Origin of the sequence: Spirosoma pollinicola, from assembly GCF_002831565.1 — a bacterium.
Classification (GTDB): Bacteria; Bacteroidota; Bacteroidia; order Cytophagales; family Spirosomataceae; genus Spirosoma; species Spirosoma pollinicola.
Map to the genome: position 1 here is coordinate 6,890,349 of NZ_CP025096.1, position 57,671 is coordinate 6,948,019.

Annotated in this window: 57 protein-coding genes and 1 tRNA gene (2 of these 58 cut by a window edge); 27 read left to right on the plus strand and 31 right to left on the minus strand. The window is 44.7% G+C overall.

The features are described from left to right. Positions 1–823, plus strand: the 3' end of a protein-coding gene (locus CWM47_RS29000) for an efflux RND transporter permease subunit (RefSeq protein ID WP_100992084.1). 2,282 nt of this gene lie to the left of the window's left edge; 823 of the gene's 3,105 nt are visible here — the last part of the coding sequence; the start codon falls outside the window, past its left edge; the stop codon is at positions 821–823. A 326-nt stretch (positions 824–1,149) separates the two neighbouring features. Continuing rightward, the gene (locus tag CWM47_RS29005; RefSeq protein WP_100992085.1) at positions 1,150–1,545 is read left to right on the plus strand and encodes a LytR/AlgR family response regulator transcription factor; all 396 of its coding nucleotides are present in this window, start codon (positions 1,150–1,152) and stop codon (positions 1,543–1,545) included. Positions 1,546–1,595: 50 nt separating this feature from the next. Here the strand turns inward: CWM47_RS29005 and CWM47_RS29010 are convergent, their stop codons facing one another. Further along, positions 1,596–2,600 (minus strand): YpdA family putative bacillithiol disulfide reductase, encoded by a 1,005-nt coding sequence (locus tag CWM47_RS29010; protein WP_100992086.1) that lies wholly within the window; start codon positions 2,598–2,600, stop codon positions 1,596–1,598. A 118-nt stretch (positions 2,601–2,718) separates the two neighbouring features. Next, positions 2,719–6,750, minus strand: coding sequence for an SdrD B-like domain-containing protein (locus CWM47_RS29015; RefSeq protein ID WP_100992087.1), 4,032 nt, complete (start codon positions 6,748–6,750; stop codon positions 2,719–2,721). A 132-nt stretch (positions 6,751–6,882) separates the two neighbouring features. Between CWM47_RS29015 and priA the strand changes: the two genes are divergently transcribed. From priA to pyk, 4 genes are all read left to right on the plus strand, one after another. Continuing rightward, positions 6,883–9,495 carry a replication restart helicase PriA gene (gene priA / locus CWM47_RS29020; RefSeq protein ID WP_394341954.1) on the plus strand — a complete coding sequence of 871 codons (2,613 nt, stop codon included), beginning with the start codon at positions 6,883–6,885 and terminating at the stop codon, positions 9,493–9,495. 34 nt (positions 9,496–9,529) lie between these two features. Continuing rightward, a complete protein-coding gene (locus CWM47_RS29025; RefSeq protein WP_100992088.1) occupies positions 9,530–9,760 on the plus strand; it encodes a hypothetical protein in 231 nt (76 codons plus the stop codon). Then, positions 9,760–10,155 (plus strand): type II toxin-antitoxin system VapC family toxin, encoded by a 396-nt coding sequence (locus CWM47_RS29030; RefSeq protein ID WP_100992089.1) that lies wholly within the window; start codon positions 9,760–9,762, stop codon positions 10,153–10,155. The genes CWM47_RS29025 and CWM47_RS29030 overlap by 1 nt, the downstream gene beginning before the upstream one ends. Positions 10,156–10,268: 113 nt before the next feature. After that, positions 10,269–11,705 carry a pyruvate kinase gene (pyk, locus tag CWM47_RS29035; RefSeq protein WP_100994104.1) on the plus strand — a complete coding sequence of 479 codons (1,437 nt, stop codon included), beginning with the start codon at positions 10,269–10,271 and terminating at the stop codon, positions 11,703–11,705. 144 nt (positions 11,706–11,849) lie between these two features. Here the strand turns inward: pyk and CWM47_RS29040 are convergent, their stop codons facing one another. Together CWM47_RS29040 and yihA are read right to left on the minus strand one after the other, a co-directional pair. Next, complete coding sequence (locus CWM47_RS29040) at positions 11,850–12,359, minus strand: DUF5606 family protein (protein ID WP_100992090.1); 510 nt, start codon at positions 12,357–12,359, stop codon at positions 11,850–11,852. A 134-nt stretch (positions 12,360–12,493) separates the two neighbouring features. Next, on the minus strand, positions 12,494–13,096 hold the full coding sequence (yihA, locus tag CWM47_RS29045; protein ID WP_100992091.1) for a ribosome biogenesis GTP-binding protein YihA/YsxC: 603 nt from the start codon (positions 13,094–13,096) through the stop codon (positions 12,494–12,496). Between the two features lie 183 nt (positions 13,097–13,279). Here yihA and CWM47_RS29050 point away from each other — a divergent pair, with 183 nt between their 5' ends. Further along, positions 13,280–13,750 carry a thioredoxin family protein gene (locus CWM47_RS29050; protein WP_100994105.1) on the plus strand — a complete coding sequence of 157 codons (471 nt, stop codon included), beginning with the start codon at positions 13,280–13,282 and terminating at the stop codon, positions 13,748–13,750. Between the two features lie 299 nt (positions 13,751–14,049). Here the strand turns inward: CWM47_RS29050 and CWM47_RS38365 are convergent, their stop codons facing one another. From CWM47_RS38365 to tgt, 17 genes are all read right to left on the minus strand, one after another. Continuing rightward, positions 14,050–14,322: a hypothetical protein gene (locus tag CWM47_RS38365; protein ID WP_240626011.1), complete on the minus strand. Its 273-nt coding sequence runs from the start codon at positions 14,320–14,322 to the stop codon at positions 14,050–14,052. Next, positions 14,216–14,536, minus strand: a complete 321-nt coding sequence (locus CWM47_RS29055) for a BrnT family toxin (protein WP_100992092.1) — start codon at positions 14,534–14,536, stop codon at positions 14,216–14,218. The genes CWM47_RS38365 and CWM47_RS29055 overlap by 107 nt, the downstream gene beginning before the upstream one ends. Positions 14,537–15,384: 848 nt before the next feature. After that, positions 15,385–16,377, minus strand: a complete 993-nt coding sequence (locus CWM47_RS29060) for an MraY family glycosyltransferase (protein ID WP_100992093.1) — start codon at positions 16,375–16,377, stop codon at positions 15,385–15,387. Next, positions 16,374–17,291 (minus strand): NAD-dependent epimerase/dehydratase family protein, encoded by a 918-nt coding sequence (locus tag CWM47_RS29065; protein WP_100992094.1) that lies wholly within the window; start codon positions 17,289–17,291, stop codon positions 16,374–16,376. The genes CWM47_RS29060 and CWM47_RS29065 overlap by 4 nt, the downstream gene beginning before the upstream one ends. Continuing rightward, a complete protein-coding gene (locus CWM47_RS29070; protein ID WP_100994106.1) occupies positions 17,288–18,535 on the minus strand; it encodes a glycosyltransferase family 4 protein in 1,248 nt (415 codons plus the stop codon). Before CWM47_RS29070 ends, CWM47_RS29065 begins: the two co-directional genes overlap by 4 nt. Before the next feature lie 110 nt (positions 18,536–18,645). Next, positions 18,646–20,265: an alginate lyase family protein gene (locus tag CWM47_RS29075; protein ID WP_100992095.1), complete on the minus strand. Its 1,620-nt coding sequence runs from the start codon at positions 20,263–20,265 to the stop codon at positions 18,646–18,648. Continuing rightward, positions 20,258–21,388 (minus strand): Gfo/Idh/MocA family protein, encoded by a 1,131-nt coding sequence (locus CWM47_RS40075; RefSeq protein ID WP_317046661.1) that lies wholly within the window; start codon positions 21,386–21,388, stop codon positions 20,258–20,260. The genes CWM47_RS29075 and CWM47_RS40075 overlap by 8 nt, the downstream gene beginning before the upstream one ends. Before the next feature lie 14 nt (positions 21,389–21,402). After that, positions 21,403–22,464, minus strand: coding sequence for a zinc-dependent alcohol dehydrogenase (locus CWM47_RS40080; RefSeq protein ID WP_317046662.1), 1,062 nt, complete (start codon positions 22,462–22,464; stop codon positions 21,403–21,405). Next, complete coding sequence (wecB, locus tag CWM47_RS29085; protein WP_100992096.1) at positions 22,461–23,567, minus strand: non-hydrolyzing UDP-N-acetylglucosamine 2-epimerase; 1,107 nt, start codon at positions 23,565–23,567, stop codon at positions 22,461–22,463. The genes CWM47_RS40080 and wecB overlap by 4 nt, the downstream gene beginning before the upstream one ends. Positions 23,568–23,703: 136 nt before the next feature. Then, positions 23,704–24,843 carry a Gfo/Idh/MocA family protein gene (locus CWM47_RS29090; RefSeq protein WP_100992097.1) on the minus strand — a complete coding sequence of 380 codons (1,140 nt, stop codon included), beginning with the start codon at positions 24,841–24,843 and terminating at the stop codon, positions 23,704–23,706. Beyond that, on the minus strand, positions 24,843–25,970 hold the full coding sequence (locus CWM47_RS29095) for a glycosyltransferase family 4 protein (protein WP_100992098.1): 1,128 nt from the start codon (positions 25,968–25,970) through the stop codon (positions 24,843–24,845). Before CWM47_RS29095 ends, CWM47_RS29090 begins: the two co-directional genes overlap by 1 nt. After that, a complete protein-coding gene (locus CWM47_RS29100) occupies positions 25,967–26,983 on the minus strand; it encodes a glycosyltransferase family 4 protein (RefSeq protein WP_100992099.1) in 1,017 nt (338 codons plus the stop codon). Before CWM47_RS29100 ends, CWM47_RS29095 begins: the two co-directional genes overlap by 4 nt. Positions 26,984–26,986: 3 nt before the next feature. Further along, positions 26,987–28,282 carry a hypothetical protein gene (locus tag CWM47_RS29105; RefSeq protein WP_157816083.1) on the minus strand — a complete coding sequence of 432 codons (1,296 nt, stop codon included), beginning with the start codon at positions 28,280–28,282 and terminating at the stop codon, positions 26,987–26,989. Between the two features lie 217 nt (positions 28,283–28,499). After that, the gene (locus tag CWM47_RS29110; RefSeq protein WP_100992101.1) at positions 28,500–29,522 is read right to left on the minus strand and encodes a CgeB family protein; all 1,023 of its coding nucleotides are present in this window, start codon (positions 29,520–29,522) and stop codon (positions 28,500–28,502) included. Between the two features lie 14 nt (positions 29,523–29,536). Further along, positions 29,537–30,829 carry a nucleotide sugar dehydrogenase gene (locus CWM47_RS29115; RefSeq protein WP_240625514.1) on the minus strand — a complete coding sequence of 431 codons (1,293 nt, stop codon included), beginning with the start codon at positions 30,827–30,829 and terminating at the stop codon, positions 29,537–29,539. Positions 30,830–30,872: 43 nt separating this feature from the next. Further along, the gene (locus CWM47_RS29120) at positions 30,873–31,973 is read right to left on the minus strand and encodes a GumC domain-containing protein (protein WP_100992103.1); all 1,101 of its coding nucleotides are present in this window, start codon (positions 31,971–31,973) and stop codon (positions 30,873–30,875) included. Positions 31,974–32,154: 181 nt separating this feature from the next. Further along, positions 32,155–33,285, minus strand: coding sequence for a tRNA guanosine(34) transglycosylase Tgt (tgt, locus tag CWM47_RS29125; protein WP_100992104.1), 1,131 nt, complete (start codon positions 33,283–33,285; stop codon positions 32,155–32,157). 224 nt (positions 33,286–33,509) lie between these two features. Between tgt and CWM47_RS29130 the strand changes: the two genes are divergently transcribed. The 4 genes from CWM47_RS29130 to CWM47_RS29145 all read left to right on the plus strand — a co-directional run bounded on the left by CWM47_RS29130 (position 33,510) and on the right by CWM47_RS29145 (position 36,101). After that, positions 33,510–34,718, plus strand: a complete 1,209-nt coding sequence (locus CWM47_RS29130; protein ID WP_100992105.1) for a glycosyltransferase — start codon at positions 33,510–33,512, stop codon at positions 34,716–34,718. 87 nt (positions 34,719–34,805) lie between these two features. After that, positions 34,806–35,435, plus strand: a complete 630-nt coding sequence (rsmG, locus tag CWM47_RS29135; RefSeq protein WP_206170552.1) for a 16S rRNA (guanine(527)-N(7))-methyltransferase RsmG — start codon at positions 34,806–34,808, stop codon at positions 35,433–35,435. 192 nt (positions 35,436–35,627) lie between these two features. Further along, positions 35,628–35,930 carry a hypothetical protein gene (locus tag CWM47_RS29140; protein ID WP_100992106.1) on the plus strand — a complete coding sequence of 101 codons (303 nt, stop codon included), beginning with the start codon at positions 35,628–35,630 and terminating at the stop codon, positions 35,928–35,930. 97 nt (positions 35,931–36,027) lie between these two features. After that, a tRNA-Asn gene (locus CWM47_RS29145) sits at positions 36,028–36,101 on the plus strand. Positions 36,102–36,416: 315 nt separating this feature from the next. Here CWM47_RS29145 and CWM47_RS29150 read toward each other — a convergent pair. Then, positions 36,417–37,862 carry a hypothetical protein gene (locus CWM47_RS29150; protein ID WP_100992107.1) on the minus strand — a complete coding sequence of 482 codons (1,446 nt, stop codon included), beginning with the start codon at positions 37,860–37,862 and terminating at the stop codon, positions 36,417–36,419. 375 nt (positions 37,863–38,237) lie between these two features. Between CWM47_RS29150 and CWM47_RS29155 the strand changes: the two genes are divergently transcribed. Next, positions 38,238–39,245: a hypothetical protein gene (locus CWM47_RS29155; protein WP_157816084.1), complete on the plus strand. Its 1,008-nt coding sequence runs from the start codon at positions 38,238–38,240 to the stop codon at positions 39,243–39,245. Between the two features lie 443 nt (positions 39,246–39,688). Here the strand turns inward: CWM47_RS29155 and CWM47_RS29165 are convergent, their stop codons facing one another. From CWM47_RS29165 to CWM47_RS29180, 4 genes are all read right to left on the minus strand, one after another. Then, positions 39,689–40,567: a toprim domain-containing protein gene (locus tag CWM47_RS29165; protein WP_100992110.1), complete on the minus strand. Its 879-nt coding sequence runs from the start codon at positions 40,565–40,567 to the stop codon at positions 39,689–39,691. A gap of 236 nt (positions 40,568–40,803) precedes the next feature. Continuing rightward, positions 40,804–41,997 (minus strand): VapE domain-containing protein, encoded by a 1,194-nt coding sequence (locus CWM47_RS29170; RefSeq protein WP_100992111.1) that lies wholly within the window; start codon positions 41,995–41,997, stop codon positions 40,804–40,806. Positions 41,998–42,061: 64 nt separating this feature from the next. Beyond that, complete coding sequence (locus tag CWM47_RS29175) at positions 42,062–43,318, minus strand: site-specific integrase (protein WP_100992112.1); 1,257 nt, start codon at positions 43,316–43,318, stop codon at positions 42,062–42,064. Between the two features lie 66 nt (positions 43,319–43,384). Beyond that, a complete protein-coding gene (locus CWM47_RS29180; RefSeq protein ID WP_100992113.1) occupies positions 43,385–43,591 on the minus strand; it encodes a hypothetical protein in 207 nt (68 codons plus the stop codon). A 138-nt stretch (positions 43,592–43,729) separates the two neighbouring features. Here CWM47_RS29180 and CWM47_RS29185 point away from each other — a divergent pair, with 138 nt between their 5' ends. Then, positions 43,730–44,395 (plus strand): helix-turn-helix domain-containing protein, encoded by a 666-nt coding sequence (locus tag CWM47_RS29185; RefSeq protein ID WP_100992114.1) that lies wholly within the window; start codon positions 43,730–43,732, stop codon positions 44,393–44,395. A gap of 304 nt (positions 44,396–44,699) precedes the next feature. Here CWM47_RS29185 and CWM47_RS29190 read toward each other — a convergent pair whose 3' ends face one another. The 3 genes from CWM47_RS29190 to CWM47_RS29200 are packed head-to-tail and all read right to left on the minus strand — an operon-like array spanning position 44,700 to position 46,696. Continuing rightward, complete coding sequence (locus CWM47_RS29190) at positions 44,700–45,938, minus strand: M48 family metalloprotease (protein ID WP_100992115.1); 1,239 nt, start codon at positions 45,936–45,938, stop codon at positions 44,700–44,702. A gap of 1 nt (position 45,939) precedes the next feature. Further along, complete coding sequence (locus CWM47_RS29195; protein ID WP_100992116.1) at positions 45,940–46,284, minus strand: hypothetical protein; 345 nt, start codon at positions 46,282–46,284, stop codon at positions 45,940–45,942. Beyond that, positions 46,271–46,696: a hypothetical protein gene (locus CWM47_RS29200; RefSeq protein ID WP_100992117.1), complete on the minus strand. Its 426-nt coding sequence runs from the start codon at positions 46,694–46,696 to the stop codon at positions 46,271–46,273. The genes CWM47_RS29195 and CWM47_RS29200 overlap by 14 nt, the downstream gene beginning before the upstream one ends. A 911-nt stretch (positions 46,697–47,607) precedes the next feature. On the opposite strand from CWM47_RS29200, the gene CWM47_RS29205 reads away from it, so the two are divergent. From CWM47_RS29205 to CWM47_RS29235, 7 genes are all read left to right on the plus strand, one after another. Then, positions 47,608–47,883 carry a hypothetical protein gene (locus CWM47_RS29205; RefSeq protein ID WP_206170553.1) on the plus strand — a complete coding sequence of 92 codons (276 nt, stop codon included), beginning with the start codon at positions 47,608–47,610 and terminating at the stop codon, positions 47,881–47,883. A 120-nt stretch (positions 47,884–48,003) separates the two neighbouring features. After that, the gene (locus CWM47_RS29210; protein WP_100992118.1) at positions 48,004–48,321 is read left to right on the plus strand and encodes a hypothetical protein; all 318 of its coding nucleotides are present in this window, start codon (positions 48,004–48,006) and stop codon (positions 48,319–48,321) included. A 140-nt stretch (positions 48,322–48,461) separates the two neighbouring features. After that, positions 48,462–48,833, plus strand: a complete 372-nt coding sequence (locus tag CWM47_RS29215) for a hypothetical protein (protein ID WP_206170554.1) — start codon at positions 48,462–48,464, stop codon at positions 48,831–48,833. A gap of 215 nt (positions 48,834–49,048) precedes the next feature. Continuing rightward, positions 49,049–49,435: a hypothetical protein gene (locus CWM47_RS29220; RefSeq protein WP_100992119.1), complete on the plus strand. Its 387-nt coding sequence runs from the start codon at positions 49,049–49,051 to the stop codon at positions 49,433–49,435. Positions 49,436–49,736: 301 nt separating this feature from the next. Further along, positions 49,737–50,261, plus strand: a complete 525-nt coding sequence (locus tag CWM47_RS29225) for a DsbA family protein (RefSeq protein WP_100992120.1) — start codon at positions 49,737–49,739, stop codon at positions 50,259–50,261. A gap of 175 nt (positions 50,262–50,436) precedes the next feature. After that, positions 50,437–52,029, plus strand: a complete 1,593-nt coding sequence (locus CWM47_RS29230; RefSeq protein ID WP_100992121.1) for a Na+/H+ antiporter — start codon at positions 50,437–50,439, stop codon at positions 52,027–52,029. A gap of 217 nt (positions 52,030–52,246) precedes the next feature. Continuing rightward, positions 52,247–52,819 carry a DUF417 family protein gene (locus CWM47_RS29235; protein ID WP_100992122.1) on the plus strand — a complete coding sequence of 191 codons (573 nt, stop codon included), beginning with the start codon at positions 52,247–52,249 and terminating at the stop codon, positions 52,817–52,819. Between the two features lie 257 nt (positions 52,820–53,076). Here CWM47_RS29235 and CWM47_RS29240 read toward each other — a convergent pair whose 3' ends face one another. Then, on the minus strand, positions 53,077–53,325 hold the full coding sequence (locus CWM47_RS29240; protein WP_206170555.1) for a winged helix-turn-helix transcriptional regulator: 249 nt from the start codon (positions 53,323–53,325) through the stop codon (positions 53,077–53,079). Positions 53,326–53,586: 261 nt separating this feature from the next. Here CWM47_RS29240 and CWM47_RS29245 point away from each other — a divergent pair, with 261 nt between their 5' ends. From CWM47_RS29245 to CWM47_RS40395, 7 genes are all read left to right on the plus strand, one after another. Then, entirely contained in the window at positions 53,587–54,021 is a 435-nt protein-coding gene (locus CWM47_RS29245; protein WP_100992123.1) for a DUF1304 family protein, read from the plus strand. Between the two features lie 28 nt (positions 54,022–54,049). Then, positions 54,050–54,637: a Crp/Fnr family transcriptional regulator gene (locus CWM47_RS29250; RefSeq protein WP_100992124.1), complete on the plus strand. Its 588-nt coding sequence runs from the start codon at positions 54,050–54,052 to the stop codon at positions 54,635–54,637. A gap of 75 nt (positions 54,638–54,712) precedes the next feature. Next, positions 54,713–55,411: a hypothetical protein gene (locus CWM47_RS29255; RefSeq protein ID WP_240625515.1), complete on the plus strand. Its 699-nt coding sequence runs from the start codon at positions 54,713–54,715 to the stop codon at positions 55,409–55,411. Positions 55,412–55,457: 46 nt separating this feature from the next. Further along, the gene (locus CWM47_RS29260) at positions 55,458–55,796 is read left to right on the plus strand and encodes a hypothetical protein (RefSeq protein ID WP_170069460.1); all 339 of its coding nucleotides are present in this window, start codon (positions 55,458–55,460) and stop codon (positions 55,794–55,796) included. 25 nt (positions 55,797–55,821) lie between these two features. Then, the gene (locus tag CWM47_RS29265) at positions 55,822–56,223 is read left to right on the plus strand and encodes a nuclear transport factor 2 family protein (protein WP_100992127.1); all 402 of its coding nucleotides are present in this window, start codon (positions 55,822–55,824) and stop codon (positions 56,221–56,223) included. Positions 56,224–56,285: 62 nt separating this feature from the next. Continuing rightward, complete coding sequence (locus tag CWM47_RS29270; protein ID WP_100992128.1) at positions 56,286–57,125, plus strand: alpha/beta hydrolase; 840 nt, start codon at positions 56,286–56,288, stop codon at positions 57,123–57,125. Positions 57,126–57,375: 250 nt separating this feature from the next. Then, the gene (locus CWM47_RS40395; protein WP_100992129.1) at positions 57,376–57,654 is read left to right on the plus strand and encodes a transposase; all 279 of its coding nucleotides are present in this window, start codon (positions 57,376–57,378) and stop codon (positions 57,652–57,654) included. Here the strand turns inward: CWM47_RS40395 and CWM47_RS38850 are convergent. Continuing rightward, a protein-coding gene (locus CWM47_RS38850; RefSeq protein ID WP_170069389.1) for a hypothetical protein crosses the window boundary here: on the minus strand, positions 57,579–57,671 show its final stretch. The gene runs 171 nt beyond the window's last position; 93 of the gene's 264 nt are visible here — the last part of the coding sequence; its start codon lies off the right edge, out of view — the gene reads right to left on this strand; its stop codon occupies positions 57,579–57,581. The genes CWM47_RS40395 and CWM47_RS38850 overlap by 76 nt on opposite strands.

Below are 57,671 nucleotides of genomic sequence, written 5' to 3' on the forward strand. Positions count from 1 at the left end.
CAAATTCGACATTCGTGTCCGCTACGGCGAAGATTACCGGCGCACCGAAGAGGACATTATGCGGCTGATGGTGCCTACCCTGCGCGGCAACAAAATCCCGTTGCGCGAAATTGCCACCCTGCGCGAAATAACCGGCCCGGCCTTTGTATACCGCGATAACAACAAGCGATTTATTGGCGTAAAGTTCTCGGTACGGGAGCGGGATTTAGGTAGTACGATCGGCGAAGCGCAGCAACGCGTTAACGAAGCCATCAAAAACCTGCCCAAGGGCTACGGCATCACCTGGACCGGCGAATTTGAGAATCAGGTGCGGGCAACGGCGCGATTGGGACAAGTGGTGCCCATTAGTCTGGCCGCTATTTTCGTCATTCTGTTCATTCTATTCGGCAGTGCCAAAGATGCAGGTCTCGTGCTGATCAACGTACCCTTTGCGCTTATCGGGGGTATTCTGGCCCTGCACGCCACAGGCATGAACTTCGGCATTTCGGCGGGGGTAGGGTTTATTGCGCTGTTCGGTATTTGCGTACAGAATGGTGTTATCCTGATTTCTGTTTTCAACAACAACCGCAAAGCCCACATGCCACTCGATCAGGCCATTCGGGAGGGTGTCCGGTCGCGTATCCGACCCGTGGTAATGACCGCGCTAATGGCCGCTATCGGCCTGTTACCAGCCGCCGTTTCGACAGGCATTGGGTCGGAAACCCAGAAACCCCTGGCTATTGTCGTTATTGGTGGACTCATCACCGCTACGGTTCTTACGCTCCTTATCTTCCCTATTATTTACCGCATATTTAACAAAAAACATCATACAGCATTAGTTTAGTTAACGGTTAGATGAAATCAGGAAAATAACAGCCTGAAAGCTGTGTCAACCTCCAGAGGTTTGTTAACAAATATAGCAAATCAGTAAAATAAGGTTCATTATCAAGGCATTATAAGTGAATGGCGGCAGTCGTATCGGTTTATAAACCAGTACGACTGCCGCCATTCACTTACAATATACTGCTGTTCAGCTACCATTTATAGTTACTGACAACAAAAATCCTATTTGCTATATATAGCTGATTAGTTTTGAGCAGAACCACAGAGGTTAACTCCTTTTAGTCTACATCAAACTCAATTTTCACCTCTTTTTCACACTAAACAGTTATGAGACCAAACCTTTACACAACTCCACCCAAAACTGCACTACCCACAGATGCCATACAAATGTATGTGCGTGACAGTGGTCAACTTGCTCTTCCGGTATCAGACCTAATGTTTTTACAAGCAACGGGCAACTATAGCTGGCTTTTCTGGAAAGACGGACAACGCATGCTGATGCCACGTACACTGAAATACTATGTGCCTCAATTACCTTCGGCATGGTTTATCAGACTCCATCGAAACTGCATTGTCAACCTGCACTATATAGAACGCATCGAACGGATTGAGCCAGACAAAGGTGGTCTGGTTTATATGCGGTCAGGAGTTGTCTTGCCCATATCCCGTCGTCGTTGGTTTGCAGCCAAGAGATTACTATCCAGACACTTACTCTCCAACTAGTAACGAGTGCAAGGCCGGTTCCAATAGACATCGGCCTTGCGCCAATACAATTAAATCCGCTGAATCAACTCAGCTACTTTGTGTACTTCACGGCCCACTATATGATCAATGATTGCCTGGGCGTGTTCGCGACCGTTTTCGATAAAGACTTTCTCCGTAAAGATTCCGGCCATTACCGTACCACATACGTATAAACCGGGAACAGTAGTCTCAAATGTTTCTTTATTAAACGTAGGAACCTGTGTTACTGGATCGAGTTCAATACCACAGCGACGCAGCAGTTCCGCATCTGGAATATAGCCTGTCAGGATTAGCACAAAATCAGCCGGCAGTTCCGTTTCTTCGCCCGTTTTCAGATTATTAATCGTTACCGATTTCTCATTGATTTGCGTCACACACGAATCGAAGGCAGTTTTGATTTTACCTTCTTTCACGCGGTTTTTCACATCCGGCACGAGCCAGTACTTTACTGTACTGCGAAAATCGTCGCCCCGATGAACCACGGTAATATTCACGTCGTGTCGATACAGTTCTAAGGCCGCTTCAACCGTTGAGTTTGACCCGCCAATAATTACCACATTGGTAAACGAATACTTAAAGGGCTCGTCGTAGTAGTGTGAAACATGCGGCAGATCTTCGCCGGGAATGTTAAGCCAGCGGGGCCGCGTAAAATAACCCGTTGCCATAATCACCTTGCGGGCGTAAAAATGATCACCAGCTTTGGTCGTAACCGTAAATAAGTCGCCCTCTTTATGTACTTCCCATACCTCCTGGAACAGTTTAAAATTCAGGTGGTAATAGGCAGCAGCTTTTCGGTAATACTGAAGCGCTTCGTCGCGACCGGCTTTTACATCCGAAATGGCAAACGGTAGTCCCCCGATTTCAATATTTTCGGCCGTTGAAAAAAAACGCATTCGCCGGGGGTATTGCCGTATTGATTCTGTCAGACTACCCATTTCAAGGATTAAATGACTTAATCCGGCTTTAGCCGCTTCAATGCCAGCTGCCAGTCCGCAGGGACCACTGCCAACAATAATGACGTCGTATGTTTGCATAAAATAATCAGTGATGCGCAATTATCTCCATGAATACTCCACGAGATATAATCCTAACAAGCAAAAAGTCCCCAAAGGTTGCGCTAAGGGGACTTTTTACGAGCTAATTTTTCTACTATTACCTGATTCTGTTAATCAATATAGGTACACACACAGGCGTTGGACAGCTAAACGGAATGACCTGTAGATTAGCCGTTACCCAACAACCGTTGCTGGCCGTGGCCGTCACCGAGTAGGTACCATCCACCACCACATCCGCGCCTGCACCTACTGCCGTGAATCCATTGGGGCCCGTCCAGCTTAAGGTAGCCCCCGGCGAATCGGCCGAGATTTGAGCCGTGCAGGTGGGGCAAGTCCTGTCCACCACCAAGGTGCTCATTATAGGTGATGCAGTGTCTGAGGTGACCTCGGTGATGGTCGTGGTGAAACTACCTGGACAGGTCGAATCGACCACCGTTAAGGTGTAACTCCCCGACTCGGTAACGCTTGGGTTCCGCTCCAGGCTAATGAAGTTGCTCGGGCCTATCCAGGCGTAGTTAGCTTGACTCACCACCGTTCCATCGCCATAACGGGCCGTGCCCTTGAGTTGAACACTTTTGGCCGAACAACTCAGCGTGCCACTCGTGGCTGTGGCCACAATAGCAGGCAGTATCCGAACCACCGTCTCCGCCGACTGGCGGCACTCGATACTGACCGGCGTGGGGTAAATGAGCCCATAAATATATTGACTCGAAATGACTGAGCCATTGTTGATCGTGTTCAGCAGAGGCTTCTTCAGGACAGCCCGATTGGTTAGCTCATCGAAGCCAACGGTGCCCAGCACCACCCCACCAGACCCATACATGGCCGTGCCCGACTGGGGACTGCTGAACAGCACAAACCGAACCGACTCGCTGCCGCTCAGGTGCTGGCCAACCGTTACCAGCGAGTCCACAGAGGCTCCCGAGCAAAGGGAGAGTGACGATTGGGTGTTGGTCAGGGCAGGGCAGAAACTGGGTGTCACCAGCACACTAGCCGTTACCCAACAACCGTTGCTGGCCGTGGCCGTCACCGAGTAGGTGCCATCCACCACCACATCCGCGCCTGCACCTACTGCCGTGAATCCATTGGGGCCCGTCCAGCTTAAGGTAGCCCCCGGCGAATCGGCCGAGATGCGGGCCGCGCAGGTGGGGCAAGTCCTGGCCACCACCGAGGTACTCATAGTAGGCGATATGGTGTCTGAAGTCACCTCCGCAATGGTCGTGGTAAAACTGCCAGGGCAAGCCGGATCACCTACCGTCAGGGTGTAACTCCCCGACTCGGTAACGCTTGGGTTCTGAACCGAACTGCTAAAGCTGTTGGGCCCCGTCCAGGCATAGGTTGCCGACGGAGCCGCCGTACCATTGCTGTATTTAACTGATCCCTTGAGCGTTACACTTTTGATCGAGCAATTCAGCTGACCACCCGTGGCCCTGGCCACCAGAGAAGGAGACAGCTTGACTACCGTCACATCCGACTGCCGACAGGAAGGATTTTCTGGCGTGGGATAGATGATAGCATAAATATATTGACTAGTAATTGCAGAATTGGTGTTGATGGCAGGATTATAGAGTACAGCCCGATTTGTGACTTCATTTAGTTTTGTTGTACTGAGCACTACACCACCAGACTCATACATGGCCGTACCCGATTGCGGGCTTGTAAACAACACAAACCGAACCGAGTCAACCCGACTAAAGTAACTACCAACGACTGCAATGGAATCGACTTTAGCGCCAGGACACAGCGAAATACTGTCTTGTTCACTAGTCAGTTTGGGACAAGAATAGATAGAAAAGTCATAGGTGAAGTCATTTTGCCCGGCATCGAGAGACGTCACGGCGATAACGGCCGATCCACCAACCAGTTGAGCATTGGAATCGCGCATATCTGGATTGCTAAAGCCGGTTCGGTTGGCGGGCGAGAGCGTATAATACCGTTGTGGGCTAGCGAGTGCCTGCCGGGCACCAGCCGCCCGAGCTGCTACTCGACCCCCTGTTGCTGATAAAGGTTTAACGCCGGCAAGGGTTATATCAAAATTTGGCAGTTGGATGGTGTCCATTCGTATTTCATACTTATGGTCATATTCCAGCCCCCCTGGCACAGTACTCTTATTAAAATAAAACTGTCCACCATCATGTGTGGTTTGGGTAGCCATTAAGCTACCCCCCTTTTCCATATCGTGAAGTGTCAGCACAATGCCATCGATACCCGGTTCATAAGCATCCTGAATACCGTCACGATTGTCATCGAACCATACACGGTTACCAATTTCGACACCGGCGGGGTCACATAAGGCTTTTATGTCGCCCAACCCGGCAGCTTTGCCAAATGAGCCCGGCGCGGCATCCAGTGTGTATAAGACATAATTTCGACTCGTGGCACCTGTTTTACTGTTAAATACTTTCAGACCACCTGACTGATAGGTTTGTGCTATAGGATCAAAAGCCGATGTGAGAATTTCTGTATAACCCGGAATAAAGCTAAGCGCACCGTTAGTCACCTCCGCGTGGGCAACATTGCCGAAGAAAGTCCAGTTATCGCTTCCAAAAAACTCACCACCTACATTATTTGCGTCCAGAGGTCCTTCGTTGTTCCCAACCCCGCTCCCGGTTAAATTACCTGACTTACCGTTTTTCTCCAGTTCAAGCGTCCCGTTGTTATTGTAAGCCCGCAGTAGGTCGCCACCGGTGAAGCCGTCAAACCCCCCATTACCCTGTGGATCGTGGTTGGCCACTCCCACCATATTGCCGAACCTGTCCATAAAGCCAATCATCATCGAGCCATCATCATCAAATTCCAAATCCGTTACAATGGGTTGCGGATACATGACAAAATTCGGATTGCTACCCTGCCCGCAGGCCGTTGGCCAGGCGTCTGTCCAGGGTAACCAATGATCATACTGTATACAAGTGCCTGTCAAATCGGCCGCGCCACGCCGGAAATCAAGCGGAAACGCCAGTATCTCGTCAAAAACAGGCGAAGCGGCTTTGGGATCGAAGCGATAAATAGTTGCTTTGAGGTCGCTTTTCTGCTGCGATGTTTCAGCCGAACAAACGACGCCTACATAAATTTTGCCATGATGAACTTTAAGTGCCCAGGGACGGAAATCACCGTTTGAACAGCCTGGATCAGGAATTGACCATGATTTTACCGCTGTTTGTGATGTTGGAACGACCGCTGGTGAATTGACAAAGACACCGTATACTTTCCGATCTTTCAGATTTATGAAATAGATGGTTTTATCATCCTCCGACATATCCATCCCACCGAAACTAATGCGCCCTACAGCGTTCATTGCTCCAGCATCTGTACTAGCCTGAGTCTTATCGCCAAAGAGACCACTGTGGGGATCTGTACCGGTATCGATACCAAGCGTTTTAACATTCAGAAAACTTGTAGTAGTATGCGTAACAGCATCGGTCATGTAGATACCACCGGTGCCAAGCGGCCCAAAGCTCATGTGCCGCTTAACCACAGCTGCGCTGAGTATTTTTTTGTTTCGGCGCTGATAGGCCAATGACCATACGGCGCCTACCTGGCTACCAAACGCCAGGTGATTGGGCGGGAAATTCGATGGCCCTGCCATACCGGAAGCCTCGTAAGCTATATCAACCAGTACATCCGCTTTAGCTGACTGTTTTTCATCGGCAACCAAATTGCCATTGGCATCGGTCGTTGTCTGCGAATTGCCATTTACATAACACGGAACAATTAACCGTACACCCGTTCGCTGGCAGTAGTCGGCGGGGTAGTTGATACCAATATTTACATGCTCAGCCGGGGCTTTTACAAACTGTACACTCGTGCCGCTACCTGTACCATACGGGCCGTTATAGTCTCCTGTGGGCAACTTGCTAAATTCAATGCGCACAGGCATACCTACCGGAATAGCAGAGGCACTAAAGGCGTAATTGCCTTGGGCATCTGTGAGTGTCTGAACCGGCGTTTTATTTAAATCGACAAAAGCCAGAACGGTTACTCCAGCAATGCCTACTTCAATTGGTAATGTATCGGATCGGACTCCATTCAGATCAAAATCCCTAAAAACCACTCCTTTCACCTGGGCCTGGGCTGCTCCAATACACCCAAAAACCAGTAGAAAGACTGTAAATATGTAAAGTTTCTTCATATTAAGAGGTATTTGTTAACGTACTCTATGTTACTTAGTCTACGACTCAAAAATGTATAAATATGTATACTATACATTTCGATCAAAAAAATAACAGATATACTTTCTCATCAAACGTATTGATACGTACAGATGAATCAGTACTATTTAGGCAAAAGCTTTGCCAGTGGCTGGGGGTTTTCTCTGTATCTTTACTCGACGTACGCTTTAATTGTGGAAAACCAAGCCAATACATTGTTTTCGTCATTTGACTCTGAAGAAATAACTTTCTTCGCCGATTTAATTTTGCCTATACCGGTACCTAAATTATTTACTTACCGCGTTCCACGCGGGATGGCCGATGACATCAAAATTGGTGCCAGAGTTATTGTTCCATTCGGAAAAAAAAACGGCAGGGTATTGACAGCCATCGTTGCAAAGCTTCATAATACACCGCCAGCTACCTATCAGGCTCGTTACATAAATGAACTGCTGGATGAAATCCCATTAACAACAAGCTACCAACTAGAACTATTTGGATGGATATCCGAATACTATATGTGCTGCATAGGGGAAGTGATGAATGTAGCGCTCCCTTCGGGCCTGAAAATTTCGAGTCAATCGAAAGTGCAGTTCAATCCTGACTTTGATTACCCTGAACTACTTACTGAATTTGAAGAAGTACTGCTCACTGAACTCAAGAAGCATTCGGCCTTATCGTACGAAGAACTTGAGCGGCTCATGGGCGAAGGCAGCAATGCAGCCGCTATTATCAAATCGCTGATAGGCAAAAAGGCCATCATTGTATTTGAAGAAGTCAGGGAGAAATACGTCCCGAAAATGGTACGTAAGGTTAGGCTTAATCGTAATTATGAAGAGCGGGAACAACTTCTGGTGCTGCTTCAACGGCTCGAAAAACTACCCAAACAGCAAGAGGTTGTTATGCGCTACCTGAGCCATGTCCCCCTGCAGCGCACCCCCTCACTCAATCAAAAAGGTTTAGACAAAACCATTCTCAATCAGGATGATGAACTTTCGCAATCCTCGCTGTCAACGCTAATTAAAAACCAGGTTTTCGAAACGTTTGAAATCATTCAACCCCGCTTTTCGGATAACGACGCCGGGCTACCTCAGGTAGAAATTAAACTGACCGATGCACAGCGATCCGCATCATCACAGATCATGGCTCAGTTCGAGAGCCAGAACATTGTGCTGCTGCACGGCATTACGGGAAGCGGTAAGACGGAGGTGTATATCGACCTTATTCAACAAGCCCTGAACAGCGGCTCACAGGTATTATACCTACTGCCCGAAATTGCCCTGACAACCCAGATTGTGGTGCGTCTGCAACGGGTATTTGGCGATACGATGGGCATTTACCATTCCAAGTTTTCAGACAATGAGCGTGTCGAGGTCTGGAAAGGTGTTGTGTCGGGACAGTACCAGTTTGTGGTCGGTGTGCGGTCGGCGGTATTTTTACCGTTCGACAATTTAGGGCTGATTATTGTGGACGAGGAGCACGAAACGAGCTATAAGCAACACGATCCTGCTCCCCGTTATCATGCCCGCGATGTAGCCATCATGCTGGCGCACTGGCAGCAGGCCAAAGTATTACTAGGATCGGCGACGCCCGCTCTCGAAACCTATTATCAGGCAAAACAGGGGCGCTATGGTCTGGTGGAGTTATTCCAGCGATTTGGCGAAGCAACGTTGCCCAACATTACACTGGTGAATGTGCAGCAGGAGAAAAAGCAGAAGACGATGAAAAATGAATTTTCATCGGCCCTGCTCGGTGCGCTGGAAGCCAATATGGAGCGAAAAGAACAAAGTATTCTGTTTCAAAACCGTCGGGGCTATTCACCCTATATGCAGTGCGAAGACTGCGATTGGACCGCCGAGTGCCCTAACTGCGCCGTTAGCCTGACCTATCACCAACGCGACGCTGAGTTGCGATGCCACTACTGCGGTCATAAAGAAAGCGTGCCGCGCCTGTGCCCCACCTGCGGCTCCACAAAGGTGAAGACGATTGGGTTCGGGACGGAAAAATTGGAAGATCAGCTACAGATTTTCTTTCCGCAATCGCGGGTTTTGCGCATGGACTTAGACACAACGCGTGCCAAAAATGCCTATCAGCAAATTATTCAGGAATTTGAAGGTGGTCAGGTCGATATTCTGGTTGGTACTCAGATGATCACGAAAGGACTCGATTTCGACAATGTTAGTTTGGTAGGTATTTTCGATGCGGATCGACTCATTCACTTCCCCGATTTCCGCGCCACTGAACGCGCCTTCCAGATGATTACTCAGGTGAGCGGCCGGGCCGGGCGACGCGCCGGGCGGCAGGGAACGGTGCTGATTCAGACCAGCAACCCACAACAGCCGGTACTGCAAAAAGTAATTGACAACAATTATAAAGGACTCTATGAGGAAGAACTGAAAGAGCGGCAGGATTTCAATTACCCGCCCTTCTCGCGACTCATTAAACTAACCATTCGCCATACCGACCGGGCCATCAGCCATCAGGCTGCCCAGCGGCTAGCCGCCGAATTGACCGACGCTTTGGGTAGCAGCCGTGTTTTAGGTCCCGAAGAACCTCTCGTTGAACGGATTCGAAATCAGTTTCTGTTCGATATCCTTATTAAGATAGAGCGGGAGAAAGTGAACATAAAAGCGGTGAAAACCTTTATTCAGGACCGTATTAACGACATTCTTACCGATAAGGGCCTACGGCAGGTGAGCATCGTGGCCGATGTGGATTGTTTGTAAGTATTTTACGTTATTGCTAAAAACGCACACAACTATGCTGGCAACGGTAACAGGAACCTACAAAAACGGGCAGATTATTCTGGACGAAGAATTGCCGGTGAAAAGCAAATCTGCCAAAGTGATTGTGACATTGGTAGAAGATACCGTCGAAAATGAGGAAAAACCGACGCGTCAATTTGGACGCCTTAAAGGAACATTTACTGACCCTTATTGGTCATCCAAAGAATTTAATGACCCCCTGGATGATCTAAAAGATTATATGTAATGACTATTTTGCTGGATACCCAGGCCTTAATTTGGTCGCTCACCAATTCAGACAGGCTTACAAAAACGACTCGCACTTGCATTCAGGAAGCCAACACGGTCTATGTAAGTCCAATCAATTTTTATGAAATTGCAATAAAAACAGCACTTGGTAGAGATAGCGGTATTAAATGGCCAATCCATCAAATTATTCAGGAAGCTTTGTTATCGGGTTTTGTATGGTTACCTCTAGGGGCGAATCATATTGAATCCTATCAGAATATCCCTTTCTTCGATCACCACCGCGACCCTTTCGACCGCATGTTACTAGCCATTGCCCTCGCCGATGGCCTGAAAATTATTTCGTCAGATCATAATTTCCCTCTTTATAACGATCTTGTCGAAACCATTTGGTAACGCCGGATTGTACGGCTTCTTGTAAAATTTACACAAAAACCACCGATTATCAGACCATACGCTTATTTTTGCACTGGCTTATGGCTGATTATGCCCAATTTTTCCCGCCCCTCATGTCTAAGAAAACCAAGATCGTAGCCACTGTTGGCCCGGCTTCCGATACGAAAGAACAGTTGTTGGCATTAGCCAAAGCAGGAGTAAATGTATTCCGGCTCAATTTCTCTCATGGCACTCACGAAGACCATTTGATGCGCTTAACCCGCATTCGCGAACTGAATGCAGAATATAACCTCAATCTTTGCGTACTGCAGGATTTGCAGGGGCCTAAAATTCGCATTGGTAATGTTGAGCACAAAGATGGCGTTATGATCGTGGCCGGTCAGGAACTTGTCTTCACAAATGACGATATCATTGGCACCTCCGAACGCGTCAGTACACCCTACAAAAACATGTATCGGGATGTACATGCGGGCGAGCGTATCCTGATGGACGACGGTAAGTTAGAAGTAAAAGTACTGAGAACAGAAGGTACCGATGTTGTAACAGAAGTCGTTTACGGTGGCTCGATGAAATCGAAGAAAGGTGTAAACCTACCAAACACGAAGGTGTCTATGCCCGCTGTTACCGAAAAAGACTGGGAAGACCTCGAATTTGGTCTGGAGCATAATGCCGAGTGGATTGCCCTGTCGTTTGTGCGGGAAGCCTCCGAAATTCTCGAAATCAAAGAATATATCCGGTCGAAAGGGAAGACAAGCCGCGTGATCGCGAAAATTGAAAAACCTGAAGCCATTCAGAATATCGACGAAATTATTGCCGCAACGGACGGACTGATGGTTGCCCGTGGTGACCTCGGTGTTGAACTACCCGCCGAAGAGGTTCCGATGATTCAGAAAATGCTGGTTGAAAAGTGTAATCGGGCGGCCAAGCCAGTTATTGTGGCGACGCAGATGCTCGAAAGCATGATTGACGCCCCCCGCCCGACCCGCGCCGAAGTTAATGATATTGCCAACTCGGTTATGGACGGCGCGGATGCCGTTATGCTAAGTGCCGAAACAGCATCGGGCAAATACCCGATTCTGGCGGTCGAAAGCATGGCCAACACCATCCGGCAGGTTGAAACCTCTACCGACAAAATTTATTATCGCTACCACGCCCAGGTAAACGAGCAGCCAAGCGAAAATGCCATCAACGACAATGTGGTGATGAGTGCATGCCGCTTAGCCCGCGACACAAAAGCAAAAGCCATTATTGGTATCACAAACTCAGGGTATACGGCCGTGCGGCTTTCGCATCACCGCCCCAAAGCCGATCTGTTTGTGTTCTCGAAAGACGCCCAGCTGCGCAACACGCTGGGTCTGTACTGGGGTGTTCAGGTGATGCCTTACGAGCCAGATACGAATATAACTGTCGACCAGACGGTGGAAGGTATCAAACAAATACTCATTAGCCAGGGTCATCTGGAATCTGGCGATATTTTCATCAATACGCTCAGCATGCCTTTAACGCAGGCTCGTCGTACCAACACGGTGAAATTGAGTACGGTAGATTAATAACGTACAACTCAACAACGTTTGCTCACTAAAAAGCCGCGAAACCAATGGTCATCGCGGCTTTTCTGTTCTCACTGAAAATGAAGAATTTTATTCGTCTTACCTGATGCATTAACTCGGTAAGAGGTACCTATGTTTAGGCTTTTATACGTCGGATGCCTTTGGGGCTTCGCTTTCGTTGGCAACTGGCACTTCCTCATTAACTGCTTCTTCGATTGCTACAGGTTCTGCTGTAGGCTCCTCAGCCGCTGCCATGAATACATCAGGAGCAAATTGACGCAGGATTCCGTACCAGATAATAAGTTTTTTAATGTCGGTTGTGCGAACACGGTCACGGTCGTAGTTGGGAACGACCGAAGCCATAAATTCAGCCAGCTCTTCGGCTGAGCCTTTTGGATCAACTGTCAGGGTATCACCATATTTTTCATCGATTGCCGCCAAAACCTGCCCCAGTGATACGGATTGTTCTTCGCTATCATCATTGACATACATCGAAATATCGTTCAGGACCGACACGCGAGCTGTTGGGCCCATCATCGTTTTCGTCTTTTTTTCATCTAACGACTCAACAATGACGCCCGCCCGTCCGGGTTTCACAATTCGGTAAAGGCCGCTGTAGCCAGCCACATTGGCAATCTGTTTTAATGCTTCCATAGAGAGACTTTGTAAAATAGTAACGTGCGTTTTGTTGGGTGTATTGCCTTCATAAAAGCGAAAGAGTGAAAGAGCGTATGAGCGAAAAAGTCACGCTGTCTATTTTTCACTCATGCGCTCTTTCACTCTTTCGCTTATTTTTTGTACCCCTCATTCAGGGGGCGAATGAACGAGAGTATGTCTTCGCGACCGGCGGCTGTAATGGCCGAGGTAACGAAAAACTGTGGTGCCTCCTCCCATTCTTCCAGCAACCGTGCGCGATAGTTGTCCAGCGTCGTTTGCAGTTTATTTACGCTGAGTTTTTCGGTTTTGGTAAATACAATTACGAATGGCAGCCCTCTTTCGCCCAGGTTGGTCATAAAATCGAGATCTAATTTTTGCGGCTCGATCCGCGAATCGACCAGCACGAAGATGCACAACAAGTTTGGTCGGCTGGTCAAATAGCCATCAATGAGACCGGCAAACTTCTCGCGCTCGGTTTTGCTAACCTGCGCGTAGCCATAGCCAGGAAGATCGACCAGATACCACTCATTATCAATAATAAAATGGTTAACCAACTGGGTTTTACCGGGTTTACCCGAAATTTTGGCCAACGTTGAGCGACTCGTCAGCATATTAATCAGCGACGATTTGCCAACGTTCGAGCGACCAATAAAGGCATACTCGGGACGGTCGGGCTTGGGGCACAGGGCCGGGTCGGAGTTGCTGACGAGGAATTCGGCTTGCTTAACAGGCATACTATAATTGACTAAAAGGGGCCCAAAGTTCGGAAAGAATAAGGAGAATGGCACATGATTTGCAATTTGCCCGTATAAGAGTTAATTATGTTCTATAAAACAGCGTATCGGCGGAAACGAAAGTGGCCGATTCGTTCGTTATCATCCCGAAACCAAAAAGACTGCCGGAACACCGGTTCGACTATGAAAAAAGTAATTTGGCTACTGGCTATCCTGCTGGTGGGAATCCATTCTGTACCAACTCATGCCATTCACCCACCCAAGCTGAACCGCGCCAGCGACAGCAAGCGTGTTTCGATCAGTGAGGCAGAAGGTATTCAGTTTACAGAAGCTTCCTGGAGAGATATTTTAAAAAAGGCGAAAGCCGAGAAAAAGGTCATTTTCCTGGATGCCTACGCTAGCTGGTGCGGCCCCTGCAAACTGCTCCAGAAAAACGTGTTCACTAAGAAAGCCGTTGGCGATTTTTACAACGAGAAGTTTATCAACGTAAAAATGGACATGGAAAAAGGCGAAGGCCCTGCCCTAGCACAGGTATATCCGCTGGAAGCCTATCCAACGTTGCTATTCATAGACGGTAATGGAAAAATATTGAAAAAGGTGCTGGGTCTGCAAACACCCGAAAACCTGATTGCCATTGGCAAGAGTGTGAAATAACATTTCGGCAAACAGCCAGAAAACAGCTATATTAATAATGTAGGGTCGGTTTTGAAAAACCGACCCTTTTTGTGCGCCAGAAAATTATAGTGACTGTACTCTGACTCCTACTTTTTGCTATCTAGATGACTATAAGTATTTTATATTCTGCACATGCCGACTATGTTTACATCTCAGACGCAAAAATGACTTCGTAGCTCAGTTGGTAGCAATGTAAAAAACGTAAAAGGGGACAAACGATGTCCCTTTTGCATTTCACAAGACCTGTTTAATAACCGCTATTACGTTGATAAACTAGTCTACGATTTACTTTGCTTCTCATTTTCGAGGATAATTACGTCAGCCAGCGTCATATACGATCCTTTGTGATTGGCCCATTCGTCGCCTGATTCTTTCATTTCTTTCTCGGTCATGCCATTTTTAATCACAGCACGAAATGTTGGCTGTTTAGCTGGAGTTACATTCTTATCGTGAGTCCTGGATGATTTGAGCATATCGTTCGCGTTCTTTTCGGCTGGCTGGCCGACAACTGATGGGCCTAACTTGACCATTTCTGTACGAAAAAGCAACATATAAAATCCGATTTAGGTTGCTACAACCAACAGCTTTATAACGTTGCTCTCCTTTACTATCTACACGATCTGGAAGTGAAGCCAAAGCCGGATCTGTAAATAAACTCTCGACTTCGTTTGTGGTATTGCCCCGTGTTGGGTAATCACTGATGATGTGTTGAACATTGCCAGTATCCCATTGAAATGAAATACCTGGAGCGGTTTCTTGGGCCATGAATATACAATGGTCGCTATAGTTGAGTACCGCTTATACTATGTATAGTCAATATTAGCTGATGCTATTATTTTCTATTAAGCTGTGCTTGCAAGCTATATGTCAAAGGTAGTAAATCGCCTGTATTTTGTCAACCAATTCTAATAAATTGTCACGTATTGCAACGACCAAAAATCTAATACTTATTATCATACAAGGCATAAAAATGACTTCGCAGCTCAGTTGGTAAAGCAATTGACCGCTTAGATTTCCAGGGTTTATGCAAGTGATGGTGTAAAATCTTTGTGATACTTTTGGCCCGGTGAACCACTGAGCACACGCGGTGGATTAACTTATGACGAGATTGACAAGAATGGTATCATCAAGTCTGTTCTCGGCCCGATTCCATTCAATGACGAGACACTCTATGAGCCTGTACTTCAAAGTATCCTGTAAACTAGCAGCGGTTTATCATTTTCTGCTTTTCCTTTCACGCAATAATTTCTTTATAAGGCTAGTTATCGAAGGCAATCTATCTTATAACTAATATCAGTCATATTATTTGAATTATGAGCCAAGCATTAAAATAGAACAAGTTTAGATCGCAGGTAAAATGGTTACTGAATTGCATTATTTCAATAAAAGATGAATGCCAGCACTATGCTAACAATCAATAACCAGGCTACTGTTGCTATTGTCTTATTTTGGCTGACCCGACGCATTCCGATCAGAAAGAATATAAAAAGGGGTACAGCAACTACTAGGAGTACAGTGTTAATAGTCTTCATACAGTATAAACGTACTTATTTATTTTCTAAAATGATCTTATATTCATTTGTACAGTAAACGTAAAACCTAGATGCCATATACTATAATCGCCAAACGTAAAATCCAACCCTTTTCGGAGCGCTGACTAATCGAAACTTCACCCATACATAACCCACAATCAGCGCGCTCAAAATCAATCCCGCTAATGCGAGTTGATTCAACGTCGACCAATCCAGAGCCAAAATCACTAATACATTTATACCCGCCTGAGCAAAGGCATACAAGGCCGCCACACGCAGATGCGGCCACCCATGCTGGTGAACCAACAGCTGGAAAAGGTGCATTTTGTGCGCATGGAAAATTGGTTGCCCAACATAGAGCCGATGAAGGATGGTGCCAATGCTGTCTACGCCATAGATCGCCAGAAATAAAATGGGCAGATAGGTTTGGCTTCGATTGATAGCGGCCAACAGTCCATACAGCACAATGAAGCCCATAGAAATACTACCAATATCGCCCGCAAAACAAATAGCCTGCTTACGGACATTGGTAAAGCTAAAAATCAGGAGTGATATACATACGCCGGGAAATAAAGAGGCCGCTCCCGGTAGGGTCTGAGCCTGACAATACCAGAGCGTGCCAACGGTAACAAGGCTGTACAACGCGATCATACCATTGACGCCATCCATAAAATTGTAGGCATTCACGATGCCAACGCCTACTAGAAAAAGGGCTGTAATAATGTACCACTGACTGCCAAACAAGTTTCCCTGAATCAGCAGTAACCCTACCGCCAGCGTGTGAACCACCAAACGGTAGCGTTTGGGCAACGGCCTAAGGTCGTCCCAGAAACTAACCACTGCAATGGCTGTCAGGCCCAGGGCGAAGTACGGCAAGTTGAGTTTGCCGATCCAGATGGCACCGACCACCGCAAGGTAAAACACGACTCCTCCCGCCCGAACAGTGGTTGAATTAGTATGGGCACTACGCGCATTTGGCAGATCGAACCAGCCATACGAACGTGCCAGGCGAATATAGATCCATTCAGCGCCGATCAATACGAACGTAAGTATGATATAGAGAGTCAGGCTCATCGGAATAAGTCAAGTACGGGGCAGGGGTTCCAGCTGAGTTGTTGCCGAGCTAGTTCATCGGAGAAGGTCAACGTACTTGTCAATTTCCGTACGGCAATCGAATCGAGCGGAAACCGCCGACCAACCACAGCATTGATACTGTCGCCAACACGGGCAAGGGCTTTTATTAACGGTAATGGAATAGCTGGAATCGGCCTGCGCCTACCCAGTTGGCGGGCAAGAGAATCCTCCAGTTCACGGACAGTCGGGTGATAGCCATCGGTCAGGTTGAATGTACCGCCAACGTCGGCAGCGCGGGTAAGTACAGTTGCCACATCGTCGGCGCGAACCATACTTCGTTGCGCAAGTCCGCTGCCAATACGTAAATAATACCCTTTCTTAATCGCGGTTTGCATGGTGGCCAGATTACCCTTTAAAGGCTCGGCAACGACCAGCGGTAAGCGCAAAATCGCCAGTCGGACGCCTGTTCGTGCGGCCCACTCGCGCAGTAGCTTTTCGGCCTCAATTTTACTGATGCCATAGGGATCAACAGCCTGAAGAGCCGTTGTTTCGGGAAGTAATTGCCCCACTGAACAGCCGTACACCAACACAGTGCTCAAGTGAACGATTGATGTTGGCAGGATGGACTGTTTCTCAAGAGCCGCCAACAAATGAGTTGTTCCCTGCACATTGACCCGCTGATAATCGGCACGTTCGGCGGCATTACGGGCTACCGAGTCGGCTTTCCCGGCAGCGTTAATGACGAGGTCAACCTGTTCATTTGGCAACACAGGCACTTGCTCAGCCAAGTCGCAGTAAATATGGCGGGGACTGCACGGCGTTCGTCCAATGGTTGTCAACGTATGTTCAGACACCAGCGTTTGATAAATTCGACTCCCCAAAAAACCCGACGCGCCCGTCATCAGAATGTTCATAGTGTGGCGTGTTTGGGCGTAGTTGATTGACGATGACCTTTGTTATCCAGCGTTTTCAGCACCTGCCGGGCAATTGCCTGACTAATGGCTTGTCGCCGAAACTGCGTTCTAAAATCTGTTCTCATGGCCGTGTAATAAGGTGTTTCGCGCACTTGCCTGACTAAATCAACGACATCGCCGGGAGTGAACAAAATATGATTAGGCAGATGTTGGCGCACAAACGAAGCCGCATAACCCGACACGCCCGCAATAATGGGTTTATTGGTGGCGCCGTACTCAAATAATTTAGAGGGTAACACCCGCGCAAAAGCATCCAGTTTATTGAGGTGAACAAACAGATAGTCGGCCTGTTGGTACTGTGCTATCAATTCGGCCTGACTAACAGGCTCGTATAGCTCAACATTCCTGACGTTCTCTGCCCGAAGTGCTGCGTCAAGTTTACGTGTGGCACCCCCATTACCAAAAATAATGAAGCGATAACCGTTGCCCAACTGCCGGGCCGCTTGTGGAATGATGGTGTGCAAGCCCTGCCCTTCGCCAATATTGCCCGCATAGAGGATCGTTTTACATCGCGAATTGGGGATTTCAGAACTGTTCGGACTGGTCAGAAACAGGTCATCAATTCCATTCGTGAAATAACTATAGGTAGCCTGCGCGAACGGCAGGAAATAATCTCGAAATCCTTCAGAAACCAGATTAATATGGGTAGCACAACCGAATGTATATCGTTCAACGACGCCTAAAAACCAATTTAATCCCACACGAATCAATGGATTTTTATGCATCTCCAGCATGACTTCCCGGAATAGATCGCGAATGTCGAGAAAAAGCGGGATAGACTGTTTTCGAGGGGCAAATCCATCACGACGGGCCACTATCGCGGCCAGAAGAGCGGTGAATAATCGTGACGACGAAGCAACGACCAGATCATATTTATGCTGTCGGGTGAGCCGATGTGCGGCCAGGAAGTACCCCCAAAACGAACGAACCTGATCCAGTTTGCCACTTTTATGGGTTGGCACACTTACGCGCTCAATTGTAACCGGGCACCCCCCCTCCTGCCACTCTTCATAGTCGGATGCGGCTGGCTTATACGATTGATACCGATTCGGTTGGGTTGTGATTACATGAATCGCATCGGTTGGCCCAAGTTGACGCGACAATTCACGTACCAAGGTCGTATTTCGAAATGCACCGGGGCCAATGTCTGGCTCGAAGTAAAAGGTTAGGTAGAGTATTTTCATCTTCGTGTACTTCCCCTTAAAATGAGTGTTTTTGTCATCCCGACCGCAGGAGGGATCTTCGGTAGGAGGATGTTTTAAGATCCCTCCTGCGGTCGGGATGACAAAAACATTCATTTTAAGCTCAGTTCAATAAAGTGTATTCTGGTTTCTAAACTGGTTGTAAACTGAATCTCAAGGCATTGGCCGGTACGAAGTTGATTGAAGCCTTCGGCCATGTTGTAGCGGGTAACACTCAAATTTGGTTTTGACCCTGACGAAAATGACAATTGTACTGGCCCAGTGATGACTATATCGTCCGAAACCTGCACCTGAACATCGGGGTGGAAATGAAATCGAGCCATACCACACAAATTGGCTTTATCCCGGCAACGAATCAGGCGATCTGTAATAATCAGGTGCGTTTGTTCCAGAAGCCACGCACGTTCATGAACGACGCCAATATGACCGTAGCCGTCGTGTCGGGCTTTTAACTCGGTCGGGGTATCGGCCAATACCCGCACCTTTGCCCGCCAACCCACCCGAAAAGCAGCCCAAACTTCGGACGAGTTTTGCCCATTTACCTCAACTGTGTTATGGGCAGATGTACTCCGCTCTATGTCCCGACGCGGTCCGGGCTGATAGGTCGAGGTACCAGTATCCATAAGTAGCGGAGAGTTATCCACATATAGCACGAAAGAAAACGTATCGGCATGTGCGTGCCCTGGTTGGTGGTCGGGGCCAATTGGGCCTACATCCGCAACCAACTCGTATCGACTCCGGCGAAACATCCGATAGCCACTCTCGTTTAGTTCTGTTATCGAAGGAGGGTTGTGTTTGTTACCAAGGACACGTTCGGATTTTGCCTGTAGTTGGGCCGTTGTGGGCGCAATGCTCCAGGCAGCGTCGTTTACCATCGGAATATCGCCATTGGAAAACGTGGTGGCGTTTAACCAAATGAGCATTTTATGAGCTTTATCAATCAGAAAATCAACGAACGTCAACTCGGTATGCCATTCATCATGGCGCAAAGCCAGCAGCACCGTTAGCAGCCGGTCGAGTAGCAGTTGATGGTACATCGGGCTTCGCTCATCGTGCCCGCCATCGGCCAAAATCTGCGTTTGTAATTCGGTGCCGATAAGGTGCGTGGCCATTTTCAGCCACTTTCTATGCCGAAAATAAAGGCTCCCGATAAGCAGGGCATAGCCGTTTTCGAGCAAATGATTACCGGCAATGTGATACTCCAACCGACGACTCAACAAATCAATCTGAGCAAATAAATGCCGATTGATCGCTTGATTCTGTATCTGATTACGACTCAAAAACTGTACCCAATTCATAATCCGTAATGACGTCGGGTAAGGCTCCAGGCCATCCCGCAGAGAGGCCGTTTGAGCAATAAAATCCTGAATAAGTACCAGACCCGTTGCAGGGTTTAAAGCCGGTTGGTTCAGAAAATCAAAATAGTTGAGGTTATATGTCCAGAGCTTGCCATAGTCGCCTAAGCCCTCATTTATGTAATTCCAGTCGATGGGGCCAGCGTTGGGTGAATACGACTTATTTAGGAATACAAACGTTCCGGACTGCCACGACACGGGTTTATCGGCGTCAGCAACCGTCAGGAAATGAGCAATTGGCACTATAGTAGGCAAGCGAAGGCGAGGCCTACCACGCAGCCGAGCTATTAACTGGAAGATCAGTTGGCGCATGGTCAACTGCGTCAGGGTTCGCCAGAACATGCCGATTTTACGCATTATCGTCAACAGCAGTCGGTTCTGTCTTCGTCATACCCACACTGGCTACGTCAACAAATCGGCTCTCCCGCAGGCTTTGCAAAGCGGCAAACATGGTTTGAGTCGTGTTGATGATCTCGGCAAACGAAATCAATGCCTGCGCCAGCTTTTGTGATTCATTGGTGTCACTTTGTCCAGACCGTACCACTTCAATTAATCGCTTCATTTGCTCGACATGGCCTTTATCTTGCCGTCCCCACTTCCATGAAAACCGCCGAAATCCATAACCTGTCAGTCTTCTAAAGTTGTTCAGCACCAGCGTTCGCTCCTGCGAGTACACCTCCACCCGCTCTTTGGGATAGGCTTTATTGCCATTACTAAAGTAATTGATAGCAGCAGTCGAGCCGTTTTCATACCGTAACAGAAGCGATGCCGAATCGCTGGTTTCCGTTGGTTGACGGCCCATCGCATTCAGGCATACACTCAGTACCCGGCTACCCGTCAGGAACGTAGCCAGATCTACAAAGTGGCAGGCTTCGCCCAAGAGCCGACCACCACCAGTGGTTCGGTCGTGCAGCCATGAAGCAGCCGGAACAGCCCCGGCGTTGACCGTTATCACTATGTTCATTGGCAAATCACCCGACCGTTCGCCACCCAATAACGACTTCATCTTTTGGGCAAAAGGCGAAAACCGTCGGTTGAAACCCACCATCACGATCCGCTTCGATTTTCTGTACTGGTCAATCAACGGCAGTAGTTCATGCTCATGAATTGCCAGCGGTTTTTCTACGAATACGTGCTTTCCCGCCTGTAGGGCTTCGATGGTCAGGCGGGCGTGGCTGTCGTGCCGGGTCGTAATGACGCACAGGTCAATGACCGGATCGTCCAGAATATGCCGGTAGTCTGTTGTACTTTGCGAGATACCAAATTTCCGGGCCAGCACCGTTGCGTTCAGCCCACCACTACCGGCAATAATTTTCGGTATAACACCCACCGTTTTCAAGGCAGGTAGCAGTATCGAACTGGTAAAATTTCCCGCGCCAATTATCCCGATAGTACCCGAACGGATTTCGTACGTATGCTCTTGCAGAATAAGCACCGGACTCAGGTCTACCTGTTCAGAATAGATGAGAAGCGACGCCATCCGCCCCGGCGATTTCAGGTCGCCATAGATTTTCTGATAGTTGACCAGGGAACGCGCTCCGTTATAAACGGCATTACCTGTAACTGACCAGTAGCCAGAAACTGAAGGACTGCCTGAAAATTTCGATTGGCTGTCCAGCGTACATACGCCAGCGGATAATCTTGTCCTTTCTGTTCATAATCAGCATCATAGCGACCGGGACCGTAGGAGCACGAAATCCGAAACGTAAGTTCTTTTTCGTAAAAATCAGCCCGATTCATCGACAGATCAATAACGCCAACCAGAATAACGGCTCCCTTTTGGCGACTCATGCGGGCGGTCTGCGACAGCAATTCATCTGCCCGAGCCGAAGCCGTAATGATAACACCATCTGCCCCTACCTCATTGGTCAGCGCCATAACCGCTTTTACCGGATCTGTTCCCAAGCCAAGGTTAAGGCTGGTTATTCCCCGTTCAGCGGCTAACAGGCACCTGCTTTCGTCAATGTCTATGCCGATCACGCGATGCCCCGTAATTCGGAGCAATTCAGCGGTGAGCAGCCCAATCAACCCCAGCCCGATAACGACAACGGTTTCGCCAATACTCGCGTTTAGGAGTCGAATACTATGCAGGGCAATGGCTCCCACAACGGTAAAGGCGGCTTCGTCGTCGCTTACCGAATCGGGAATGAGGGCAACCAGATTGCGGGCTACACAAACGACCTCGGCATGAGGGCCGTTAGAAACTACCCGATTACCGATTCGTATATCGGTCACACCATCACCCACCGCCAGCACCGTTCCAACGTTGCAATAGCCGAGCGGCAACGGCTGGTTCAACTTCCGACGAACTGCCTCTACGGTTGCCAGTAGCCCGTCGGACTGGATTTTTGCCAGCACCTGCTTTACCTTATCAGGTTGTTGGCGCACCTTGGCCAGTAGATTGGCTTTCCCAAACTCAACCAGCATCCGCTCCGTTCCCAACGACACCAGCGACCGCCGGGTCTGAATCAGCACATGCCCTGGTCGTACCTGTGGCGTTAGCACATCGTCGAGTACTGTTTCGCCCGTGTTGAGATTCTGGATAAGTTGTTTCATACTTCGTGCATCGCTGTGGTATACAGTATTTTTGCGATTCGACCGGCGGTTTTGCCATCCCACAAGGGCGGTATCCGGCCAACTTTAGCACGACCATTCAGGACTTCCAGTAGTTTCTGGTGGGTGGTTTCCGGCTCTAAATCGGCGAGTAATTGATTCGTACCCAGTTCGATAGTTACAGGTCGCTCGGTCGTGTCTCGGAAAGTGAGGCAGGGAACGTTTAAATATGTTGTTTCTTCCTGAATGCCGCCCGAGTCGGTCAGAACGATAGCCGCGTGTTCCATTAGGTTCAGAAATTCCAGATACCCCTGCGGCTCCAATAGTCTCAGGTTTGGGATGGATACCAGAGGAGGCATCAGGTTGAGTCGGGTCAGGCTCGCGCGGGTACGAGGATGAAGAGGGAACACAACTGTTTTGTGGAAAGCGGTATTCTTTACCAATTTCAGGACTTTTTCCAACCCCTGTCGGGTATCCACATTTACAGGCCGGTGCATGGTCATGAGCACATAATTTCGGGGCGATAGACCAAGCAACCGAAGTGTATTCAACTCAGCCGCTTTCCGGCGATACTGCACCAGTGAGTCGATCATTACGTTGCCCACAAAATGAACCCGCTCGTTGGCAACACCTTCCCGGCGAAGGTTATCCAGTCCGGCCTGTTCGGTTACGAACAGCAAATCGGCGAGGGCGTCGGTCTGAATCCGGTTGATTTCTTCGGGCATCTGCCCATCGCCCGACCGAAGGCCCGCTTCCACGTGCGCCACCTGAACGCCCATTTTCGAGGCTATCTGGGCACATGCCAATGTGCTTGTTACATCGCCAACAACCAGCACCCAATCGGGCTGTTCGACACGAATTACAGCGGCAAACGTTTGCCTGATCTCGGCCATTTGCTGCTCTGGCGTTCCGGCTCGGACGTTCAGGGAATAATCGGGCTGAGGTAGGTCGAGTTGCTGGATAAAGACCGCACTCAGCCGAGCGTCGTAATGCTGTCCTGTATGGACAATTTTCGACTGAATACCCGGCACATTCAGAAAAGCCCGATGCAACGGGGCTACTTTCATAAAATTCGGCCGAGCCCCAACAACGCTCAGAATTTTCATGGTATGGATATGTGCGAGAAAGTTGTCTGAACTGTATTTTTTGCCAGTTTTAAAAACCCCTAAATCCCCTAAGGGGACTTATTTCAACGTCAAACAAAAGTCCCCTTTAGGGGATTTAGGGGTTTTCAAACGGTTTCTAAAAATTCTCCAGTCCCGTCACCTGAATGACCGAGGACGTTTCGAGGGCTTCTCTGGTTTTGAGCATCAGGTAACCTGTTTCCCAGATCATCCTGATTGTCTCCTGCTTTGACGGTTCAGACAGCATCAAGTAACTATTTTGGACTGAACGCTTATGACCATGATCTCTAACCCACAATCGCCGACGAATTACAGTTTCGGTTATGTCCAGTCGAAGCGTTTTGAAATCGGTCAGGCTGGCCAGTAAATTTCCCTTGTGAACATTCAATGCTTCGCGAACGCCTTCAAACGTGTGCCCCTTCGCCGAAAAGGTGATTGTCGCGATGGAGCCATCGGCAAACAAATAGGAGACGCTAATGTCGCAGTCCGATTGGTAGGAACGCACGGGAGTTAGTTGAACAGGAAAGCGGCTGGCTTCGGGAATTAACCGCAGTGTAAAATCAATCCAATGACACAGATTGCCCAGAATTCGGCCGCCCTCTTGTTCCGAAAAATACCAATGATCGGCAGCAATGGCGTGCCCTGCTACAAACCAGTTGAGCATGGCCGGGCCGGATTGAGCATCTACATAGCGTTTTAGCAACAACCCAAGTTCACTCTCGGGCCGGTTGAATCCTATCCTAACGCGCCCCTTATACGCACGTATTGCCGCACACAAGCGCACCAGTTGATCTTCACTCACCACGTGCGGCTTTTCGATATGTACTGCTTTGCCTTGTTTGATGGCAGCAATGGCATATTCAGCGTGGGACGCGTGGTTGGAGACAATATAGACCAGGTCGATGTGCGGGTCGTTTATAACATCGTCGGCGCAGGTGGTATAGTACTCTGCCCGATACCGCTGACCGAGCGAAATGGCCCGTTTTAAGTCGGTGTCCATAACGCCCCGGATGACGGCCCCATATTTTTTGTGGACGTAATAGGCCACATTCGCATAGGCAAACGTACCGCAGCCCAAAATACCAACGTGTTTACCGGTTGACCCTGCAGGCGCGGGCATCGACTGCCTGTGCGAAAACTGCCGTTTCATGTGGCAGTTTGCCTGCACTTTGACCCATGTTCTGGTCAGGCCAAACAAGCGCACATAGCGAACTACTTTCTGAATTTTGATGCGTAAAGGTTGGCGGGTGTAATCCATTATGTTGTAGATAGGTTTCTTGCCGTTTCATAAAAATCGACCCAGCGAGTCGGGTTGGCCGTTATATCGTAATCCCGGCGAGCCAGCTGCAAAGCCCGCTCTCGATACAATTCGTAGTGGCTGGGCGGCATAGTCAGAAATGATTCGATAGCCTGACGAAGTAAATCTGGCTCATTCTGAACCCATCGGCCAGCCTGCTCCTCCTCAAGAATCTGCCAGGGCGTGTTGGTAGAGGCCACAACGGGGGTTCCCTGCGCCAGCGATTCAATGACGACATTGCCAAAATTCTCGGCATGAGAGGGCAAAATCAGCAAATGAGCATCGGCATATAATTGCTCCTTTTGCTCACCCTGCACCACACCGATAAACGACACTTTTGCCGAAATACCCAGCATTCGTACCAATTCGCGCAACGTCCAGGCATACATTTTATCCGAATCCGACCCGGCAATAAGTAGCGAGTACTCACTTCCGCGAAATAACGTTGATGCACTGAGGGCTTCCAGAAGCCGATCAATGCCTTTGATTGGGTGCATTCGACCTATATACAGCAGATAAGGTCGGGCTACCCGAACTATTGGCATAGGCAATTCCATCATCGTTCGGATTTCGCCGATTCGGGCATCCGGCCCAAAATGTTGTCTAATCTGATTGCGTTCCTCTGCGCTGGCAGCATGAAACAACACATCCGAATTAAACCACCGGAATAGCGTCAATAAAAACTGTTTCAACCGGGGTCGAAACGCAAGGGCGGCCGGACTCAATTCACCGTGGGGCGACCATACAATGGGCTTTCTCAATAGCCGACAGCAGATGAGCCAGGCAAAGGAAGCGGGGTAGAAGAGGCTGTTTAGATGCACAACATCGGCCTGCCGAATGGCCCGCCAGCCATACCATATGTGCCTGAGAGGGACATAGAAATGTGGATTTCCGGTATAAATCACTCGTCCACAATCCCGAACCAGCCAACGGTTATGTGGTATCGACGAGGGTATGTCCTGCGATGTAGCCACCACCGTAACGTCGTGCCCGGCGGTGGTGAGCGTCTTTGCCAGCCAGTAAATTGTAGTGGCCGCCCCACCAACGGGCGCGGGGTAAAACCAATCGGCCGACAGTGCTATTTTCATATAACAGGTTGCGCTGATAACGATGGACAGCCTTGCTCATACAGCGATTGATACCGGTGGGCAGCTAGTTCGACTGTATAGCATTGCGCGTTTCTTAACCCTTCTTCAATGAGGTGTTGTCGGTATATATCATCGTGAATGAGTCGCGAAATACCGGCCCGAATGGCGGGGATATTCGTCGGATTGACCAACAGGGCAGCTTCAGCGGCAACTTCCCGCATGGGTGAAACATCGGACGTAATAATGGCCCGACCAATGGCATTGGCTTCGAGAATAGGCATACCAAAGCCTTCATACGTCGAAACAAACGTGACGATGTCGCAGGCGGTATACAGTTGAACGATAGCCTCCCGGCTGAGATCGACGTACTGCCGAAAGTCAATTTGCCGTTGGTGCAACTCCGCCCGGATTTCCTTGGTTAGCGGGCCAACGATCACGAGTGTGCAGGAAATACCTTCGATGGCCGCGATCAGGCTGGGCAGGTTTTTATGCGGAGCCGTCCCGATTTGCAAGAGAATAGGTTTAGCATGATAAAATACTCCGGGACTCGCCATTAACGTTGGGTCGCAGGCGTTAGGCACCACCTTTACTTTGTGTGCGATAGGACCCACATAACGCAACAGTTCCTGTCGCGTTTTTCCTGAAACAGCCGTTACAACGCCCGCCCGGCGAATGGGCAGGTAATACCAGAACAGCCAGAAGATCGCGTATCGTAGTGGACGATGCCGGTTGTTTTTCAACAAACTACAGTCATGAATAGTAAGTACCGTGCGGGATGCCGGTAGGGCCAGCGCCAGATAATGTACATCGCCCGTGATATGAAAAACGCTGGCGGTCAGTTGCTTTACGAAACGCAGATTTTGCCAGACTGTTCGCACTCCCCGGCTTATGTGCGGCAGCCGAACGGCTTTTGTTTGTATTCCAGCCTCTTCTATTTCGCAGCGAATCGTATCGAACAGATGCTCGATACTGTGTCCGGTTCCGGAGCTGCGAAATAGGTAGAGAATGGTCATAGACTATAGTTCGGTGCTTTCAGCCGTTTTGTACTGAAGCGGAGTATGCACCGTTTTTCTGAAAAACAAACGCGTCAGGATATAGTATAAGAACAGGTTTCGAATAGTGGCCAGATAGGTTATCATGTCCATTTCGACCATCGACAAAGCCAGGTGTATGGACATACAGCAGACAACCAGCGAAAACAACGGACTTCCGTACTGGTTCGTCACGAAGTAAATCCCATAAAACAGTATAGAAATGAAACCTGTATAGAGAAAACACCCAAGCCAGCCGAAGTCAATAAATGACTCTAAATAAAGTGTTTCGCTAATATCTGTCAGGCGTAGGGCATACGTACTTTCATACAGGGCTTCCTTCGCCAGGACGGATTTTTTATCAACCAGAAAATCACTCGGCGTAGCCAGCAGTATACTGTTCCGTAACGCTTTACCTGCCAATGGTTTATGCGCTGTTGTTCTGAATAAATTAATAAACTGACCAATAGCAAGCGAACTATAAACGCTTCTGAACGCCATGTTGGTCGTTCGTATTTTATCATATTGGTCGTCGTCAATGGCTTGTAAGCCCCGAAAACCATCGACCACGCTCATCCGTTGAAGATTCGCAAACCCATACACGGTACGTAGTTTATGATATGTGTCGGCAATGGTCAGAATTAGCAGGATGCTCAGTAGTATGGGCACGATATGGCCGACAATGTATTTACCTGTCAATACACGTTCGTAGGTGAACCCGGCAAGCAGTAGGGCAAAAAAGTAGAGTACGCTACGACGACCGAATAGAAAAAACCAACTCAGCTCGCCCAGAAGCAGCCCAACAATCAACAAACCAACCAGCCATTGGCGCGTTTGAACACAGTAACGGGCATAATAAGCAAGTACGAAGGGTACTACCGGCGCCAGGGGTGTAATCAGTGCCAGTAACGGATGCGTTGGTTCGCCTTCAGTTGCCAGATCATTCCCACCATAAACAATCACGTTGATGTTGAGCAGGTAAAGCTGGCAACCAAAAACGCCCACGACCAGTATCAATGTTGCACGCCTATGGGTTTGCAGGCAAGACTGCACATCCTGATAAATGGACAGCATCATGCCGGACGTATGCAGGCGGTTACCCAGCAGCCAGAGGGCTATGGCAAATGCATTCGCATACCCCTGAGCGAGTGAAAGGTCTGTTGCTGTGGTATATGTGTAGGCCAGGGTAATTTCCCACATATCCGTTGATATGAATGAGATAGCCACAAAACCAATCAGCATTCCTAACGCACTGGCCACGCTGATAATGACGGCTGCCATCAGCAGAAAATTGACACGTCTGTGGGGTATTATCAGCAAATTACCCAGTCCGTAAAGCCCGCCAATAAGTGACAGAACACAGGTACAAATCAGCCAAAATTCAGAGCCGCCGAATAATGACATTCCCGAACTTAGCACGGCTAAACTGCTGTAGATTATAAACTTTCTGTCATGGAGATTCACTGTGCTTCGTGGATTACGACCGTGGAGGCTACCATTATCTGTCCTTCATCAGCGATAGAGAAGACATCCCCACCGTTTGAATTAACTGCCTGACACGTAAATCGAGGCTATGATATTGCTGAAAATGAGCATATTGACGACTTGTCAGTGCATACCGCTCTCTGGGGTGAGCCAGATAATGCCGAATTTTATCAATGGCCTCATCTATTGATTTATAGGTTACCAGATCAGCCGGAACACCTGTGTATTCATCAATCGTCGGTTTATAATCGGACAGTTGAAAGCCGCCAATAGCGTTAATCTCAAAGTATTTCTGATTGACCGATGTAACTTCGGCGTAGTGGAAATTATTGAAAACGATTTTAGCTCCGTACAACAGTCGATTCTTTTCTGCACCAACCAGATACTTCTGCCGGAAAGCCGTCCGCACCATCGGACGCAGGTAAGGGCCTTCGACCCCATACACCGCCACTTTTATTCCAGCCCGCATCAGAAGTTCAATCATCCGGGCGCGATATGCATATAAATTACCAAAGACCAGCACATCAATATTTGTGAGCCATTCTGCAACGCTTTTCTCGACCGTTGGTTTCTGGTGAATGCGCGGGTTGAAGCCTTCGGGCAGATAATGTGCGTTAGCCCCAACTTTATTGCGCAGAAAGTCAACGATATACGGCTCTTTGGAAAAATAATAATCGAATTCGGCGGCAATGATCTGCTGCTTTTCAAGGTTCGACAGCGCATCTGGATTCATTTGTACAATGGGCACCCCAGCTACGTGTTCCTTGAGCTGTTTCACAATCAGAGGGTGCAGATTTCGGTATACGACAAGTACCAGATCAGTTTGAACTGAAGCTACTTTATGCGCCAAACGAACACTAACCACCCGATCATACGATTCAAGAAAACGCGACGCCCAATAATTCAGCCTGGCCGAAACAGGCAACACATCCGTAATATCGACGATTGAAACAGTATGTCCCAGTGCCCTGAACGAATCGCTCAGGTTGTACTCATAAGAATCAAATGCCCTGTGGCCCACAATAACTACCTTCATCGTCTTACCTACGTTTACAATCGCCAATATTCGATTCCGGCACTTTTTTGTACAGTATACATGCCTTTCAAATCCAGCAGAATCGGAGACTCGCTCATCAACGACCTGAAATAAGCAGCATCAAATGCCCGATAGCTGTCATGACTAACCGCCACTATAACTGCATCATATTGACCAACAGGCTTTTCCATTAAGCTCATATTATATTCGTGAGCTACTTCATTCGGCGATGCAAGCGGGTCAACGATGTGTACGTTAACGGCATATTTCATCAACTCCCGTACCAGATCGGCCACTTTGGAATTGCGGATGTCGGCAATATTTTCCTTGAAAGCCAGTCCCATCACCAGCACTTTTGTTTGTGCCGGATTCTTACCCACCTGCAACAGCAGCTGTACCAGTTTCGTGGCCACAAAAGCGGGCATACCGTCGTTGACACGCCGACCGGAATTGATCACCTGTGGTTCATAGCCAAGTTGCCGGGCTTTGTAAAGCAGATAATACGGGTCTATTCCAATGCAGTGCCCGCCCACCAGGCCCGGTGTAAATGGCAGGAAATTCCATTTTGTCGATGCAGCGTTAAGGACTTCCTGAGTATCGATACCCATCTTATCGAAAATGATGGCCAGCTCGTTCATGAGCGATATATTCAAATCGCGTTGAACGTTTTCGATGACTTTAGCGGCTTCGGCAACCTTGATACTAGGTGCCGTGTACACTCCCGCCTGAATAATGCTGCTGTATACGGCAGCAATAGTTTGTGTAGCATCACCGTCGCTTCCCGAAACAACTTTACGAATATCGGTCAACGTACGAACCTTATCGCCGGGGTTGATTCGCTCCGGCGAGTAGCCCAGTTTAAACTCACGGCCCAGCGTTAGTCCAGATTCGTGTTCCAGAATGGGCAGACAGTCTTCTTCCGTACAGCCCGGATATACTGTCGATTCATAGACTACATAATCACCGGGTTTCAGTACCCGACCAATCGTTTCCGATGCCCGTTGCAAGGGTTTCAGGTTAGGTACTTTATAATCGTCTACGGGCGTGGGTACGGCAACGATAAAGAAATGAGCGTGCTTCAGATCATCCGGATTGGCCGTAAAAAAGATATCCGTTCCGGTAAATGCATCCGCTTGCAGTTGCCGGGACGGATCTTCATTTTGTTGCAGCATAGCTACTCGCCCGGCGTTGTTATCAAAACCAACAACCCGGAACTGACGGGCAAGCGCAAGCGCAAGCGGCAGACCAACATAGCCCAAACCGATCACGGCAATTTGTTTTTCTTTCTGTTGAAGGGCGTTTAGCAACGAATTAGTTTTGTTAAGGTAGTTCCTGTTGAGTTTGTGTTTTCTACTTTGTTTGTTCCGCGTCCAGTATAGTCCGCCATTTCTCCACCACATCTACCTGTTGAGCCAACATATATAATCCACTGATTGTCAGACCGGCCATCGCAAAAACCAGAACCACAAGTGTTCGCCTGGGCGATGTTCGTTTGAGCGGCACCTTAGGCGGTTCGAGCACAGTAAAGACCGGCGTTCTGGCCTGTACGTTTAGTTTCGCCTGCTCAAACTGGCGTGCCAGCTCTGTATAAACGGTTTGAGCAATACTCAGTTCAGTTTCCATTTGTTGCCTGTCCATTGTGGTCGCCAGCATCACAACGTGTTTGTGTTGATCGTCATAGTGAAACAGGGCAAGCTGCGCGTTCATATACCGTTTGTGTGCGTCGGCCTGTTGGCGGTCGTAGAAGCGTAAGTCCTGCCGTGCTTTCCCGGTTCGGTAATTTCGCACATACTGCGTCAGGTACTTCATGGACAGTTGTGCTACGGCTGCCGCTACATTGGCATCGGGCATACTGGCCGTGATGGTAATAATGCCCGAACGTGTATCAAATCTGGCCGCGACACGCTCACTAATTTCTTCGACTAACTCCTGTTGCAGAACCGACAATCGCACCGTTCCGTCTGGCTTGCTTATGGGTTTTAGGCCAACTTTTCCGGCTGGATTAAACGAAAAAAACCGGTTGAATGACCAACCAGTATCGTTGGGATGTAAGAACGCACCCACCGTCTGCCCCTGTCCATCGGTTGTTGTAATTGGTTGATCTATCAAATAGAGCACAAAAGGTGTGCTCTGCAAAACAGTGGGATATAAATCTGGCCGAATGGCATCCTCACGCTCAGCGTCCGAAAAATCTATTCCGGCAAAGCCCGCTACCGATGCCAGGCGTTTGAGTACATCGCCCGATCCGCTGTTCAGTTCGGGCATCAGTCGCGCTTCCGACCGAAATTCCGGTTTTATCAGCAATGCTACTACCACACCTAACAAAGCAAACAATAAACCGCCAATCAACACGGCACGCCTTCCCAGCCACAGCGTTCGTACAATCACATCGGTCGGCAAACGCGACCTGCGATTTTTAGATAACGTCGGGTTAGATTCGGTCAAAACCATCTTGTGAAGGTAGTACGGGCATGCAGTTTATCTCTTGCCAGATTCAGGAACATGTATGAGACTGCAAAACATAGAAAAAGTCTCCTAAACCAACATTTAGGAGACTTTACGTTCAAGAATTAACCACATCCGACGTTTAAGGGAAACGTTAGCTCTATTGAATCAACGACTGCCGCTTGTCTTATAAACGCTGCATCAGGTGAACGACCATTTCATTTTTCCAGGAAACAAAATCGCCCACTGCAATGTGCGCCCGCGCCTGCCGAACCAGCCACAGGTAAAACGTCAGGTTATGCAGGCTGGCAATCTGACCGCCCAGCAACTCCTCCGATTTGATCAAATGCCGTAAATACGCTTTCGAATAAAAGGTGCTGGCATACCCACCCAAACCCGCATCGATGGGACTAAAATCACGGTTCCATTTTTCGTTTTTAATGTTGATAATACCTTCCGTAGTGAACAAAAGACCATGGCGGGCGTTGCGGGTAGGCATTACACAATCGAACATATCCACACCTAAAGCAATGGCTTCCAGAATATTAGCCGGCGTCCCTACGCCCATCAAATAGCGGGGTTTATCGACGGGTAGAATACCATTCACGAGTTCGATCATGGCGTACATTTCCTCGGCAGGCTCGCCCACCGCTAACCCGCCAATGGCGTTCCCTTCGCGCTCTTTGCTCGCAATCATCTCGGCCGACTGTCGGCGCAGATCGGCGTAGGTACTACCCTGTACAATAGGAAACAGGGTTTGGTTGAACCCATAATGCCCCTCTGTCGCATCGAAGCGATTGATGCAGCGATCCAGCCAGCGGTGCGTCATATCCATTGACTTCCGGGCATATTCATAGTCGCAGGGATAGGGTGTACACTCATCGAATGCCATAACAATATCGGCCCCGATCGTGCGCTGAATGTCCATCACACCCTCTGGCGTAAATGTGTGTTTAGAGCCGTCGATGTGCGATTTAAACGTAACACCTTCCTCTTTGATCTTTCGGGTACCGGACAAAGAATACACCTGATACCCGCCCGAATCGGTCAGAATAGGCCGTTTCCAGCCATTGAAAGCATGTAATCCACCCGCCTGGCTCAGCACGTCCAGGCCCGGCCGCATATAGAGGTGATAGGTATTCCCCAGAATAATCTCGGCGTTAACGTCCGTTTCGAGCTCACGCTGATGCACCGCCTTCACGGTTCCGGCGGTACCAACCGGCATAAAAATCGGTGTTTGGATGGGCCCGTGATCGGTTATCAGCGTTCCCGTTCGCGCCTTCGACTGCGGGTCTTGGGCAGTAATCGAAAATGTCATAGTACAAAGATAAGGAAAAGGGGTGGAGTGAGGGGAATAGGTGAGGTGAGTGATTATCGTTTATCCTTATCTCCTCACTTCACCTATTCCACCCACTTCACCAATTTCACTCACTCCACCAACTTCACCCACTCCACCTATTCCACTCAACTTTTCTCTCCATTTCCCCTATCTTTGCGCCCTTGATTCAGAACCAACGCATTAGCGAGTAAACGTCCCCCTTTGTGATCACTGCACTGCTGATAACCTGGCTGTTTATAGTCGGCATTCAGCTTATTTTTATTCTCCTTGTTTATTCAAGAACGGCCTTTTATCGCCAACCCGACCGAAACGACTCCCTCCTACCACCAGTCCCATCTGGCAAGTCTACTGCTCAAACCCCTGTTCAACGCGGCATAACTGTTGTCGTTTGTGCCCGAAATGAATGGGAAAACCTGACCGAATTACTGCCGATGCTCAATGATCAGATATACCCCTTATTTGAGGTATTGGTCATGGACGACCGCTCAACCGATGGCACCAAGCTATTTTTGGAAAACGAAATTGCCCACCTGTCGCGGGTTCGGTTTATTCGTATCGAGAAAGAACACGAGCACGTAACACCAAAGAAATACGCATTGACCATTGCCATCAAGAAAGCCAGCTACCCAACGGTTTTGCTGACCGATGCCGATTGCCGCCCCGCATCGACCGACTGGCTAGCTGGCATGGTAGCCCCTATGGAAACGGGTACAAAAGATATTTCGCTGGGCTTTTCGCCTTACGAGCCCCAACCCGGTTTCCTGAATCTGCTCATTCGCTCCGAAACCCTCTTCACTGCCATACAGTATTTTTCGCTGGCATTGGCGGGCAGTCCCTATATGGGTGTTGGCCGAAATCTGGCATATCGTACCAGCGTATTTTTTGACAATAAAGGCTTTTATACCCATAAAAATGTGGTGGGTGGCGACGACGATCTGTTCATCAACGAAGTCGCCACATGCAGCAACACAGCCATTTGCCTTGACCCGAATACGTTTATGTGGTCGAAACCCAAAACGACTTGGACTGACTGGCGGCTCCAGAAACGACGTCATCTTAACGTGGGCAAATACTACAAATCAGGCAATAAATTTCGGTTGGGCTTACTTACCGGCTCACACGTGCTAAACTGGTTGCTGGCACTGGCTGTGGGCCTTATCGTTTTGGTTCACGAACTCCTGCATACTTCCTTTACCGCCAGCGAATGGTTACTTTTGCTAGCCGGAACGGGTCTATTCATCGTTCGGAAATTAGCATTTTGGGGTATTGTTGGACGAATCAGTTATCGGCTGGGCCATACCGTACACTGGGCTACTATTCCGTTTATAGACCTCTTACTAGCTGTTTATTATGGTTTGGCAGGAATAAAAACACTTTTCAGACGTCGTAAAAAGCGATTGTACTGGCGCTGATTTTAATAAAAAATGTAAAATGAATAATGGATAAACCGCCGACTTGCTTAATCAGTATGCATTTTACATTATCCATTTCCTCTCAATATGAACATCGAATTACTTCTTAAATACTTCCCAAACCTGACGGTTGAGCAAAAGGAACGCTTTGCTGCTTTGGATGGCTTATACCGCGACTGGAATGCGAAGATCAACGTTATTTCGCGTCAGGACATCGACGCGCTCTACGAAAAGCATATTCTGCACTCCCTAAGCATCGCTAAAGTCGTTTCGTTTAAGCCCGGCACCGAAATCCTCGACGTGGGCACGGGGGGCGGTTTTCCAGGCATTCCGCTGGCTATTCTGTTCCCAATGGTCGACTTTCATTTAGTCGATGGCATCGGCAAGAAAATAAAGGTGGTGCAGGAGATTTCTGATGCACTGGGACTCACAAACGTAAAAGCCGAACAGATCCGGGTCGAGCAACTAAACACAACTTACGATTTTGTTGTGAGTCGGGCCGTTACACAACTGAAGCCCTTCCTGGGTTGGATACGCTATAAAATTCATAAAGCCGGTAACAACGACCGCCCGAATGGCGTTTTGTATCTCAAAGGGGGCGACCTGAAAGCAGAACTTGCCGAAGTACTCGACCGTTACCGCGTGTATGACATCTCCGATTATTTTGAGGAGCCTTTTTTTGAGACCAAGAAAATAATTTACTTACCCAAAAAATAACCGAGATTTTACCAAGATTTAAAGAATTAAACAAGATTATGGCAATTGACGGTTGTATAGGCTGTGCAGCAATCCAGAAAATCGTTGAACATGACTTTCACGCTGATTTAACTGACTAATTGAGCAAATGCGTAATCTCGTGCAGTAATCCTAAAAATCCTTTGAATCTCCTTAAAATCCTGGTCAGAGATCATGGCAGAAAAATTCCGTTCCAGCAGCTTCAAAGACCCTATCAACCCCGACGAGGTTGAGTTCAACGACAAGGGCGTTACGTTCCGTGCCCGTAAACTGATTGGCGGCACCGATAATTTCGTATTCTACTCCGACATCTCGGGTGTTGAGATCGACAACGGCGTTTTCTTCTCAACCATCCGGGTGATTCCGCGTGCCCGGCCCGAAATCATCATCCGCAATTTCTCGAAAGGCGATGCCCGTCGCATTAAGGAGCTGATTTTAGAGAACGTCCCAAACAATCGGCCCGATTCTTTTCGATAGAACAGGCTCTGATTATCATCAGATTAAAAAATAACTTCATTTTTTTCAGTCTGATACTTGCGCAATATGGTTCTAGGGGCTACTTTTGCACCACGATTCCCGAATAGCTCAGTCGGTTAGAGCATCTGACTGTTAATCAGAGGGTCGCTGGTTCGAGCCCAGCTTCGGGAGCAAAAAGCCTCAAAACACACTGTTTTGGGGCTTTTTCAGTTTATTTGTACCTACTTTTGTAACATTTACTGATGGTTTCTACTTCACAATCAATTCTTCTCAGAACTTTATAAGCGATTTACTTAAAACAAGAAAGCAACGTATTAATCAGACACCTGAAGATTGGCGTGATTGAATAAATTTGCCTTAATCAGTGGAAAGCTGCCAGAGCAATCTGCTTTACTTTGTACTAAGATTATTACTGTGTTGCCAGAAAGGAAGATTTATCTGAAGACGACTTGAGTCCACCAATTTGACGTTTGGGAATCTGGAACATCATCTAGCCGTTTTTATTTTCTTAATGGTGATGATGATGCAGTTGGTAGGCAATTGACAATCTTTAAGTTTAAGAAGCCAATAATCAGTACCTCCCTGGGAGGGCTGGCTTTTATCCCCATAAACACCTGAAGAAGATGTTCCGCCCACCAAGTACCCTCCATCAGAGGTCGTCATAAGAGTGGCTAAGTGATTATAAGTTGCTCCTCCATACTTCTTATCCCAGAGTTTAGTGCCGGTCGAACTGAGCTTAACAATCCAGTAATCAAAAGAATCTGCATACGTTATTCGCGGAGCGGTTACGTCACCGCTGATGTCACTAACTGATGACCCTCCAATTAGATAGCCCCCATCTGGTGTCGGAGTAAAACCACCAAACGTATCGTAGTAATTCCCTCCTAACGTCTTATCCCATTGTTTGATGCCGTTAGCGTCAAGCTTAACGACCCAGTAATCAAAACCACCTCGATTAGATTGAGTTTTATCCCCGCTTACCCCTGACGTAGAATCCCCTCCTAGTAAATAACCTCCATCTGGAGTCGTTATAAAAGCCAATAAGTTTTCATAAGACTTCCCACCGTAGGTTTTGTCCCATTGTTTAATCCCATTAACGTCAATCTTGATAACCCAGTAATCAAAGTATGAACTCCCATCTCTGGATGGGTCTGTTTTATCGCCTACCGCATCTGAGTTGGAATTTCCACCCAACACGTATCCTCCGTCCGCACTTGCCAGTACGGACACAAGTAGATCGTCCTTATTCCCACCAAAGACCTTATCCCATTGTTTATTGCCGTTAGCATCAAGCTTAAGAATCCAGTAATCGTATGACCCTTTACTAGGTTGGGTTTTGTCCCCACCAACGCCTGATGCACAGCTTCCCCCTAGCAAGTATCCCCCATCGGCGGTGGCAATCATCGACCCATATATCGAGTATGTTCCATACATATATCCAAACGGACCAGGCGGTAGTTTTATCCCTTCATAAGCCTTGTCCCAAAGTTTGTTACCACTTGCATCAATCTTAATTAACCACATTGCGCCAAATGCGTTTTTATCGCCATTTATGAAAGGCAAGGCATCTCCCCCCACCAGATAACCGCCATCGGTGGTAGCCAGTAGAGTTTTAAGATTTTTTTGTCCCTGAGTATTAAGTAATTTATCCCATTGCTTATTGCCGTCTTTACCTACCTTGACTAGCCAAAAATTACCAGACTCATGATCATCAAAATAAGGTGTTTCGAATGATACTCCACCTAACAAATAGCCCCCATCCGCCGTAGGCAGTGTGACCGACAGAAAATCGTTTTGAGAGCGGCCAAAGGTTTTATCCCATTGTCGGACAGGCTGAGCCTCAATATGAACGGAGACAACAAGTATTAACCAGAGTATTCTATAATAGATGACCCAAAGGCCTTTACTCTGTAAGATAGAAGAAGTTATCATAATTCTCTTGGAAAATAGGGAGTAATCAACTCGCAGTAAATTTATGCAGCCAAATAATTAATTACACAAATACACAAACAAAGTAACTATAAGTATACGAGTTCACATTATTAACTAGACAAACATTGTGCCAAATAAGCCAGTTTAGAATAGATTAATTTCTCACTTTGTATTGACGCCAGACAGAGATAAGGGTTTGCTAAGTCGTAGTAGAATTACAGGCTATTAAAATGCGTTCTAATTAATAGATAAGTCTAATGCCCTCTACCAGTTTGTTCGAGTTTTCAATTGTTAAAAGACAAAAAGCCCCAAATCTTACGATTTGGGGCTTTTTGTCTTTTAATGTATTACATTTTGTAATACATTCATTGCTAAATGCTTTTATTTGTCGCTATGGGAGACACTTTTGATAATTTTTCAAGTTGGCTAAAGAACTTCGTTTTCAATTCTCTTGCGGAATCAAGACATTTTTTATTTTCAATTACTCGAGCTGAATGGTTATCTCTTTTAGGCACCATGGCAGCAGCTTTGCTGGCAGCAGTAGTTTCATTGTATGTTGTCTATTTACAAAATACACAGCAAAGAAATAGGGATGATGAGCAGCAAAAGACTACAGAACAAAATAAATTACAATACTTACACTTTCTAATAAATGACTCTTTTAAAACTATTGAATTTTATAGGCTTAGTGTAGAAAACGCCAAAGAGTCTTATAAAAGGAATCCTTTTGTGATTCCTGACTTAAACTCTTATGTGCCACATAGCCTAAATTCTATAGCAAATAAGATAAATCAAGAGGAATATTATCTAGCTTCAGTAAATCAATTCCCTAAAAATGAATCAGGATTTGGGATAGCTGAATTATTACAACTTTGTAACGCCCTTAACGATAATTATACTAAAGCTTTCAGCGAATTTAGTCTTCAGTTTCCTTTACTAATTGAAGATAAAGATAAGTATAGATCGGCTTTAGAAGAATTAATTGAAATTGTTAATCAATACATACTAGAAAACAAAGTAGATGACCTTACAGGTAGCGATAAAATTAATTATATAAGAATTAATGAAATAATGGGTGCCTTAAAAAATAACCCTCCTGATTTTAAAGGCAATGAGTGGTTAAAAATTTCAAATGATTTATTGATAGTACCATTAAATTTAACGTTACAAGATCAGGGAAAACCAAACCTTCGCAAGATTTACAATCAATCTCGCCATGCTTTAGACCTGAGAGTTAACTACATCGGTCGAATCTATAATGTAGTTAATTCTCTTGAGATAAATAGGTCAATCCAACAAGATATATTAGGACGAATTAAGAACGTAGGAGCACCTCTCGAGGTCTACATAAAAGAATTAAACAAAAAAAAGGTTAATAGTTAAATGTAGATACTAAACAAAAATGGCTAATAGATTATTAAATTTAGTCTATTAGCCATTTTATCATTTTCTTCGTAATCTCAAATGAGCCTTTTGACAATTTTGACTACAAAAGGTAGTATCAACCCTTTTGGCTTCAAACTCCTTACTACAGTATAGGCATTTTTTAGTATAGAAGAAATTGGTCCACTCCTGATACGCTCCCGGCATCCTAGGATCATTTAGGTAAACTATCTTACCTTTCTTAACCCGTTCAAAGCTATAATTACGTAGTCCGTTCTTTCCTTCTTTCGGTTCGTTTTTCTTTTCCATTTATGTACGCGTTAAGGCTGTTTAAAATCCTTGTTAGTTGTGCCATAGCTGTGTGTTAGCTCTGCATTAGCACTCTGTTAAACCAATGAAAGCCTAACTAAAGCCTCCATTAAGCCACCTGAAAGCCTATAGTGCTATTCTAGACCAGAATGACCTATCAAATACTCATTAAAATCTTTGCTGTTTGGATAATAATGAGAGCAATCCTGTACGGTCAATTTTTCTTTTCCAAGTTGTTCTAATGCTTGTTTACCTGCCTTGTCATTATCCAGAAAAGCGTTTACCGTTTTATGTGATGCCAATAAGGGTAAAGCATCTTTGACGAAGGAGAGTGAGTTTAAAACGATAGTTGAATTCTTTAGCCTTATTGTATTGAAAAACTGGCAACAGGATAGAAAATCAAATACTCCTTCAAAAAGGTTGATTTCGCTTGAGCCTTGAACGGGTAAGTAGGTAAACCACTTTGGAGAAGTTCCCCCTTTGAAATAATGGCTTCGTAATTCATACCCATTTTTATCATTTCGGAATCCAGCCGCGTAATACCGCTTCTGATTGATTCTGTAATGAATCTCTTGCAAATGGGTTGTTGCGATAGCTTGAGAGATTTTACGGCTACATATATAATCTAATAAAGCCCGGTTTCTTAGGGGGTGAACGCTTACAATCTCGACAGTTGATGATTGCTTGTCCTGAGAGAGATTATTACCGCTAAAAGAAAAGGATTGTGCCTTTTCCAGTTTGATCGCTTCTAATGCGTCTACAGCTTGCATAAAGCTATAGCCTTTGATATACTGAATGAGTCGGATTATATCACCTTGTTCTCCTACCCCACTGTAATCGTGAAATACGTTCTTCTTTGGATTGACAAAGAATGAAGGAGTATGTTCTTCGTTTTTGGGTGAATAGTAAATTAACTCAGCCCCATTTGCTTTTACAGGTTGTAAACCATGCTCACTTAAATAATGCGTTATTGGTATTGCCTTTAATCGCTCAATCTGTTCTTTAGTTTTCATAGCTTTTTCTTTAGCGGTAAAAAACCTCTTACTCGACTACTCTTCTAATTATCTTACTTATAATCAATACCTTAAATCAAGTATTTCGAGTAGTGACTTTTTAAACTTTACTCGCTTTTTAGCTTATTTTCGAGAAACGAGTCAATTACGAGTAACTTTTCATTTACTCGAAAATTTAAGTACAAGTAATTGATTTATAGAAGATAATACTACTTCGAGTAATCGAGTAAGTAGGTTTACTTTATTTTGACATAATACCCTTTTAGGGAAAACCCTTTGTCTTTGCTGTAGGATGATTCTTTCACAAATCCCATAAACTTCATTGCCGTACCAATTTGTCCTCTATGGAGTTTTATAGACGTTTTACCGCGCAGATATTCCTCTATATCAGTAGCATTACAGAAGATTGCGTCACTTTCACCCTTTTCACTTGGTAAGTAGTATTTACTGATTACTTCCATTTCAGTCGTTGTACGCAGGAAACGACGGTTTAAAAGCTCTTGGTGATTAATTTCATCAGGAGTCATGTTACAGTTAAAAGCAGCGTCACTAAGCAACGCTTGAGCTTGCGCCCAAACTAGATCAATAGCAATTGTAGCCGCGTATCCTTTTGGCCCACCAGCATCATGTTGAATAGCTTTAACGATGAATGGTAACCAGCGTACGTTTCCAGTTTCATCTGTTAAAAACTCAAACTGGTTTGTACTAGCCACAAAACTTGCGCGACGGGCAAAAGGAGTTTCGATATTTTGAAACAGAAGTCGGAACTTGACTGTACTTTCAGAGAGTACGGTCTTAAATTCGTTGTTCAGTTCTTTTTTCTCAAAAGAAGCTAACTCATCTAAGTTGATAAAGAAGTTCTGAATTAGAGAAAACTTGCCGTCCTTGTGACCAAAGTCAAACCCTTTTTTTGCGTAGTTTTTCAAGCCTTCAGGAATAAGAAAATCAAGGAATGTGGTCTTGCCATCGTTCTGCTTACCGACTAAAGTTAGACACTGCTTATTAAATTGAATTTTGCCAACTGCTTGACCAACAGCCCGAACCATCCACTTCTTAAACATCGATTTCCACCAAATTTGATCATCGGTATGTACGAAGTCAGCTAACTGGTCAATGTAGTCTGGTTGTGATGCATCCCATTTTGGCAAGCCTTCAAAATAGGTTGTGAAAGGATCATACCTTGGAATTAACTTCGAGCCAAATAGCGCTTTTAAAGGGTCTTTGAACCCCTTAAAGTTTGAGTTGAAAAGCTCAAATTCAATATCAGCCATGTTGACCAACTCCCATTCAGAAGTAGCCTTTTTCTTTCGTTCTAACTGGTTGGATACGATGTTGACGCGGTATTCATGCTTGTCAAATAAGAATTTCTGAATACGCTGGATAATAGGTTGTCCTTCAGTGTTTTCGTCACTGTTTGAATTAGATTTCATATCTTTGTTTTTGCTTTGAAAAATTGAAAAGGAAAGCACGTTCTGGCAGGAGCGTGCTTTTTTGTTAAACAGCTTCGCTCAATGGCTCTTCATCATTCTTACGGTCCTGAAATTCTTTAATGTGGCGTATGACGGCTTCTTCTGTGCGTTCGGTATAATACTGTTCCGTAGTGCTTGTCTTCTTATGCCCTAACATTGTGGCAACACTGGTTAAAGGCACATTATTAGCGATATAATAAGAAGCGCATGTTTTGCGAGCTACGTGGGTAGTGAGTCGGACAGGAATTTTACAAATGGCTTGTATTTCCTTCAATATACGGTTCATTACCTGATTGGCATAAACAGGTAGAAGTCGATTCTTGTCAATACAATCAGCGTTATTAGCGTACTTCTGAAGAATCCGTAATGCTTTGGGCACTAGCGGAACAGTACACATATTATCGTTTTTACCACGCTTAATTTTTAGAAGTTGGCTACCGTCTTCTTTGGTCACAACATGCACACCACTTAGCCTACTTACATCAACATAAGCCAAACCCGTATAACAGCAGAACAAGAAAACGTCCTTTACATAATTGTACTCTCGACCAACGAAAACGGCATCTTCTAAAACCCGTATGTGGGCTTCTCGCAAAGAAACAACGTCTTTACGTTCCCTTTTTGGCCGAAAGAAGGCAAATGGGTTTTTATCCAACCATTCGTTCGCAATCGCGTAATTGCAGGTACGTTTTAAAAACTCAGCATGTAGAACAGCATGGTTATGACCATGCCTGAAGGTTCGTTTACAGAAGTTGACTAAATTTTGAGCATCGACTAGTCTAAGATCACTTAATTCAAAATGCGGATTACTATAATGTGCGATAACGTACTGACGTATACGTTCTACAATGTAACGTTTCTTTTCAACGGTCTTGGGTTCATAGTCGAACCCAATTAGAGATTCGAATTCATTCTTGAAAAAGGTCTCTAAACACTCGATCAACGTTGGTATCGTTGGGTCTGCACTCAACTTCTTCAAAACAATATCCTTTATTTTCCTTAAATCAGGAGTCCGCTTTGTCAGTAAGAAGTCCGTAAACGTCCGTTGAAAGTCAGAGCGTAGGCTCTGAAGTAAATTTGTAGATGATTCGTCACCATCAATACTAAAGGCTTTTTTATTCAACTTCTTCGGGTGACATTTTAAACCCGTTGAAAAAGCAATGCTTTTTCCATTTGAAAGGATTCTAAAGTAAAGGTTGGTCCCCCGTAGATAGAGCAAAACGTTTAAACGATCAAGCTGTTTTTCCTTTGCTAACGTATCAGCATGTTTTAACTTTGACATAATTAATTTAGTAATAGGTTGAGAATTAGCCCTGTACCGCCTGGCCGCGTTACAGGGCTTTTGCGTTTAAATGAGACTTTCTAAAGACACCTCAAAAAATTGAGATAGGTTACGGGCTTCAAATCCCAAGATTGGCTTTTCTCCTCGGAGCAATTGACCAAACCGTTTTTGGTTTATACCAACTTTCTGGTAAAATCGGGAATCAGGTTTAAATCGACCTCCAATTCTGTTTTCGTAGCCTTGCATAGCTTCTTTTATGGCGGTTTCTATCATAATGTATAAAATTTGTAACGTTAATTCTAAAATTCATCGTCACAAATCTATAGTATTAAGGAATACAATTCCAAATATTTAGCACAAATACGTATAAAATATTTTACTTATCTTTGTAGTGCTCTAAAAATCAATCACATGGAAGTATCAAAAAATATACGTTCTATCCGTGAAAGCAAGGGATTAACCCAAGTTGACATGGCCAATCGGATGGGTACAGAGCGTAGCAATTATGCCCGGCTTGAGAACAGGGATGTTAATCTTACGTTGAAACAAGTACAAGAGATAGCTGAAGCATTGCAGGTTTCAGTCTATGAAATCATAGGTATACCGCAAGCGGAAGACTTGAGAAGTGAGCAAAGCGAGTCGCTTCAACGGCTGGAAGAACGGCTTAGAATGACTGAAGATGTATTGAAAGAGAAGAAAAAAAATATCAAATTTTATAAATCCTTCATTGAGTGGACAAAAAAGATATTTGTCACTCAATTTACAATCTCTACGCTGGTAGCAGCCAGAAACCTTGAGATTGAGACAGCGAATATTGCCGATCCTACAGATGATGATCTTGATTTGGCCGACTTCAAGTTTACTGAAGAAGAACTACGAAAAATAGGGGATTATATGTTCAGCTATGAGGCCTCAGACTATTTCCTAACCGTATACATTGCAGAGTCTGGTTTTATCACAGACAAATGGTTTATTGACGCTTATAAGCGTATGAAACGTAGAGATAAGGAGAAGATAAATTTGAGTGAGGTAAAAAATTGGGTAAGTGGCGTTTTTGAGTTTTTAGAAGAGGAATAATTTCATCAAATGAAGGTTTCAATATATTATCGCGATGAGTTGATACCTACTTTATACTTTACTAGCGGCTATAATAAACTAAGCAAAATATACATCGATGTTATCAAGTTTAACAATATTTTTACTAAACTACCTCTTTTCCCAAAACGCAGTGAACGAAAATGTCTCGTAACACAAAGATATTTTCAAGAAGATTAGCCAATTCCTAAAAATTAATCTTTATAGCACTAAAAGGGTTTACTTTGGCAAACTGGAATGTAAAGTTTACAATAAATAAAAATTAGTCCTTATAAAGGACTAATTTTTATTTATTAGCGAAAATACTCTTCTTCCTAAACATATTCATTCTAAAATTTACACCCAAAAATATTCCAGTGTAACTTAATGAGTTTTGTAATTTATTTCCAAAGTCGGCAGGAGGCCCAAATTTAATAATTCCTAATTTCACCTGAGTTGCAAATGTTCGGTTATAAGGTAAAAAAACCCCAAAATACATTTGTGCATTGCCTATAGATGGATCAAATCCAACATTAAGTCCGCCAAAATAATTTACATTTAAGCTTGAAAATCTTTTAAAATAGTAAAGCAGGGATAAATTAAAACTTAATTTTAGACGGGAATATAAGGTATTAGAAGAATTATAGGACGTATCTGTGATGTTATAAAAGTTAAATGTTGGCATAAGGCCAACCTCAACCTTATTTTCAAACATATATGTGATACCATAATATACTTGAGCTTTTAAATTATATTGAGGATTTGAAGTTGGTTCTGCGATTCTAGTGGATGACACACCCCCTACTTCTATCCTTAATTTATTCTCTGTATAAGAAATTGTATCCTTATCTGACAATATTGCGTCATATAATGCAGGTAAATTAACAATAGGTTGTGTATCAAGAACATCATTATTTATTGCTTTGGGCACTATAAATTCTTCTATACTCCCACTCAGGCGTTTTGTATTACCTTTCTTCCAACCGATTGCAATAGCTTCCAATCTTGCTAGTTTATTTGGATGTGTTGTAGTGTCATAATCGTTATTAAATATATTAATAGCTGATTGCGCTTCTAGTAATTCTGAGCCTAAACTTCCACATATAAACCCGGAAAATTCGTCTGCCTCTAATTCTAATTCAGGTCTACTGACTCCTACAGAAAGTACATGATTGTTCAAATGGTGTCCAACTTCGTGTGCAAGAACAGCAAACTTTGCCCATTCCCCTTTAGTTATATCTGAAATATTAATAAAGAAATTTTCGCTATATAAAATTAGTCTACCTTTACCATCGGTATCCATTATAGCCATTGCATTAGGAACACTCGCTTGCTTTATTCTAAAGTTTGGTCGCAACCCAACAGTATTAGTAATCCTCTTAATTGCCAGAATAATAGTTACTGAATCTCCTTCAAATTCATATATTCTAGATGGCAACTTTTCGCCATAGTAACTACAAGATTTTTTCAAATCTATAGTAACGAGTTTCTGAGCAAGCAGATCGCTATAACTAAAAATGGCAAAAATCAACACATAGAATTTCATACTATTTCTTTATTTTACCCATTTGTAAATTTTTCTTTTGGTCGTAATAAAAGACATAAGCAGAATCTTTCAATTGTTTTAGCATAAATTTTTTTGGCTTATCAGAATCATCAACAATTACAAATAAGAATGGAGCAGTATAAATTTTCACATCTTTAGGGTTTATATAAATCCTAGTCCAATCTTTCCTATTCTCGCTAAGGTTTAATTGTATAATATTATTGGTCTTATTTCCCAAACCTATTGTACCTTCTGGAATAAGCTGCATTTGAGAAAATACATTATTGCTATAAAAATATAGCAAAGGCAAAAAAAATATTTTCTGAGAAAACTTAAGATTTTTCATCAACTTTTTCATTTGTTGTTTTACCTAATAAATAACCAGCTAATGTACCGAACAATCCCATGGCAGGAGCCATTTGGGTATCACTGTAGGCAGAGGTGATTAAAAAGAGAGCACTGATTATGATCAGTGTCATAGAAAGCAAACGTATTATCTGTTCAGAAGTAAATTGACTAGCTTTCATTATATACACCTCTAAGCATAAAACTAAAAAACCAAAAATTAGAATAACACTTGATAGTCCGAATTCATAACTAGAAATATTTAATTCACGTATGCTACTATTTCTAACTTTCTCGTCATTGGGTATTCCAGGCTCTTTAAAAGTAGTGTCTTGGGCATATATGCTCACAAAAGTTAAGATTCCACTAATAAATAATATGCATCTAATAATAATTTTATTCAAATTTTTCATTTGACTAGATATTTTGTGTGTGATAGTTTAATTGAAGTCCACATATGTCTATATAACTATGCAAACTATTATTCAATATCGTACATGTACGATATTGAATAATAGTTTGCATAGTTATATAATTTTTAATCCGTGACAAGGGGAAATTTCCCGTATCTATAATTTAAACTAAGTCTATTTGTCACAGTCCATATAATCAAAATATATAACTCATTTAATTGTGTCTTACATTTAAGTATCTGTTTATCAGATACTTAAATGTAAGACACAATATTTATTACAATCACTTTATTAACAAGTTATACCAGTACATACTGTAAGTACCTAATTATCAATTGAATATAAATAATATAACTACTCAGCTTCGGGAGCATTGAAGATCAAGCACTTACAAATAAATTGTAAGTGCTTTTTTTGTTTCATGCCCAATGCAATGTACAATGTATTAGAACAAATAACCCAATAGCAACTACCACATCATTTGAGACACACTTATGAATTACACCAACCAACTCGCCTAGCAGTTTATTCAGCAATATGGCCTTGATCATACGGCACGCTACCGTTGGAAGGCGGCAAGGAAGATTCCTGACATCTATTTCGCCAATGGTTTCGCCAAGCCTAAACCGTTAACAGAGGCTCGAAAGAAGCAGCAGGAGGTTTTTATAGCCATTATAACCTATCCCCTCATTCTACAAACCGCTTTTTCTGACAATATGTCTTTCAGAAGTAAATTGGATGAAATGATTTCAATAAGAAAAGTAGGAAAAGCGTACATGCACAGGACACCCTCAGCTACCAATCCTGAGTTTTTATTAAGGTGAAATACCTAAGATGACTATTCAAATGCGCGATTTAACTGATGCGATATACATTGCGTATGCTACTGGAAAATCTAGACAAAATCCAGTATGAATACGTACCTTAATGATTTGTTAGGCTATAAGAAAAAGAAAACTCGACACCTATTCCGCTGGAAGGTCGTTGAAGCTTATCGCGCCGAACGAGTCCAGGCTTCCGAACTGGAAGAAACCTTGGGTATCCCGATGAGGGAGCTGCGCCGTCTTAACCGCAATTACTTCAGATTACGCTTACTTCCCCTTTTACAACCCAAAAACCGCCGAAAAACCATGAAACGAGACGCGGATTATGTCAAAACGCTGGAACGCAAACTACTAGCTAGCTAGGAGAAAGTTATTTATATCGGGGCCTACCTGCCCGCCAACGGTCAAAGCCTGCTGGACCTGGCCAACACCGATGCCGATGCCCTGCTCGGACCTGCTCTGATTCCATCGGCGGACAAAACTTTGCTGGATATCAAACCCGAAAACCTGTCTCCCATATTCATCCAGGATGGTTCGGATGCGGCCAAGAAGTTGGTCGTCGATAATTACCGGGCCGAACCCGCCATTCCCTTCACTAACCCCGCCGTGCTCAGCCCGGCTAACTTTGGCAGCGTACCCAAGTACTACATTCACACCTTGCTGGATCATGTGGTTAGCCTGCCTCTGCAAAAGCGAATGGTCAAAGGGGCGGGCATCCTCAAGGAGTATGACATCAACAGCAGTCATCTATCTCACCTGGCCATGCCCGCCGAAGTGACCCGATTTACCAAAAAGGTATAATATAGCTTATCTATCTGTGGAAATCTGGTTTATTCTAATGCCTAAACTCATTTCTGATCTTTACTTAGCGCGAGGAGATTTTTAAAAATAGAAGGAGTTCTTGAATTGAATATTTATACATTAAACTTAAATCATATATCATGGAAAGTCAACATAAATCAATGGCTAATGCCGACACGCAAGCAGCAACCCTTACTGCAGAACCTTCTTCCAATCCGGTTACAAGGATTATCGCAATTGGCCACTTGACTGAAAGTGGCCTGTCGCCAACCGATCGTCATTCGGTCATGCTTCAGGAAGTACCAGCTACCCTCAAGCTTTACCTTGACGGTAAAATTGATCAATGGTTTGCTAAGCCTGACCAAACGGGTGTGATATTCATTTTGAATGTTACTGATGTAGAGGAGGCAAAGAATCTTCTTGAAGCACTTCCATTAGGCATAGCTGGAATGATGGAGTTTGATCTGATTCCGGTCGGACCGTTAAGTCCACTTCGTATGCTAATAAGCTAACAAACAGTTGTCGCTAAAACAAAGGCTTATAAAACTTAAAAGAGCCTTAACTATCATGCATTTATTTCAAAAATTCCTCTTGTTGGGCCAATATATCTTTAGAATCGACTCCGATAGAAACGCATTCAATTAGAAAGCCTGACTTGGCAAGAAGTTATAATAGCTGGAAAGTGCAAAGTACTAAGTTAAATTAACCGTATTAAATAAATCAGACTATGTCAAACACAATTCAAACTTATGCCTCTGCTGTTGAAGCAGGGCACATTCAGGAAATTGCTGCTACATTTAGTACAGCTATCAAAGTAATGCCACCGGGTGCGAATCAGCCAAATGAGGGTAAAGAAAAAACATCAATGATGTTAAGTACCGTGGCTGCAGTCATTGATGGATATAAATTAATTCGTACTTATGACGCCGGGGATAATTGGCATACACTACTTTTAGAGGGATCGCTGGATGGTACATCCCTGCAAATCATTGATCAAGTCCATATTGATGAGAATGATTTAATCGACCACGTAGATATCTTTTTGAGACCAGCATTCCTGGCTGAGAGCTTACTGGGTAAAGTAACTGAAGAAATAAAAAAACGCATGGCTTAAAAAGATCTCATCTGCTGTAAGCTAGCCATGATTAATCGGAAAAACTCTGAAATAGATTGGTCCAGCCCTTAATAGGGTTGATTAAGCTTCACAGCGTTTTTGGTATCCTAATTTTTCGGTGAATTAATAATCTGAATAGTATTCAAGGTATGGCAGATGAATACTTGTTGCTAGTTGAAAACTGGTTTTACTTAATCAGTGTACAATTTTTTCACTGGATATTAGGAAACTCAACGTAACAATGTACCACAAACTCCGGCAGGCTGCGAATAAGTGAACGATAACCTCTAAATTATGTACCATGCCTCTTCTACCCCCAGTTACAGAGATCGATCATATTCAGGGTAATCAACAAGCCCCCATTGAATTAGTTGAATACGGCGATTATCAGTGCCCCTATTGCGGTCAGGCATACCCAATCATCAAACAGTTGCAGCAGGAGTTTGGCGATCAATTGAAGTTTGTATTTCGCAATTTCCCCCTCTCTAAAAGACATCCGCAAGCTAAAATGGCCGCTATTGTAGCCGAAGCTGCCTTTTTGCAAGGTAAATACTGGGAAATGCATGATCTGCTTTTAGAGAACCAAAAACGTCTCAATTCGAGAGCCCTATTCAGCTATGCAAACGAACTGGCACTTGATATTGGCCAGTTCGAACAGGCATTAACTTTAACTGACTTAGCCGAAAAAGTTGATGCTGATTTTCATAGCGGTATGAGAAGTGGCGTTAAAGCAACTCCAACATTTTTCATTAACGGTGATAAGTATGAAGGTAGTTGGGCCGGTAATGGGCTACTTGACTTTATAAAAGATAAATACGCGAGATAGGTGCGAAACTCAATTAACTCGCGTATTTATCTTTTGTAAGCTCTTAACAATATAAGTGGTGGGTATTATATGTTTTGTACCTATTTGTTACGTCTGAATAAATTCAAACCGTTTTACTTCTCGATTACTATTAATCAGCCAAAACTATCTTTATTTCCTTTAGCTCCTTGTAAAAATGCGAGACATCGTTTTGCTGGGCCTTGGCTTACTATGGATGGTAGCTTTATTATCGGCACTCGCGGATCGTTGGCGTATTTCAACACCTATCTTTTTGGTTATGGGCGGATTAATTGCCAGCTTAATTCCAGGAGTACCGCCGATCCGCATTGATCCTGATTTAATCTTCCAAGTGTTTCTGCCCCCACTTCTATTTAATGCGGCTTGGTTTACTTCTTGGCGGGAACTCTGGCGTTATCGGCGTATTATTTTAGTGTTGGCATTTGGGCTTGTTATTTTGACTGCCACTGCAGTTGCTTATACGGCTACTAATTTAATTCCTGGTTTTTCTTTATCCCTGGGCTTTCTACTTGGGGGACTTGTTTCTCCTCCCGATGCGATTGCTGCCACTTCAGTACTACAAAGCGTAAAAGCGCCAAAATCCACAATTGCTATTCTGGAGGGTGAAAGTTTAATCAACGATGCCGCTAGTTTGATTGTGTTACGCTTCGCATTAGCCAGCGTAATTACTGGAACGACCGCTTGGACAGACGTAATTCACTCTTTTTTTTCGATAACTATATTGGGAGCAGGCGTTGGTGTTACCGTAGCCGGTGCATTTTATGCCATCCAGAGGTGGCTACCGCTTCAATTACGGGTTAGCATTCTGCTGACTTTTCTAGCTCCCTACAGTATGTATTTGATAGCAGAACAGCTACAGTATTCTGGCATTATTGCAGTTGTTAGCGGAGGGTTATTTTTATCTAAAAATAGCCACACTGTTCATCTGCATTCGGAGCGCATCCAAAGTAATGCGATGTGGGCTACCCTCATTTACATTATTAATGGGTTGGTATTTATGCTTATTGGTCTGGAATTGCCGATTGTATTAGAGGGTCTGACTAACTATTCACTAGTTGACATAACAGGATATGCGCTTCTGATTACGGCCCTAGTTATTAGTGTACGGTTAGGTTTTGCCTTTATTTCCACCGCGTTTACACGTATCGCAGAACGCTTTATCACGGTGGCTGTACGGAATGCAAGTTGGCGAGGTCCATTCGTTGTGGGTTGGGCGGGCATGCGGGGTGTAGTTTCTCTAGCAGCCGCTTTTTCTATCCCCCTTACTCTACCCAATGATGCACCATTCCCGCATCGGCCACTGTTATTATTTATCACTTTCGTGGTAATTATGGTAACGCTAGTGCTTCAAGGATTAACACTGCCCTGGGTGGTTAGTTGGGTACACCCTCAGGAGCAAATTAATCGCATTCCCGAGCATGAACAAAGAAATCAAATCAATAGGCAGTTGCATGGAGCAGCCTTACGTGAACTTATCCGAAACTACACGACTCAGATATCAGATAATCCCTTATTAGGCCAATTAAAAAGTCACTTAGAAACCAATCTTTTACTCAGTGAAATGCCGAAGTCAGAAAAGAATGACCAATGGTTTGCTATGTATAAAGAAGCGTTGATGCAGGTCTATCAGATCAGACGGCAAGAATTGGCCCAACTGCGTCTACAGCCGGATTTAGATGAAGAAGTCATTCGAAAAATTGAAGCCCAATTGGACTTTGAAGAAGAGCAGATTGAGCGTCCCATTAGTTGATCGCTCCATTTAGATAACTGGTGACAGTAAAGAAACAAACCTAGAGGTGCGTCACGATAGTATCAATTTTTTTTACCCATTAGATGAACGCCCCGCGTCAGTAGGTTGACAATGGCTAGGTAATGTAATCGCTAACCTGTTTTTAGCTTAAGCTTTCTATCTGATTAACAAGCAAATAGATTCATTAAAATAGGTCAACCTTAAACTATTTAAAACGATGATAGACAAACTCCTTCTTTATGCTTCAGGGTTGCAAAGTGCAGGGATTCAGGTAACCCGATGGGCTATCGTTCTTGTATTACTATGGATTGGTGGATTGAAAGCATTTCAGTATGAAGCCGCTGGCATTGTGCCGTTTGTAGCCAATAGTCCTGCTATGCGTTTCTTTTATAAATTTGATGCGCCAGATTATAAGAAATATACAAACAAGGAAGGGGAATACAAACCTGCAAACATTGCGTGGCATAAAGCAAACCATACCTATGTTTTTGCCTATGGTTTAGGAAGCTTTATAGTCCTGATTGGCTTGCTAATTGCCATGTATCCAATCTGGCCCGCTGTTTCTGCGGTGGGAAGTTTACTGGCGTTCATTATGTCATTGGTTACTTTATCATTTCTAATTACAACTCCAGAGACGTGGGTGCCTGCCTTGGGCGACGTGGAGCATGGGTTTCCCTATCTAAGTGGATCCGGACGCCTTGTCATCAAGGATGTTATTATGCTGGGGGCTTCCATTGTCACAATGGCCCAGGCAGCAAAGCAATCTATTAATACTCGGAATAGCTTTTAGAGGCTGACCAACATGGCCTGAACTTTTGTATTCTATTTATACCTGGTCCAAGCATTGGGCTAACAAACCTTGATTGTCCCTACAACGCCAATACGCCAACGTTAGTGGCTATGCGAAAACCGAGAACCTCAAAAATGCAAGTAAAAACAAACGAAATCAATATGTGAAATCACAAAGCAAACTCCATAAACTCCCGTTTGCGGGCACTATTTGAACAAACTAAGACTGACTTCAGAAACTAAATAACATACAATCTCTTACGGTTTCTTTTGTTTCAATAGCTCGTAGAAAGTTTTTTTATACCCTTCGCCCCAGTTCTTCATGGCATACAAGACGTCTAAAATACGTTCACCGCCTGTGGTTAACGAATACTCAACTTTTGGAGGTAAGACATTGTAATTTTTCTTTTCTATAATGCCATGGGATTCGAGTTCCGAAAGTTGCTGATTCAATACCCTTGCCGATGCCTGAGGAATAGATTTGTGCAATTCAGACGGGCGTTTCATTCCTTTGCTAATATTCGCTAAAAAAATTGGCGTTCCATTTTCCGCCAATAACTTCTATAGCAATATTTAGCCCACACGTAAGGTCTTTGGGTATTTTCTTTTCATCCATTTTTTTTAGACGTTTTTGTTTACTATAAAAATAATCAACAAACACTATTTCGACGTATAGGTAAAATTAGCAGTATAGGGGAAATTTAACCGTACTTGTGTATGCTGAGCTATTGCCGAATCTTTGCGCCTAAATTTTAAGCATAATAAATCATGCACATAGACCGATTTACAAAAGCATTAGCTATTTTTGTAATTTTTGACTTTTTTATATTCTTTATTTTAGAGACTGTTTTTTGGATGCAGCCTTTCGTCCACAATCTTTTGCTTGATTGGTTTAATAATCCGCCAGTAACTTTAGGCTACGAAATGCACGCTCTGGTACTTAAAAAACTGTTTATCAACCAGGGATTTTACAATCTGTTTTTTACAATTGGCGGCATTGCGGGGCTTTGTCAATTAAAAAAGAATAAGGCAGTGGGTTATGCATTGATCTTATTGGTTTGTTTTGCGGCTATTGGTGCTGGATTGGTTTTGGCGGTTACATCAAACGCCTATTTACTGGCTTTTTTGCAAGCTACACCGGCTGCTATTGCCTTTTACACTAGTTATCCCTTGTTTAAACAGGCATCCGCAAATAATCAATAAGGCAAAAATTGCAATCTACACTGTGCCAATGGAAAAAGAACAACTCATCAGCTTTATTAAGAAAAATATCCCCAACATAAGTGTAACGCAAACCGGGCTTGATACCATTGCAGGACATTTTGAGGAAATGGATTTTTCCAAAAATGAATATCTCTTAAAGCAGGGAAAGGTAAGCGGCTATTATTATCTGGCAGAAGGCTTTGTAAGAGCTTTTACATTTGATCCCAACGGCAATGAAATCACCACGTTTTTTTATCCACAAGGCAGGGTAGCCTTTGAAGCAGCTTCTTTTTTTCTTCGCCAGCCATCCACAGAAAATTTACAGGCTATTACCAATTGTAAAGTATATGCTACCAGCTTTGAAAAACTAAACCTTCTTTTCCATTCCGTACCCGAGTTTAGGGAATTTGCAAGAGCCATGCTGGTAAAGGAGTTTGTAGCTTACAAACAACGCACCTTATCCATGATTAACAAAAGTGCAGAAGAGCGTTACAGCAGCCTGATAGCAGATAACAAAGAGATTTTTCAACACGCCCAACTAAAGCATATTGCCTCTCACCTGGGCATAACAGACACTTCCCTTAGCCGTATAAGAAAAGAGTTTGCCAGAAAATAGCATGTCTATTTCTTGCCATTTGGCAATTCGTTTCATATCAAATGGCAAGTATGCTTAGGGTGAGCGTAGCGTCCTTTGTATCGTAATCAAACAAACAATACAATGCTACATTTACCAGCCTACGTTTACATAACCTTTGCTGCAACAGTACTGCTTGCCATCGGGTTATTTTACAAAGCCACCAACCAGTCAAAACCTTTTTTGATTGGTTTATTGGCCTGGATACTTATTCAGTCAATACTTGCTATTGCCGGGTTTTATACCAATCCCGGCACAGTAACGGCACGCTTCCCATTGTTGGTTTTACCGCCACTACTTTTCCTGGCATCCAGATTTGCTACAAAGAATGGAAGAGCTTTTCTGGATGAACTTGACTTACCAACGCTTACCATTTTTCATATCATCCGGATTCCCGTGGAACTCGTTTTATACTGGCTATTCGTCAGCAAAAACGTTCCTGAAGCAATGACTTTTCATGGTAGGAATTTCGATATCCTCTCTGGCATTTCGGCTCCCTTTATCTATTATTTTAGTTTTGTAAAAAAGATACTAGGCAAGGCAGCCATTATTGCCTGGAATTTAATTTGTCTTGCGTTGCTGATAAACGTTGTATCCTCTGCCCTACTTTCTTTACCGGCAAGGTTTACACAATTTGGTTTTGAACAACCCAATCTGGCACTTGGCTACTTTCCTTTCGTATTGCTTCCCGCAGTTTTAGTACCCTTGGTATTACTGTCAACCGCAGCAGCCATTAAACAATTGCTGAAAAAATAGTTTGCATCAGGTTGCAACTATTGATACCCATTTAAAAATTAAAATCATGCCAACCGAACAAAATAAGCCGATCGCCTTAACCACAACTGCGACAAAAATTCTTGTTAGTGGGCATTTAACCGAAAAAGCAAAAGATCTAGCAGCAAGAATGCCTGTAATGACGAAAGAAGTACCTGCAACTGTACAGCTTTACTTGGATGGAATTATTGAGCAATGGTGGGTGAAACCCGATGCAAGTGGAGTGGTATTTTTATTGAACCTGATCGACACCAGAAAAGCGTCTGACTTATTAAATGCACTTCCTTTAGGTATAGCCGGTATGATGGAGTTTGAATTGATTCCCTTAGGTCCTTTAGGTCCACTTCGTATGCTATTAACTAGTTAATCATCCACAATTAAAAAGCAATACAATGAATCAGACACTAAATAACTACGCTATTGCAGTTGCTGAAGGCGATAAAGCAAGTTTAGCCGCTACGTTTGCTACCAACGTTAAAATAATGCAGCCAGCAGGCAATCAACCCATTGATGGGGTCGGAAAAGCCGCTACCATGCTCAGTGCGGCTTTGATTGCCATTGAAAATTTTAAGCTGGTGCGAACTTTTGAAAAGGAAGAAAATTGGGGTGCAGTCGTTTTTGAAGGCCAGCTTGATGGTAACGTTGTGCAATTGATCGATCAGGTTTACCTTGATGAAAACAACCTGATAAACCACGTGGATGTATTTTTCAGGCCAACGGCCATGGCCGAAATGTTATTGGACAAAATGGCCGCGGCTATTCAACTTCAGGCGTCAAAAGCTTTAATTGCATAAGACACTAAAAAAACATCAACCTCATTTTAACATCATTGATAACCATTTAAAAAACTAAAATCATGGAACCAACAACGTCAAATTTCAACAATCAAGCAGGTCTTAAAATTTTCACGCGTACCTGGTTGCCGCAGCAAGATGCAAAAGGCACACTAATTCTTGTTCACGGATTTAACTCACACAGCGGCTACTATCAATGGGTTGCCGACCAGTTTACAGCTATCGGTTTTGCCGTATATGCCTTGGATCTGGAAGGTCGTGGCCAATCGGAAGGCGAACGTTTTTATGTACAGAGCATTTATGACTATGTAAAAGAGGTGGACCAGTTGGTAGATATTGCGAAAGCTGCCCATCCAGATTTACCTCTCTTTGTTTTAGGTCATAGTGCAGGCGGTGTAGTTGCTACACTTTACGCTCTAGACAATTCCCCAAAAATAAACGGGCTTATCAGTGTAAGCTTTGTATTCCAGATCCCTGCTCCTGATTTTGCTTTAGCCGTATTGAAAGGATTAAGCCATCTGGTTCCACACCTGCATTCTATAACTCTTAAAAATGAAGATTTTTCCCGTAATCCAGAAGAGGTGCATATTATGAACAACGATCCCCTGATTGCCCATGAATCGCAACCTACAAAAACGATGGAGCAATTGGTGCTTGCCGATGAACGATTAAAAAAAGAATTATCGCAAATAACATTGCCCATTTTGATATTGCATGGTACCGATGACAAAGCTGCTCGATATACCGGAAGTCAGTTCTTTTATGATAATGCGACATCAACCGACAAATCATTAAAATTATACGAAGGGCATTACCATTCTCTATTAACCGATGTAGACAAAGAATTAGTAATGGCAGATATTAAAGACTGGGTAATTAAACATGTGAATACACCACAATAAATTCTCAATAAACTTTTCGTATAAAAACGCATTGAGTTATAAGTCAAATAACTCTTAAACTAAAGCGCCTCAACTAGTTAGGTGTTTTAGTTTGGTATAATAGCAATACGTAAAACGTGCTGGGAAATTAAGATTCGCTCCAATAGGGTGAACTTGCTACATTTGAATGGAGACTTTTTAGGCAGATTTAGCGACAAACTTCAATTTGACTAAGGTTAAACTATGTGTGTTTGACGAGGGATTTAAATAAATGGCTTGCCCTGGCGTACCGGTCGAACTGTTTTATGTAAAAGTATCAGTTCAAGAGGCTGCCCGTGAGCTCGGCATTGATTCGAGTCGGGTCAGCAAATGGAGACAACGCCACAATAAAAACGATCGAACTATGCCTGCCAATATCATCCTTACTGACGAACAGCAACAGATCATAAGGCTACAACGAGAGCTTAGAGAAGCTCAGATGGAACGCGATATACTAAAGAAGGCAGTCAGCATCTTCTCCAGTGGAGACGGGAGGTATTGCGATTTATAAAGGAACATGCCAACGAA

Excerpts from the sequence above, each read along its gene's own strand:
- CWM47_RS29265 (WP_100992127.1), top strand. The coding sequence starts at position 55,822 with ATGAATCAGACACTAAATAACTACGCTATTGCAGTTGCTGAAGGCGAT.
- CWM47_RS40075 (WP_317046661.1), bottom strand. The coding sequence starts at position 21,388 with ATGGCGTCGCTTCTCATCTATTCTGAACAGGTAGACCTGAGTCCGGTG.
- CWM47_RS29185 (WP_100992114.1), top strand. The coding sequence starts at position 43,730 with ATGGAAGTATCAAAAAATATACGTTCTATCCGTGAAAGCAAGGGATTA.
- pyk (WP_100994104.1), top strand. The coding sequence starts at position 10,269 with ATGTCTAAGAAAACCAAGATCGTAGCCACTGTTGGCCCGGCTTCCGAT.
- CWM47_RS29055 (WP_100992092.1), bottom strand. The coding sequence starts at position 14,536 with ATGGCCCAAGAAACCGCTCCAGGTATTTCATTTCAATGGGATACTGGC.
- CWM47_RS40080 (WP_317046662.1), bottom strand. The coding sequence starts at position 22,464 with ATGAAACAACTTATCCAGAATCTCAACACGGGCGAAACAGTACTCGAC.
- CWM47_RS29065 (WP_100992094.1), bottom strand. The coding sequence starts at position 17,291 with ATGAACATTCTGATGACGGGCGCGTCGGGTTTTTTGGGGAGTCGAATT.
- CWM47_RS29005 (WP_100992085.1), top strand. The coding sequence starts at position 1,150 with ATGAGACCAAACCTTTACACAACTCCACCCAAAACTGCACTACCCACA.
- CWM47_RS29025 (WP_100992088.1), top strand. The coding sequence starts at position 9,530 with ATGCTGGCAACGGTAACAGGAACCTACAAAAACGGGCAGATTATTCTG.
- CWM47_RS29200 (WP_100992117.1), bottom strand. The coding sequence starts at position 46,696 with ATGAAAAATTTGAATAAAATTATTATTAGATGCATATTATTTATTAGT.
- CWM47_RS29250 (WP_100992124.1), top strand. The coding sequence starts at position 54,050 with ATGGAAAAAGAACAACTCATCAGCTTTATTAAGAAAAATATCCCCAAC.
- CWM47_RS29230 (WP_100992121.1), top strand. The coding sequence starts at position 50,437 with ATGCGAGACATCGTTTTGCTGGGCCTTGGCTTACTATGGATGGTAGCT.
- CWM47_RS29155 (WP_157816084.1), top strand. The coding sequence starts at position 38,238 with ATGCTTTTATTTGTCGCTATGGGAGACACTTTTGATAATTTTTCAAGT.
- CWM47_RS29015 (WP_100992087.1), bottom strand. The coding sequence starts at position 6,750 with ATGAAGAAACTTTACATATTTACAGTCTTTCTACTGGTTTTTGGGTGT.
- CWM47_RS29060 (WP_100992093.1), bottom strand. The coding sequence starts at position 16,377 with ATGAGCCTGACTCTCTATATCATACTTACGTTCGTATTGATCGGCGCT.
- CWM47_RS29175 (WP_100992112.1), bottom strand. The coding sequence starts at position 43,318 with ATGTCAAAGTTAAAACATGCTGATACGTTAGCAAAGGAAAAACAGCTT.
- CWM47_RS29220 (WP_100992119.1), top strand. The coding sequence starts at position 49,049 with ATGTCAAACACAATTCAAACTTATGCCTCTGCTGTTGAAGCAGGGCAC.
- CWM47_RS29205 (WP_206170553.1), top strand. The coding sequence starts at position 47,608 with ATGAATACGTACCTTAATGATTTGTTAGGCTATAAGAAAAAGAAAACT.
- priA (WP_394341954.1), top strand. The coding sequence starts at position 6,883 with ATGAATCAGTACTATTTAGGCAAAAGCTTTGCCAGTGGCTGGGGGTTT.
- CWM47_RS29150 (WP_100992107.1), bottom strand. The coding sequence starts at position 37,862 with ATGATAACTTCTTCTATCTTACAGAGTAAAGGCCTTTGGGTCATCTAT.
- CWM47_RS29240 (WP_206170555.1), bottom strand. The coding sequence starts at position 53,325 with ATGAAACGCCCGTCTGAATTGCACAAATCTATTCCTCAGGCATCGGCA.
- CWM47_RS29140 (WP_100992106.1), top strand. The coding sequence starts at position 35,628 with ATGGCAGAAAAATTCCGTTCCAGCAGCTTCAAAGACCCTATCAACCCC.
- tgt (WP_100992104.1), bottom strand. The coding sequence starts at position 33,285 with ATGACATTTTCGATTACTGCCCAAGACCCGCAGTCGAAGGCGCGAACG.
- CWM47_RS29195 (WP_100992116.1), bottom strand. The coding sequence starts at position 46,284 with ATGAAAAATCTTAAGTTTTCTCAGAAAATATTTTTTTTGCCTTTGCTA.
- wecB (WP_100992096.1), bottom strand. The coding sequence starts at position 23,567 with ATGAAAATTCTGAGCGTTGTTGGGGCTCGGCCGAATTTTATGAAAGTA.
- CWM47_RS29120 (WP_100992103.1), bottom strand. The coding sequence starts at position 31,973 with ATGGTTTTGACCGAATCTAACCCGACGTTATCTAAAAATCGCAGGTCG.
- CWM47_RS29245 (WP_100992123.1), top strand. The coding sequence starts at position 53,587 with ATGCACATAGACCGATTTACAAAAGCATTAGCTATTTTTGTAATTTTT.
- CWM47_RS40395 (WP_100992129.1), top strand. The coding sequence starts at position 57,376 with ATGGCTTGCCCTGGCGTACCGGTCGAACTGTTTTATGTAAAAGTATCA.
- CWM47_RS29040 (WP_100992090.1), bottom strand. The coding sequence starts at position 12,359 with ATGGAAGCATTAAAACAGATTGCCAATGTGGCTGGCTACAGCGGCCTT.
- CWM47_RS29100 (WP_100992099.1), bottom strand. The coding sequence starts at position 26,983 with ATGACCATTCTCTACCTATTTCGCAGCTCCGGAACCGGACACAGTATC.
- rsmG (WP_206170552.1), top strand. The coding sequence starts at position 34,806 with ATGAACATCGAATTACTTCTTAAATACTTCCCAAACCTGACGGTTGAG.
- CWM47_RS29170 (WP_100992111.1), bottom strand. The coding sequence starts at position 41,997 with ATGAAATCTAATTCAAACAGTGACGAAAACACTGAAGGACAACCTATT.
- CWM47_RS29190 (WP_100992115.1), bottom strand. The coding sequence starts at position 45,938 with ATGAAATTCTATGTGTTGATTTTTGCCATTTTTAGTTATAGCGATCTG.
- CWM47_RS29180 (WP_100992113.1), bottom strand. The coding sequence starts at position 43,591 with ATGATAGAAACCGCCATAAAAGAAGCTATGCAAGGCTACGAAAACAGA.
- CWM47_RS29095 (WP_100992098.1), bottom strand. The coding sequence starts at position 25,970 with ATGAAAATAGCACTGTCGGCCGATTGGTTTTACCCCGCGCCCGTTGGT.
- CWM47_RS29090 (WP_100992097.1), bottom strand. The coding sequence starts at position 24,843 with ATGGATTACACCCGCCAACCTTTACGCATCAAAATTCAGAAAGTAGTT.
- CWM47_RS38365 (WP_240626011.1), bottom strand. The coding sequence starts at position 14,322 with ATGTTGCTTTTTCGTACAGAAATGGTCAAGTTAGGCCCATCAGTTGTC.
- CWM47_RS29075 (WP_100992095.1), bottom strand. The coding sequence starts at position 20,265 with ATGCGTAAAATCGGCATGTTCTGGCGAACCCTGACGCAGTTGACCATG.
- CWM47_RS29105 (WP_157816083.1), bottom strand. The coding sequence starts at position 28,282 with ATGGCAGCCGTCATTATCAGCGTGGCCAGTGCGTTAGGAATGCTGATT.
- yihA (WP_100992091.1), bottom strand. The coding sequence starts at position 13,096 with ATGCCTGTTAAGCAAGCCGAATTCCTCGTCAGCAACTCCGACCCGGCC.
- CWM47_RS29070 (WP_100994106.1), bottom strand. The coding sequence starts at position 18,535 with ATGAAAATACTCTACCTAACCTTTTACTTCGAGCCAGACATTGGCCCC.
- CWM47_RS29225 (WP_100992120.1), top strand. The coding sequence starts at position 49,737 with ATGCCTCTTCTACCCCCAGTTACAGAGATCGATCATATTCAGGGTAAT.
- CWM47_RS29010 (WP_100992086.1), bottom strand. The coding sequence starts at position 2,600 with ATGCAAACATACGACGTCATTATTGTTGGCAGTGGTCCCTGCGGACTG.
- CWM47_RS29030 (WP_100992089.1), top strand. The coding sequence starts at position 9,760 with ATGACTATTTTGCTGGATACCCAGGCCTTAATTTGGTCGCTCACCAAT.
- CWM47_RS29270 (WP_100992128.1), top strand. The coding sequence starts at position 56,286 with ATGGAACCAACAACGTCAAATTTCAACAATCAAGCAGGTCTTAAAATT.
- CWM47_RS29215 (WP_206170554.1), top strand. The coding sequence starts at position 48,462 with ATGGAAAGTCAACATAAATCAATGGCTAATGCCGACACGCAAGCAGCA.
- CWM47_RS29110 (WP_100992101.1), bottom strand. The coding sequence starts at position 29,522 with ATGAAGGTAGTTATTGTGGGCCACAGGGCATTTGATTCTTATGAGTAC.
- CWM47_RS29235 (WP_100992122.1), top strand. The coding sequence starts at position 52,247 with ATGATAGACAAACTCCTTCTTTATGCTTCAGGGTTGCAAAGTGCAGGG.
- CWM47_RS29260 (WP_170069460.1), top strand. The coding sequence starts at position 55,458 with ATGCCAACCGAACAAAATAAGCCGATCGCCTTAACCACAACTGCGACA.
- CWM47_RS29165 (WP_100992110.1), bottom strand. The coding sequence starts at position 40,567 with ATGAAAACTAAAGAACAGATTGAGCGATTAAAGGCAATACCAATAACG.
- CWM47_RS29050 (WP_100994105.1), top strand. The coding sequence starts at position 13,280 with ATGAAAAAAGTAATTTGGCTACTGGCTATCCTGCTGGTGGGAATCCAT.